The 57,671-nt window shown below is 63.2% G+C and carries 50 protein-coding genes and 1 pseudogene (1 of these 51 running past the window's edge); 43 read left to right on the forward strand and 8 right to left on the reverse strand.

The window, feature by feature from the left end:
• Positions 1–563: aldehyde dehydrogenase family protein (locus tag C1A35_RS06110; protein ID WP_158664992.1), on the reverse strand; the 563-nt coding region annotated here is incomplete at its 3' end.
• A 221-nt stretch (positions 564–784) separates the two neighbouring features.
• Here C1A35_RS06110 and C1A35_RS06115 point away from each other — a divergent pair.
• The 8 genes from C1A35_RS06115 (at position 785) to C1A35_RS06150 (ending at position 9,219) form a co-directional block, all read left to right on the forward strand.
• Positions 785–1,819: an ABC transporter substrate-binding protein gene (locus C1A35_RS06115; RefSeq protein WP_104663474.1), complete on the forward strand. Its 1,035-nt coding sequence runs from the start codon at positions 785–787 to the stop codon at positions 1,817–1,819.
• Between the two features lie 4 nt (positions 1,820–1,823).
• Positions 1,824–2,627: an ABC transporter ATP-binding protein gene (locus C1A35_RS06120; RefSeq protein ID WP_104663475.1), complete on the forward strand. Its 804-nt coding sequence runs from the start codon at positions 1,824–1,826 to the stop codon at positions 2,625–2,627.
• Positions 2,628–2,689: 62 nt separating this feature from the next.
• A complete protein-coding gene (locus tag C1A35_RS06125; protein WP_440271503.1) occupies positions 2,690–3,463 on the forward strand; it encodes an ABC transporter permease in 774 nt (257 codons plus the stop codon).
• A 115-nt stretch (positions 3,464–3,578) separates the two neighbouring features.
• Positions 3,579–4,934, forward strand: coding sequence for an FAD-dependent oxidoreductase (locus tag C1A35_RS06130; protein WP_234822788.1), 1,356 nt, complete (start codon positions 3,579–3,581; stop codon positions 4,932–4,934).
• Complete coding sequence (locus C1A35_RS06135; protein WP_104663477.1) at positions 4,931–6,088, forward strand: CaiB/BaiF CoA transferase family protein; 1,158 nt, start codon at positions 4,931–4,933, stop codon at positions 6,086–6,088. The genes C1A35_RS06130 and C1A35_RS06135 overlap by 4 nt, the downstream gene beginning before the upstream one ends.
• Entirely contained in the window at positions 6,085–6,858 is a 774-nt protein-coding gene (locus C1A35_RS06140; protein ID WP_104663478.1) for an enoyl-CoA hydratase-related protein, read from the forward strand. Before C1A35_RS06135 ends, C1A35_RS06140 begins: the two co-directional genes overlap by 4 nt.
• A gap of 43 nt (positions 6,859–6,901) precedes the next feature.
• Entirely contained in the window at positions 6,902–7,825 is a 924-nt protein-coding gene (locus tag C1A35_RS06145; protein WP_104663479.1) for a LysR family transcriptional regulator, read from the forward strand.
• A gap of 71 nt (positions 7,826–7,896) precedes the next feature.
• Positions 7,897–9,219 carry an amidohydrolase family protein gene (locus tag C1A35_RS06150; RefSeq protein ID WP_337441992.1) on the forward strand — a complete coding sequence of 441 codons (1,323 nt, stop codon included), beginning with the start codon at positions 7,897–7,899 and terminating at the stop codon, positions 9,217–9,219.
• Positions 9,220–9,350: 131 nt separating this feature from the next.
• On the opposite strand, the gene fdxA is transcribed toward C1A35_RS06150, so the two are convergent.
• Both fdxA and C1A35_RS06160 read right to left on the reverse strand, forming a co-directional pair.
• The gene (gene fdxA / locus C1A35_RS06155) at positions 9,351–9,689 is read right to left on the reverse strand and encodes a ferredoxin (RefSeq protein ID WP_104663480.1); all 339 of its coding nucleotides are present in this window, start codon (positions 9,687–9,689) and stop codon (positions 9,351–9,353) included.
• 107 nt (positions 9,690–9,796) lie between these two features.
• Positions 9,797–10,429, reverse strand: a complete 633-nt coding sequence (locus C1A35_RS06160; protein ID WP_104663481.1) for a TetR family transcriptional regulator C-terminal domain-containing protein — start codon at positions 10,427–10,429, stop codon at positions 9,797–9,799.
• 254 nt (positions 10,430–10,683) lie between these two features.
• On the opposite strand from C1A35_RS06160, the gene C1A35_RS06165 reads away from it, so the two are divergent.
• The 9 genes from C1A35_RS06165 to C1A35_RS06205 all read left to right on the forward strand — a co-directional run bounded on the left by C1A35_RS06165 (position 10,684) and on the right by C1A35_RS06205 (position 20,425).
• The gene (locus C1A35_RS06165) at positions 10,684–11,511 is read left to right on the forward strand and encodes a uracil-DNA glycosylase (protein WP_104663482.1); all 828 of its coding nucleotides are present in this window, start codon (positions 10,684–10,686) and stop codon (positions 11,509–11,511) included.
• 3 nt (positions 11,512–11,514) lie between these two features.
• Entirely contained in the window at positions 11,515–13,140 is a 1,626-nt protein-coding gene (locus C1A35_RS06170) for a GMC family oxidoreductase (protein ID WP_104663483.1), read from the forward strand.
• Positions 13,141–13,151: 11 nt separating this feature from the next.
• Positions 13,152–13,472, forward strand: a complete 321-nt coding sequence (locus C1A35_RS06175; protein ID WP_104663484.1) for an NIPSNAP family protein — start codon at positions 13,152–13,154, stop codon at positions 13,470–13,472.
• 113 nt (positions 13,473–13,585) lie between these two features.
• Entirely contained in the window at positions 13,586–14,611 is a 1,026-nt protein-coding gene (locus tag C1A35_RS06180; protein ID WP_104663911.1) for a BMP family ABC transporter substrate-binding protein, read from the forward strand.
• A 147-nt stretch (positions 14,612–14,758) separates the two neighbouring features.
• The gene (locus tag C1A35_RS06185) at positions 14,759–16,339 is read left to right on the forward strand and encodes an ABC transporter ATP-binding protein (protein ID WP_104663485.1); all 1,581 of its coding nucleotides are present in this window, start codon (positions 14,759–14,761) and stop codon (positions 16,337–16,339) included.
• The gene (locus C1A35_RS06190) at positions 16,336–17,373 is read left to right on the forward strand and encodes an ABC transporter permease (protein WP_104663486.1); all 1,038 of its coding nucleotides are present in this window, start codon (positions 16,336–16,338) and stop codon (positions 17,371–17,373) included. Before C1A35_RS06185 ends, C1A35_RS06190 begins: the two co-directional genes overlap by 4 nt.
• Positions 17,370–18,263, forward strand: coding sequence for an ABC transporter permease (locus tag C1A35_RS06195; RefSeq protein ID WP_104663487.1), 894 nt, complete (start codon positions 17,370–17,372; stop codon positions 18,261–18,263). The genes C1A35_RS06190 and C1A35_RS06195 overlap by 4 nt, the downstream gene beginning before the upstream one ends.
• A 58-nt stretch (positions 18,264–18,321) precedes the next feature.
• The gene (locus C1A35_RS06200) at positions 18,322–19,830 is read left to right on the forward strand and encodes an amidohydrolase family protein (RefSeq protein WP_104663912.1); all 1,509 of its coding nucleotides are present in this window, start codon (positions 18,322–18,324) and stop codon (positions 19,828–19,830) included.
• A 220-nt stretch (positions 19,831–20,050) separates the two neighbouring features.
• A complete protein-coding gene (locus C1A35_RS06205) occupies positions 20,051–20,425 on the forward strand; it encodes a cupin domain-containing protein (RefSeq protein ID WP_234822792.1) in 375 nt (124 codons plus the stop codon).
• Here the strand turns inward: C1A35_RS06205 and yczR are convergent, their stop codons facing one another.
• On the reverse strand, positions 20,426–21,850 hold the full coding sequence (yczR, locus tag C1A35_RS06210) for a MocR-like transcription factor YczR (RefSeq protein WP_104663488.1): 1,425 nt from the start codon (positions 21,848–21,850) through the stop codon (positions 20,426–20,428). It lies immediately after the preceding gene.
• 113 nt (positions 21,851–21,963) lie between these two features.
• Between yczR and C1A35_RS06215 the strand changes: the two genes are divergently transcribed.
• From C1A35_RS06215 to C1A35_RS06280, 15 genes and pseudogenes are all read left to right on the forward strand, one after another.
• On the forward strand, positions 21,964–22,803 hold the full coding sequence (locus tag C1A35_RS06215) for an SDR family NAD(P)-dependent oxidoreductase (RefSeq protein WP_104663489.1): 840 nt from the start codon (positions 21,964–21,966) through the stop codon (positions 22,801–22,803).
• 68 nt (positions 22,804–22,871) lie between these two features.
• Positions 22,872–23,891, forward strand: a complete 1,020-nt coding sequence (locus tag C1A35_RS06220; RefSeq protein WP_158664993.1) for a BMP family ABC transporter substrate-binding protein — start codon at positions 22,872–22,874, stop codon at positions 23,889–23,891.
• Positions 23,892–23,910: 19 nt separating this feature from the next.
• Positions 23,911–25,416: an ABC transporter ATP-binding protein gene (locus C1A35_RS06225; RefSeq protein WP_104663491.1), complete on the forward strand. Its 1,506-nt coding sequence runs from the start codon at positions 23,911–23,913 to the stop codon at positions 25,414–25,416.
• Positions 25,413–26,438 carry an ABC transporter permease gene (locus tag C1A35_RS06230; RefSeq protein WP_104663492.1) on the forward strand — a complete coding sequence of 342 codons (1,026 nt, stop codon included), beginning with the start codon at positions 25,413–25,415 and terminating at the stop codon, positions 26,436–26,438. Before C1A35_RS06225 ends, C1A35_RS06230 begins: the two co-directional genes overlap by 4 nt.
• Before the next feature lie 3 nt (positions 26,439–26,441).
• Complete coding sequence (locus C1A35_RS06235; RefSeq protein ID WP_104663493.1) at positions 26,442–27,338, forward strand: ABC transporter permease; 897 nt, start codon at positions 26,442–26,444, stop codon at positions 27,336–27,338.
• A 10-nt stretch (positions 27,339–27,348) separates the two neighbouring features.
• Positions 27,349–28,569 (forward strand): Tm-1-like ATP-binding domain-containing protein, encoded by a 1,221-nt coding sequence (locus tag C1A35_RS06240; RefSeq protein WP_104663494.1) that lies wholly within the window; start codon positions 27,349–27,351, stop codon positions 28,567–28,569.
• Entirely contained in the window at positions 28,559–29,392 is an 834-nt protein-coding gene (locus C1A35_RS06245) for a phosphoenolpyruvate hydrolase family protein (RefSeq protein ID WP_104663495.1), read from the forward strand. Before C1A35_RS06240 ends, C1A35_RS06245 begins: the two co-directional genes overlap by 11 nt.
• A gap of 9 nt (positions 29,393–29,401) precedes the next feature.
• Positions 29,402–29,839 (forward strand): SRPBCC family protein, encoded by a 438-nt coding sequence (locus tag C1A35_RS06250; protein WP_104663496.1) that lies wholly within the window; start codon positions 29,402–29,404, stop codon positions 29,837–29,839.
• Positions 29,840–30,719: 880 nt separating this feature from the next.
• Positions 30,720–31,229: an RNA polymerase sigma factor gene (locus C1A35_RS06255; RefSeq protein ID WP_199772874.1), complete on the forward strand. Its 510-nt coding sequence runs from the start codon at positions 30,720–30,722 to the stop codon at positions 31,227–31,229.
• A gap of 117 nt (positions 31,230–31,346) precedes the next feature.
• Positions 31,347–31,490 (forward strand): annotated as a pseudogene (locus C1A35_RS37250) (FecR/PupR family sigma factor regulator); the annotation flags it as partial.
• 171 nt (positions 31,491–31,661) lie between these two features.
• Complete coding sequence (locus C1A35_RS06260) at positions 31,662–32,303, forward strand: FecR family protein (RefSeq protein WP_234822799.1); 642 nt, start codon at positions 31,662–31,664, stop codon at positions 32,301–32,303.
• 373 nt (positions 32,304–32,676) lie between these two features.
• Positions 32,677–35,175, forward strand: coding sequence for a TonB-dependent receptor (locus C1A35_RS06265; RefSeq protein WP_234822805.1), 2,499 nt, complete (start codon positions 32,677–32,679; stop codon positions 35,173–35,175).
• Positions 35,176–35,280: 105 nt separating this feature from the next.
• The gene (locus tag C1A35_RS06270) at positions 35,281–36,072 is read left to right on the forward strand and encodes a hemolysin (protein ID WP_104663500.1); all 792 of its coding nucleotides are present in this window, start codon (positions 35,281–35,283) and stop codon (positions 36,070–36,072) included.
• A gap of 17 nt (positions 36,073–36,089) precedes the next feature.
• Positions 36,090–37,928: a type I secretion system permease/ATPase gene (locus C1A35_RS06275; protein ID WP_104663501.1), complete on the forward strand. Its 1,839-nt coding sequence runs from the start codon at positions 36,090–36,092 to the stop codon at positions 37,926–37,928.
• A complete protein-coding gene (locus tag C1A35_RS06280) occupies positions 37,915–39,228 on the forward strand; it encodes an HlyD family type I secretion periplasmic adaptor subunit (protein WP_104663502.1) in 1,314 nt (437 codons plus the stop codon). Before C1A35_RS06275 ends, C1A35_RS06280 begins: the two co-directional genes overlap by 14 nt.
• 80 nt (positions 39,229–39,308) lie before the next feature.
• Here C1A35_RS06280 and C1A35_RS06285 read toward each other — a convergent pair whose 3' ends face one another.
• The 3 genes from C1A35_RS06285 to C1A35_RS06295 form a co-directional block, all read right to left on the reverse strand.
• On the reverse strand, positions 39,309–39,797 hold the full coding sequence (locus C1A35_RS06285) for a flavin reductase family protein (protein ID WP_104663503.1): 489 nt from the start codon (positions 39,795–39,797) through the stop codon (positions 39,309–39,311).
• On the reverse strand, positions 39,791–40,750 hold the full coding sequence (locus tag C1A35_RS06290) for an LLM class oxidoreductase (RefSeq protein WP_234822806.1): 960 nt from the start codon (positions 40,748–40,750) through the stop codon (positions 39,791–39,793). The genes C1A35_RS06285 and C1A35_RS06290 overlap by 7 nt, the downstream gene beginning before the upstream one ends.
• Positions 40,751–40,861: 111 nt before the next feature.
• Complete coding sequence (locus C1A35_RS06295) at positions 40,862–41,485, reverse strand: glutathione S-transferase family protein (protein ID WP_104663914.1); 624 nt, start codon at positions 41,483–41,485, stop codon at positions 40,862–40,864.
• A gap of 215 nt (positions 41,486–41,700) precedes the next feature.
• On the opposite strand from C1A35_RS06295, the gene gcvA reads away from it, so the two are divergent.
• From gcvA to C1A35_RS06330, 7 genes are all read left to right on the forward strand, one after another.
• Positions 41,701–42,603 (forward strand): transcriptional regulator GcvA, encoded by a 903-nt coding sequence (gene gcvA / locus C1A35_RS06300; protein WP_104663505.1) that lies wholly within the window; start codon positions 41,701–41,703, stop codon positions 42,601–42,603.
• Positions 42,604–42,754: 151 nt separating this feature from the next.
• Positions 42,755–43,468: a DUF6065 family protein gene (locus tag C1A35_RS06305; RefSeq protein WP_104663506.1), complete on the forward strand. Its 714-nt coding sequence runs from the start codon at positions 42,755–42,757 to the stop codon at positions 43,466–43,468.
• A 147-nt stretch (positions 43,469–43,615) separates the two neighbouring features.
• Positions 43,616–43,963, forward strand: a complete 348-nt coding sequence (locus tag C1A35_RS35800; RefSeq protein ID WP_158664994.1) for a hypothetical protein — start codon at positions 43,616–43,618, stop codon at positions 43,961–43,963.
• Positions 43,964–44,382: 419 nt separating this feature from the next.
• Positions 44,383–45,339 carry an MBL fold metallo-hydrolase gene (locus C1A35_RS06315; RefSeq protein WP_104663508.1) on the forward strand — a complete coding sequence of 319 codons (957 nt, stop codon included), beginning with the start codon at positions 44,383–44,385 and terminating at the stop codon, positions 45,337–45,339.
• Positions 45,340–45,388: 49 nt separating this feature from the next.
• On the forward strand, positions 45,389–45,694 hold the full coding sequence (locus tag C1A35_RS06320; protein ID WP_104663509.1) for a (2Fe-2S)-binding protein: 306 nt from the start codon (positions 45,389–45,391) through the stop codon (positions 45,692–45,694).
• A 104-nt stretch (positions 45,695–45,798) separates the two neighbouring features.
• Positions 45,799–47,112, forward strand: a complete 1,314-nt coding sequence (locus C1A35_RS06325; RefSeq protein ID WP_440271504.1) for an alpha/beta hydrolase — start codon at positions 45,799–45,801, stop codon at positions 47,110–47,112.
• A gap of 269 nt (positions 47,113–47,381) precedes the next feature.
• Positions 47,382–49,895, forward strand: coding sequence for an MASE1 domain-containing protein (locus tag C1A35_RS06330; RefSeq protein WP_104663510.1), 2,514 nt, complete (start codon positions 47,382–47,384; stop codon positions 49,893–49,895).
• Here C1A35_RS06330 and C1A35_RS06335 read toward each other — a convergent pair.
• Positions 49,860–51,056, reverse strand: coding sequence for an MFS transporter (locus tag C1A35_RS06335; RefSeq protein ID WP_104663511.1), 1,197 nt, complete (start codon positions 51,054–51,056; stop codon positions 49,860–49,862). The genes C1A35_RS06330 and C1A35_RS06335 overlap by 36 nt on opposite strands.
• Before the next feature lie 563 nt (positions 51,057–51,619).
• Between C1A35_RS06335 and C1A35_RS06340 the strand changes: the two genes are divergently transcribed.
• The 4 genes from C1A35_RS06340 to C1A35_RS06355 all read left to right on the forward strand — a co-directional run.
• Positions 51,620–52,699, forward strand: a complete 1,080-nt coding sequence (locus C1A35_RS06340) for an HlyD family secretion protein (RefSeq protein ID WP_440271505.1) — start codon at positions 51,620–51,622, stop codon at positions 52,697–52,699.
• Positions 52,696–54,309, forward strand: coding sequence for an MFS transporter (locus tag C1A35_RS06345; protein ID WP_104663512.1), 1,614 nt, complete (start codon positions 52,696–52,698; stop codon positions 54,307–54,309). The genes C1A35_RS06340 and C1A35_RS06345 overlap by 4 nt, the downstream gene beginning before the upstream one ends.
• 280 nt (positions 54,310–54,589) lie before the next feature.
• Positions 54,590–57,370 (forward strand): MASE1 domain-containing protein, encoded by a 2,781-nt coding sequence (locus C1A35_RS06350; RefSeq protein WP_104663513.1) that lies wholly within the window; start codon positions 54,590–54,592, stop codon positions 57,368–57,370.
• A protein-coding gene (locus C1A35_RS06355) for a response regulator transcription factor (protein ID WP_104663514.1) crosses the window boundary here: on the forward strand, positions 57,367–57,671 show its 5' portion. 340 nt of this gene lie beyond the right edge of the window; only the first 305 of its 645 coding nucleotides appear in the window; the start codon lies at positions 57,367–57,369; the stop codon falls past the right edge of the window. Before C1A35_RS06350 ends, C1A35_RS06355 begins: the two co-directional genes overlap by 4 nt.

The following is a 57,671-nucleotide window of genomic DNA, read 5'->3' on the forward strand; positions in this document are numbered from 1 at the left end:
TTAAGAATGTCGACGATGGCCCAGGAACTGCCGGGCACCAGTTCGGCCGGCTTGAAGACGACGGTGTTGCCGTAGCAAAGTGCGGGCGCGATCTTCCAGGCGGGAATGGCGATCGGGAAGTTCCAGGGCGTGATGATGCCGACGACGCCGACCGGCTCGCGGGTGATCTCGACGCCGATATTGGGTCTTGCCGACGGCAGAACTTCCCCCGCCAATCGCAGGCACTCGCCGGCGAAGAAGTCGAAGATCTGGCTCGCGCGCACGGTCTCGCCGATGCCCTCGACGAGCGTCTTGCCTTCCTCGCGCGACAGCAGCCTTCCGAGCTCGTCCTTGCGAGCAAGGATCTCGTCGGCGGTCTTTCTCAAGATCGCATGACGCTCGAGGATGCCGGAGCGCGACCAGGCCGGAAACGCCGCCTTGGCCGCGGCGATCGCCAAACGCGCATCGTCGGCCGAGGCACGGGCATATTCGCCGACAACGTCATGGGTGTCGGACGGGTTGATGTTGCGGAACGCTTCGCTACCGGCGATCCATTCCCCGTCGATCAGGTTTTTCTGCACCATATCTCTCCTCCGCGGCGCTCAGGCTTTGATGATGTCCTTGCTTATCGGATGCGATCGAGCCCGCACAAGGAACAATCTTTCGACCCCGCCATTGCCGAAACGGCAAACCTGAATGCCTTTCCAGGCGTTGCCGTATCGGCAATGCCAACCGCTAAAAATTGTGCTTTATGAGATGCCAAATTCCATCATCATCGCTCCCATAACAAAGCAAGGGGAACGATATGTCTCGTTTTATGATGAACCGCCGAGGTTTCCTTTCGAATGCGGCTGCCATGGGCGCGATTGCTGCGACCCATAGCCTTATCAATGTTTCACCCGGCCTGGCTGCCGATAGCACCACGATCCGCATGCAGCTCGGCTGGCTGCCTTCCAACGGGCTTCTCGGAGAACTCGTGGCCCGCAAGAAGGGCTACTACGCCGAGAAGGGCATCGAACTCGAAATCGTGCCCGGCGGACCGAATGTCGATGGCGTAGCCGGCGTTGCCGTCGGCCAGTCGACCATCGGTCAGATTTCCTCAAGCCCCTCGGTGATGCTCGCCCGTTCGGCCGGCGCGCCGATCAAGGCATTCGCTGCCGGCTACCAGAAACACCCCTTCGCCTACTTCTCCCGCAAGGCAAATCCGATCGCCAAGCCTCAGGACATGGTCGGCAAGACGATCGCCGCGATCCCGACTTCGGTCATTCTGCTGCGCGCGCTTCTCGCCAAGAACGGGATATCGGAGGACCAGGTCAAGATCGTCAACATGGGTTCGGACATGAACCAGCTGGTCACCGGCCAGGCCGACGCGGTCTGCGGCTGGCTGACCAACGTCAACGCCCTGAAGGTTCTGGGCGACGACCGGGTCGATCTGACCCTCTGGGACGGCGGTATCCGCCTCTATGCCAACGTCTACTATACCACCGACGACCAGCTGCAAAATCACGCGGACCAGCTTGCGGCCTTCGTATCCGGTTCGGCGCGCGGATGGGGTTATGCCCGCGACAACCAGGAAGAGGCCGTCGAAATCCTGCTCGAATCCTACCCGAACCTCGACAAGGCGAGCGAGCTGGAGGCCATCGGACCGCTGATGAAGTTCGTGTTCAACGAGACCACCGCGACCGAGGGCTGGGGTGGCATGGACCGGGCAAACTGGGAGGAGCAGATCAAGACCTATGCGGACCTCGGCCAGTTCACGGGCCCGGTCCCCAATGCGGACGACGTCTACACCATGGCGATCCTGGATGCGACAGCCGATGTCCGCAAGAGCGTAGGGTAAGGCAATGCTGGAAACGCTTAACAGAGCCAGCCAGGCGCAGGCCGGCAACTCCGCCGTGTCGGTGAAGAACCTTCATATCCGCTTCGGCGCGGATGATTCCGGCTTCACCGCACTTTCCGACGTCTCGGTCGAGATCCCGGCCGGCTCGCTGGTGACCATGCTCGGCCCGTCCGGCTGCGGCAAGTCCACCCTGTTGCGAACGGTGGCCGATCTCGTGCACATCACCGACGGTTCGGTGTCCGTGCATGGCCAGACGCCGCGCAAGGCGCGCGAAGGCCGCGATTTCGCTTTCGTCTTCCAGGAAGCGACACTGCTGCCGTGGCGCAATGTGATCGACAACGTGCGTCTCCCCCTGCTCGTGGGGAAACGCGAGGCGGGTGCAACCTATGCCGATCCGGAAGAGCTCCTGGCCCTGGTCGGTCTCAAGGGGCGCGAGAAGGCGATGCCGCACGAGTTGTCGGGCGGCCAGCGCCAGCGCGTGGCGATCGCCCGCGCGCTGGTGACCCGCCCGCGTATTCTCCTGATGGACGAGCCTTTCGGGGCGCTCGACGAGATCACGCGCGACAAGCTGAACGAAGAGCTGCTGCGCCTCTGGCAGGAAACCGGCACGACGATCCTTTTCGTCACCCACTCGATCCCCGAGGCCGTCTTCCTCGGTCAGCATGTGCTGATGCTCGCTGCCCACCCCGGCCGCGTCAAGGAATTCATGAAGGTCGACTTGCCCTATCCGCGATCCCTGGCGATGCGCGACACGGTCGAGTTCATCCAGGTTACCGCCCACCTGCGCAAACTATTGGGAGAATGCTGATGGCGAATGCCCTTCCTTCACAGGCGGAAGGCCGCGCCTTGACCGACGGCAGCCGCTTCCGAATGCTCGATACCATTGCCGGCGCACTCCTGCGGCATCTGCCGGCAACGCTCGCGATCCTTGGCTGCATTCTCTTGTGGCAGCTCGTCGTCTGGGGCTTTTCGGTGCCGACGTTCATGGCGCCGGGGCCGGTCGACGTGATCAAGGCCTTCGGCGAAAATGCCGGTGTCTTGTGGACGAACTTCTGGCCGACGCTCATGGAGGCGGTTCTCGGCTTCATCTTCGGCAATGTCATTGCCGTCCTTCTGGCGGTCTGGTTCGTCTACAGTCCGCTTGCGGAGCGCGCCTTCTATCCGATCGCCGTCATCATCAAGTCGATCCCGATCATCGCGCTGGCGCCGATCCTGGTGCTGCTCGTCGGCAACGGCATCGCACCGAAGATCATCATCGCCGGCCTGATCTGCTTCTTCCCGACGCTCGTCAACATGGTGCAGGGACTGAAGTCGGCGAGCCCCGCAATGCTTGATCTGATGCGCATCCTGTCTGCCAGCAATTCGGAGATTTTCTGGAAGGTTCGCCTGCCGGGCTCGCTGCCCTTCCTGTTCGCCGCACTGAAGATTGCGGCAACCAGCAGCGTGATGGGTGCGATCGTCGCCGAGTGGATCGGTTCCAGCTACGGCCTCGGCGCTCTCATCATCGAGGCGACCTACAATTTCCGTTCGCCGCTGCTCTATGCGACGGTGGTGATCGCGGCCTCGCTTGCCGTGGTTCTCTTCTTCGCAGTCTCCTACGCGGAATCGAAGATCGTCCGCTGGAAACCGACGACGGACCACTGACCCCCAAAACCCTTTGCTGCCGGACCTGGATATCCGGGTCCGGTCAACCGACGAAGTCACTGGCTGTGAGCTCCCTCACATTTCGCCGGACACTTCCCCTATGGAGGAAACGATCATGGAAACCATCAGAGAACCCCTGCGCAATGCCAGGATCGTCGACCGTTCCGACGTGGTCGTCGTCGGCGGTGGGCCGGCCGGGATTTCGGCCGCCGTATCGGCGGCGCGCACCGGGGCGAGCGTGACGCTCATCGAACGCTACCCCTATGTCGGTGGCCTTGCCGCCGGCGGCATGGTTCTGGTGCTCGACGACATGGTTAACGGCGTCGAGATCACCGTGCGCGGCATCTGCATGGAAATGATCGAGCGGATGAAGACGCTCGGTCTCTGCGTCACGCCGACGGACGGCGACCGCCAGCTCGACATTCGCGATACGCCGGAAGCCTGGCGCCGCTGGGCGCGCTGGGGCCTGTTCGATTTTCACACGCCGTCTGCACCGCACCCGATCTGCTATGCGGCAGCCTTCGATCCGGACGCCTTCAAGCGCGTCTCCTACGACATCCTTCGCGAGTCCGGCGTGAAGCTCAGGACGCATAGCTGGTTTTCCTCGGCGATCGTCGAGAACGGCACGATCAAGGGCGTGGTCTGCCAGACGAAATCCGGCCGCGAAGCCATCATGGGCGATGTCGTGATCGACGCGTCCGGCGACCTCGACGTTGCGGCCGATGCCGGCGCTCAGCATACGGACGGCAATTTCATCCTGACGACGGTTTCCCGCTGGGGCGGCATCGACACCGAAGCGGCCGAACGCTTCGAATTCGAGGAACCGGAAAAGTTCAAGGCGATCGATCACGAGGCCAAGCGTCTGATCGGTGGCTGCTGGTCGTTCTGGTGGTTGAAGACGCCGCTGCCGGGCGTGATCTGGCTGAACTGCCCGCACATGCCGAAGCTCTCCGGCCTCCGTGTCGAAGACCTGACCTACGCGGAACTCGAGGGCCGCGGCCGCATCGCCCGCCTGCTCGACTTCGCCCGCGCCAACCTGCCGGGCTTCGAGAATGCCCATGTGATCGACTTTGCGCCGCAGACGGGCGTGCGCCAGTCGCGACTGCTCCAGGGCGAATATGTCGTCACCAAGGACGACGTGATGAACCGCCAGCACTTCACCGACACGGTGTGCCGCGGCCGTGACTACTACACGCCCTATAGGGCCATGCTGCCGAAGGAGGTCGATCAGTTGATCGTCGCAGGCCGGCATTACTCCGCGACCATTCAGGCGCAAAAATCGAGCCGCGAGATCCCACCGTGCATGGCGATGGGCGAGGCGGCCGGCGTTGCCGCCACCGTGGCGCTCAATGCCGGCGTCAAGGTGCGGGACGCCGATGTCAAGGCGATCCAGAAGCAGCTGCGGGCCCAGGGCGCCGATCCTGGCGACGTACCATCTGAAAATGCAACCTATCTGGAGGCCGCAGAATGACATCTCTCCCCCTCGACGGTATCCGCGTCGTCGACTTCACCCAGGTCATGCTGGGTCCGTGCTGCACGCAGATGCTGGCCGACTACGGCGCCGAAGTCATCAAGGTCGAAAAGGCCAAGATCGGCGACCTCTCGCGCTGGTCGCTGGGCTCGGACCCGGATGGCCTCAACAATCCGGTGTTCTCGTCGCTCAACCGCAACAAGAAGAGCCTTGCACTCGACCTCAAGCAGGACGAGGCGCGGGCCGCCGTTCGCGCCCTGATCGACACGGCCGACGTGGTCGTCAACAATTTCCGACCTGACGTGATGGAGCGCATGGGCTTCGGCTATGAGGAGCTGAAGCGGACAAACCCGCGGCTGATCTACGCCGTCGGCACCGGCTTCGGCCTCGACGGGCCCTACCGGCACAAGGGCGGGCAGGACATCCTGGCGCAGGCGCTTTCAGGCGTCATGCGGCGCAAGTCCGATGCGAGCCATCCGCTGTCGATCTACGCGACGCCGCTTGCCGACTACTCGGCCGGCATGCACCTGGTGCAGGGTATCCTGCTTGCCTTGCTGCATCGCGAGAAGACCGGCCACGGCCAGCAGGTGGCGGTCAGCCTCTACAGCTCCATGCTCGCCATGCAGATGCAGGAAGGCACCACGCACATGATGCGGGAAAAGGACCTGAACTGGGGCGCTTTCCCGCTGACGGGCGTATTCGAGACCACCGACGGCGCCATCGTCATGGTCGGCGCCTTCAAGCAAAACCCGCTGCGCGACATCTGCACCGCGCTCGAGATCGAGGACCTGTCGCTGCAGCCGCAGTTTGCCGATTTCGATGCGCAGATGCAGCGGCGCCCTGAATTGCAGCGGGTCTTCCGCGAAGCCTTCGCGAAGAACAGCAGCGCTCATTGGCTCGGCCGGCTGGAGCAGGTGGATATCCTCTGCGCACCGGTGCGCTCGCTTCCCGAAGCCCTTGACGACGAGCAGACGACGATCAACCGCATGATCCTGGAGGCTGGAGAGACGAAGGCAGGCCCGATCCGGCTGGTCGGTTCGCCGATCGACATGTCAGCGGCGACCGTGACGGTCCGCATCGCTCCGCCGAAGCTCGGCGAACACAATGACGAAATTCTCGCGGGACTTTCCGTTCGTCAGGGAGATGCGGCATGAGCGTCACTTTCATCGTAGAGGATCGGGTCGCGAGCGTCACGCTCAACCGTCCGGAGCGCATGAACGCGGTGGACGCGGCAACCGAACGCGAACTGGAGGCGATCTGGCAAGAGATCGAAGCGCGCGACGACATAAGCTGCGTCGTCTTGACCGGCGCCGGCGAACGGGCGTTCTGCGCCGGGGCGGATCTGAAGGGGGCAGAAAAGACCGGGCTTGATTACTGGACCGAAAGCCGGCCGAACGGCTTTGGAGGACTGGCCTTTCGCCGCTCGCTGGATGTCCCTGTTATCGCCAGGGTCAACGGCTACGCGCTCGGCGGTGGGTTCGAGATGGTTCTCGGCTGCGATATCGTCATCGCCTCGACGGAGGCGGCGTTCGGCCTGCCCGAGGCCCGTGTCGGGCGTCTGCCGCTCGATGGCGGCATGGTGCTTCTTCAGCGCAGGATCCCGCACAACCTTGCCATGGGTGTGCTGTTGACCGGCCGGCGGTTCTCCGCAGCTGAGATGCATGCCTTCGGCATCGTCAACGAACTGGCCGAACCGGGTGAGCTCGACGTGGCCGTTGCCCGCTGGGTGAGGGAGATCGTCGCCTGTGCGCCGCTCTCGCTGCGCGCGATCAAGCAGACGGTCAATCGTACCGGGCATCTGTCTCCGGCAGAAGCCCAGGGACTGCGCACGCCCGCCCTTGTTAAGGCGCTGAACAGCGAGGATGCCCTGGAAGGCGTCCGCGCTTTTCAGGAGAAGCGCGCGCCCGTTTGGAGGGGACGGTGAGCGTGTTATAGGTCGGGGCCCAGGGGAGGAGGGGTCCAATCGCATGCACGCCAGCATCCTGAAATACTTCGTCTCGGTCGCGCGGTCCGGGTCCATTCGCAAGGCCTCCGAGGAGCTTCATGTGGCATCCTCGGCGGTCAGCCGGCAGATCAAGAAACTCGAGGATGAGCTCGGGATCGCGCTCTTCGAGCGCCTTTCGAATGGCCTGAGGCTAACCGTTGCCGGGGAAAACGTGTTGCGCCACGCCCGGGTGACGCTGGAAAACTTCGAACTGCTGCGCAGCGACCTCGGCGCCCTGCAGGGGAAGAAGACCGGTCGCGTGCAGATGTCCTGTCTCGACAGCCTGGCCATCCAGTTCCTGCCGGACATGGTCAATGCGTTCCACCGCATCCATCCCGGTGTGAGCTTTCACATCCACACGGCCGGTCACGGCAACATCAGCAGCCTTGTCGCCGAAGGCGATGTCGACATGGGTCTGACCTTCGATCTGGCCCGGCCCGATGATACCGAGATGCTCTATCGCGTGCCGATGCCGCTGATGGCTTTCGTCGGCCGGGAACACCCGCTCGCCAGGCAGCGGCAGGTTTCGCTTGCCGAATGCGCCCAGTACGATCTCCTGCTGCAACTCGACACGCAACCGATCCGTTCACTGATCGAGATAGAGCTCTCGGTCTTCGAACGGACCGGCCGGCCCTTTGTGCTGTCGAACAGTCAGATGATGCTCAAGCCGTTCATCCTCTCCGGTCAGGGCGTGGCGTTCTTCACGCCGATCGGGTTCCTCGCCGAGATCAGGTCGGGCGATCTCGTCGCCATACCGCTCTCCGGCTCGCGCCTTCAGAACCTGCATGTCGGGATCCTGGTGCAGCGACGCCGGCAGCGCACACATGCGGCCGAAGCCGTCATCGAGTTCGTCGGCGCGGAACTGCAGAAATTCAGCGACCAGATCATGGAGGCAATTCAGCCGTGAGTGCAGCAGCCATACCGGGCAGGCGTCTCTTGCGTCCCGGCCACGAGGTCGCAAGACGCGAGCCAAACCTCCTGGATCATTTGCCCGAAGGCGCCTCGTGGACGGCGATCCCGGCCGATGCGCTCCTGATGCCGTCCCCCGTCAACGCCCACGATCACGGCTATGGCATCCGGACGCTCGATTTCGGCAATGTCGACGATGCGCTGGAGGTGTGGATCCCGGGACTTCGACTCCGGCCGCGAACCGATCCCTATCTGGAAGCGCTGGTGGCCTTCTCGAGACTGGCACAGACGGGCGTCGGCGCGACCATGCATTGCCACAATTCGCTCAATGTCGAGCGTCTCGTCGACGAGGCTGGCGCGGTCACGCGTGCGGCGCGCGACGTGGGCATAAGGCTTGCGATATCCTGTCCGCTTCTCGACCATGATCCGTGGGCCTATGACGGCGGGCCCGAGCGCCTGCGGCGCTATCTCGCTCCTGCAGACTGGGACGAACTCCGCGCCTCTGTCCCAAGTTATGCGCCGCCCTCGGTCCAGATTGCGGCGGCCGACGCCGTCGCTGCAGCCAATGCCAACCCATTGATCGATGTCCAGTACGGGCCGATCGGTCCGCAATGGTGCTCCAATGCACTGCTCGAGGCGATCGCCGAGGCCTCGCAAGCAACCGGCCGGCGCATTCACATGCATCTCCTCGAAAGCCCGAGGCAGAGGCAATGGCTGGATCGGCGCTTTTCCCAAGGGGTCGTCCGGTATCTCGACGAGATCGGCTTCCTGTCGCCCCGCCTCGCCGTCGCCCACGGCGTCCAGCTGCGACCGGACGAGCTGGAGCTGCTGGCGGCAAGGGGCGTGCAGCTCGTTTCGAACCCGTCGGCGAATTTGCGCCTGCGTTCAGGCGTGGCGCCGGTTGCCACCATTCCGGCAAGCGGCCCCGCTTTCGCGTTCGGCCTCGACGGAACGGGCTTTGACGACGACCAGGATCTCTGGCGCGAATTGCGCCTTGCCCATCTGCTGCATGGCGGCCGCGATTTGACGCGAACCTTTACAGCGGGACGTGTCTTCGATGCCGCGATCCATGTCGGCGCCAAGGTGGTGAACGCCCCGGCGAACGAAGACCTGGTGCTCGTGGATTATGCTGCGCTGATTGCCGACAGCCTGATGGACGACCTGGATGAAGCGGAGGTGCTGCTTACCCGGATGACGGCCGCGCACGCAAAGGCGCTCTATGTCGGCGGACGGGAGATCATGTGCGATGGGCAGTTGACCCGGGTGGATTTCGAGGCTGCCCGAGCCGAACTCCTGCAGCAGGCGCGTGCCGACCTTCCAAGGCTGACCGCCGAGCGCCGGCGCGTGACCAAACTGGCGGACGCAACACGGGCCTACTACTCCGACTGGTGAGTGAGAGCGGCGGGCAGGTCGACGTGTCAGTCACATGCAAGCCGCCAATTTGGAGGTTCGTTTCCTTCGGCTTGGCGGTATGCCGGGTCGGTGCGGTGGCTCCGCCTCTTCCCTTCGCGGAATAGCACCTGCTACGCGATGGCCGCCGTCTTCTCGAAGGCCGCAACGAACGGATGGTCCAGCTCCGTGGAGCACTCCTTGCTCCAGCCGCCTGGCGAGCCCAGTCCTGTGACTTCGTTGCCGAAGAATTCCTTGTTCACGGCGATGAAATGGCGCTGATCGGCTGGTATCTCCTGATCCCAGACGATGGCATCGACGGGACAGATCGAAAGACAGAGTCCGCAATTGATGCATTCGTCCGGGTGGATGTAGAAGGTGCGCCCACCCTCGTAGATGCAGTCGACGGGGCAGGCCGCGGTGCAGTCGCCATCCTTCACGTCGATGCAGGGTTCGGTAATGACATAGGCCATCTTGCGGGTCTCTGAAGAGTTGCTTGCACGGCCAATTATTCAGAGTTTCCCTTGCCGAAGAAGCACAGATATTCGCAATGTCGATTGCCGAAAAGGCAACGTCCGGCTCAGGGCTGCCGGAGGATGCCTCTCAGGATCGTCTCGGTGATCGTGGCAGCCGCCTTTTCATAGTCGTCGGCCTTCAAGCGCGGCTTCTTGAGCGCATCGACGGCGACCGGTTCGAAGTCCGAATAAAACTGCGTCGATGCCCAGAGCATGATGAAGAGATGACGCGGATCGACCGGCAGCATCTTGCCGGCGGCGATCCAGCCCTCGACGACGGCGACATGGGTGTCCGTCACCTGGCGAATGTGCTCTCGATCCTTCCTGGACAGGAAGCGGGCGCCCTGAATGATCTCGCTCGCGAAGAGCCGGGACTCCGCCATGTTCTTGCGCGTGTATTCCAGTTTGGCCTTGATATAGAGCTTGAACGCTTCTGCCGGCTCCCGCTCCGGCGAGATGTATTTCAGCGCATCGTCCCAGCTGGCAAGCAGATGCGCGATGATGGCGGTGTAGATCTCCTCCTTGGACGAGAAGTAGTAGTAGACATTTGCCTTGGGCAGCCCCGAAGCCTCGGCGATCTCGGCGATGCGCGTGCCGTCGAAGCCCTTGCGGGCGAAGATTTCGATCCCGGCCTTGATGATGAGCCGCATATTGCGTTCGCGGATGCGCTCTTCGGGATCTCGTGCTGCCCTTGCCATATGGTTTCGCCTCCATCTCGCTTCGTACCAGGCAATCATGCGTGGTGGCGGGATTGCTTTCGCAATTGCCGCGTTTTCCAGCGAAATGCAAGCGTATCGACATTTGCCAGAAAGTTGACGATCAAGTCAGAAAAACTTGACCGAGTCGTCATTTTTTACCGTTTTGAAAGTTGACACTTTGGTCAGCTTTTGTCTAGTCTCGTCCTTAATGAACGGAAGGGGGAGCCGTAGTGCCGATGCGCTTGAGGGAGGCAATGGCGAAAACGTTTGCTGGCTGGGAGGGCGACCTTCCACCTGTCTGGCGCGATGCGCTCGGCGCCATCGGCGACGATTTTGACCGTATCGACGCGGATCTCGAGCTGGAGCCGTGGGAGCCGATCTTCCCGGTACGGCGCGGCAAGGTTTTCCCCGGTCAACCCAGGGGCGCACATGCGCTCGCGGCTTTCGACGGAATTGCGCCCGATGGCGTGCGCTGCCTGGTTCTCGGGCAGGATCCCTATCCCGAGCCGGGTTTTGCGACGGGGCGGGCCTTCGAGGCCGGCAATCTGGCCGCGTGGGGCGAGCTGGACAAAATGTTCTCGAAGAGCATTCGCGCCTATATGCAACTGATCGCCGCCGTACGTCTTGGGGACGGGGATCTGGCACGCGATTTCAACCGGTGGCCGGATGTGCGACATCTCTTATGCGATCCCGCGGGTTCGTTCGAGGCGCCTGGTCTGATCGCAGACCGCTGGGTGGAGGAGGGCGTTCTCCTGCTCAATGCGTCGCTGACCCTTTCTCGCTTCCGCGTCGATATCGACCCACACCAGTCGCGCGGGCATCTTGCCTTCTGGCGACCGCTGATGCTGCGCGTGGTCGAAACGCTTGTGGCGCGCGGCAGGCCGGTCGTCTTCCTTGGTTTCGGCGCGGCTGCGGCGGACATTTTTTTGGAAGCGGGCGTCGTCGAGGGACGTGCGGGTCATGTCGCCTATGTCCAGCGTGAGCACCCCGCTTTTGCCGACAAGGTTCTCGGCCGGGAAAATCCTTTCCTTCTTTGCAATTCCCATCTGGAGGCGATGGGCGACCGGCCCATCGCATGGTGACCCATGGCGCGTAGCCCGGAATATGACTTCATCATCGTCGGTGCGGGCTCGGCCGGCTGTGTTCTTGCGAACCGTCTGTCGAAGAACCCGGAAAACCGCGTGCTTTTGATCGAGGCTGGCGGCAAGGATCGCAACCCGCTGTTTCGCCTGCCGATGCTGATGGGCAAGCTGTTCCATTCGGGCATCTACAACTGGCACTATCACACGGAGCCGGAGCCTTATCTCAATGGCCGCTCGCTCTATTGGCCGCGCGGCAAGGTGCTGGGTGGGACCTCCACCATCAACGGCATGATTTACGTGCGCGGCAATCGCCATGACTACGATCGCTGGTCGCAGCTCGGGCTGCCCGGCTGGTCCTATGATGAAGTGCTGCCGGCATTCCGACGCTCGGAAACCCATGTCGAGCGCAAGGACGCCTTCCACAGCGCTGACGGGGAACTCACCGTCTGCCGGGCCCGTGGCAACAATCCGCTGATGGACGTGTTCTGCGAGGCGGGCATCCAGGCCGGCTATCCGGCCAACGACGATTTCAACGGAGAGACTCAGGAAGGCTTTGGCCGCTACGACTTCACCATCCGCAAGGGTAAGCGCTGGTCCACGTCCTGGGCGTTCCTGCGTCCGGCGCTCGGCCGCAAGAACCTCACGGTGCTGACGGGGGCGGAGCTTACCCGCCTGATCATCGAAGGCGAAAGGGCGTGTGGCGTCGAATACCTGAAGGACGGCGTACTGGGGCGCGCCCGAGCAGCACGGGAGGTGATCCTTTCTTCAGGGGTGGTCAATTCGCCCAAGGCGCTGCTTCTGTCCGGCATCGGGCCGGCAGACGAACTCCGGGCGCTCGGCATCGCGCCGGTGCTGGACCTGCCAGGTGTCGGCAAGAACCTCCAGGACCATGTCGACTGCGTCATGAGCTGGGAGTGCCGGGAGCCGATCACGCTCTTCAGCGACCTGCGGGCGGACAAGCTCATCCCCGCCGTCGCGCAGGGCATGCTGTTCGGCGAGGGTGTCACCACGACATTCCCCTATGAGGCGGGCGCCTTCATCCGTTCGAACGATGGCCTGATTGCGCCCGACATACAGCTGCATTTCATGCCGGCATTGGAAAAGACGGCAAACCTGCACTTCCCCAATCCGTTCCGGAAAAAGCAGGCCGTAGAGGCGAACCACGGGTTCACCATCCGCGTCGGCCCCGTTAATCCGGTGAGCCGCGGCGAGATCACGCTGCGCTCGGCGAACGCGACCGAGAAGCCGAAGATCCAGGCCAACTACCTCCGTGACGATTTCGACGTCCGCACGATGATCAACGCCATCCGGCTGACCCGCGACATTGTCGGCCAGAAGGCTTTCGACCGCTATCGGGGCAACGAACTGGCCCCGGGACCGGGAGCACGCGACGATGCCGCTTTGACGAGCTGGCTGCGGGCGACCGCCATGACGACTTTCCATCCGGTCGGGACCGCCAAGATGGGCAACGACCGCATGGCTGTAGTCGACGCACGCCTCAAGGTGCGCGGCATCGAGGGGCTGCGGGTGGCAGACGCCTCGGTCATGCCGATCATCTCGAGCGGCAATACCAACGCGCCGGCCATCATGATCGGCGAAAAATGCGCCGAATTCATCCTGAACGCATAGGGAGCAAGCCGATGATCCTGGAACACCGCACCTACACCTTCAAGCCCGGTACCGTCGACAAGTGGATGAAGAAGTACGAGGCGGACGGCCTTCCCGTGCAGAAGCGCCATCTGAACACGTTCGTCGGTCTCTATGTCTCGGAACTGGGGACCCTCCACACCACCGTGTTGATGTGGGCCTACGACAGTCTCGCGGACCGCGAGGCACGCCGCACGGCCATGTATGCGGACCCGGACTGGCAGAGGTTCATCTCCGAGGTCTGGGCGCTGGACGCGATCCAGAAGCAGGAGGTGATGATCATGAACCCGGCCCCCTGTTCCCCGCCGCTTTGAGGCGGGAAGCGGCGCGCAGGTTCGCCTGCGCCTTGGCATGCGCACGCGAAACGACAAGACAAAAAGAGGGAACAATCATGACAGACAAGACTGGGAACATTGCACAGCACATGATGCATCGCCGGACATTCCTGCAGGCGAGCGCGGGCGCTGCGGCGCTGGCCTTCGCGGCGAGCGTCATCCCTGAATTCGCCCGCGCGTCCGGGGGGCTGGTCGCCCTCGTGCATACGCAGGCCGCAGGCGACAACGGTCCGGTGGACCAGATGATCGCCAAGCTGAAACAGCTATCTGAGGAAAAGGGGTTCGAATACCGCGCCATCTACGCCCAGGACCCGGCGACCTACGAGACGGTCTATCGCACGCTCGGCGATGCGGGCGCGGCGATCATCGTCTCGACCTTCAACGAAGTGGCCGAACCCTTCAAGGCGCTGGCGCCTTCCTATCCCAATACCAAGTGGATCCAGCTGTTCGCCGACCCCTTCGAGCCGGCAATCCCGAACGTGGTGACCGTCTCCTACGACTACTATCTTGGCTGCTATCTCTCGGGCGTCTTCGCGGCAAAGATGACATCCACCGGCAAGACTGGCTTCATCGGCGGCGTTTCCATTCCGCCGCTCAACGCGGATTTCAATGCGTTCAAGGCCGGCGTGCATTCCGTTCGACCGGATGCGACGGTCATCGCCGCCTTCGCAGGCTCATTCCAGGACCCGGCAAAGGGGCAGGAAATCGCCACCCAGATGTACAATGACGGCATCGATTACATCCAGACCGATGCCGCAGCCACCGACGGCGGCATCATCGCTGCCGCCAACGAGAAGGAAGGCCGCATGGTGAGCTGCCTTGCGCCGGGACAGTATGAACTCGGCCCGAAATCGCTGATCTCGATCGTCAGCCTCGACTTCGGCGTCTCGCTCTACAACGAAGCCGGCAAGGCGGTCGGGCCCGACTGGAAGGGCGGCGTGCACGAGCATACGGGCCTTGGCACCGGCGTCATCGACTTCGTCCTCTCGCCGGTCTTTTCCGAACAGGGGCCAGCGGATCTCAACACCAAGGCGAAGGAATCACTGGTCGAGGTCGACAAGGTTCGTGCCGGCATCCTCGACGGGTCCATCAAGGTTCCGTTCAACACGACACTCTGAGCCTCCGGCGCTGGCTCGCTCCAGACCGAGGTTCTGAAAACATCGGCACAGGCCTTCCCTTTCAGGGGGAGGCCCATTGGGGTCTCGCGGCTCGTTTCCAGCCCAGTAGACGGCCGCGACCCTCCCGCTCTCGATCGGAACCACAGCATGTCCAACTCCCCGCAATCGGCCCTGGAGTGCCGCAATGTCACCGTCAAGTTCGGAGACGTGACGGCGTTGTCGGAGGTTTCAGCTTCGTTCGCTCCCGGCCAGATCCACGCCGTCGTCGGTCAGAACGGTGCGGGCAAGACCACCTTTGCCCGCGTGGCGGCCGGCCTCGTCCAGCCGACCTTAGGCGCGGTCAACGTGATGGGGCGCGACATCCGGACAGGGCAGGTCAGTGAAAGCCGTGCCGCGGGCGTGGAACTCGTCCACCAGAGTTTTGCGCTGCCGCCGTCCTTCACGGTCGCCGAGACCATGGAGTTTGGCGCAACGGGCAAGGGTGGCATTTACAGCCGCAAGGGGCTCGCCGAAAAATGGCGAGCGCATCTCGCGGGTCTCGACGTCCAGACCGATTTGAACCGGCGCATCCGGGATCTGCCGATCGAGACGCAGCAGGGCATCGAGATTGCCCGCGCGCTGGTCACGGATGCGCGTGTCCTCATTCTCGACGAACCGACCGCCGTCCTTTCGCCGGCCGGCATCGACATGCTGTTTGCGCGCGTGCGCCGCCTCAAGGAGCGTGGTGTCACGGTCATCCTTATCCTGCACAAGATTCGCGAGGTGCTGGGTATTGCAGACACGGTCACTGTCCTTCGGGGCGGTCGGAAGGTCGAAGGACCGCTGCCGGTGGCGGAGGTTTCAGGCGAGCGCCTGGCCAACCTCATCGTCGGCGAGGCCGTAGCAAAGACGCTCGATCGGCACGATCGCGATGCATTGGTCGGAACAAAGGCACCGGCGCACGAGGACACCGATCAGCCGGTGCCTGCGGCCGGCCCCGCCATCCTTTCGATGAAGGCCGTCTCCACCCGGCCGGACAGCGGGGGCATCGCGCTTGATGGCATCGACCTCGAGATCCGCCCGGGCGAGATCGTCGGTATCGCCGGAGTCGAAGGCAACGGACAGAAAACCCTGGTTCGGGCGATTTCCGCGCTCGCAGACCTTGAAGGCGGGTCGATCAATCTTGCCGGGCAGGACGTGACCCGGCAGCCACTGGCCGTGCGCCGCAGGATCGGCCTTCGGATCATCCCCTTCGAACGCAACGTGGAAGGCCTCAGCCTCACCAGCTCGCTCTGGCAGAACTGGAGTGCGCGCGAACTCTTGCAGGGCAGCTTGCTCAAGAGCATTCGTCCAGCGGCGATCCGTGACGCTTGCGACCGGGCGCTGAAGGCGTGGAGCGTCCACTACAACAACGCCGGGCAGCGAGCCGGTTCGTTGTCGGGCGGCAACGCGCAGAAGGTGATCCTTGCCCGGGAAATCGATCCCGATGCGAAGCTGATCATCGCAGCCCAGCCAACCCGCGGCCTCGACATCGGGGCGACCGCCTTCGTCTGGCAGGCGCTCCGGCAAGCGCGCGACCGCGGCGCAGCCATACTCTTGATCTCGTCGGATCTCGACGAGCTCTTCGATATTTCGGATCGCGTCGTCGTGATGCTGTCGGGACGTCTGAATGGCGAGTTCCATGCGCCGTTCGACATCGGGTTGGTGGGCGCGGCGATGACCGGCGCCGCTGCGGGGGCAAGCGCATGAAAGACAGTCTCTTTACCGTCGTTCGCAGCCTGATCTTCGTGGTCCTCGCGCTCATCCTCTGCGCGCTCGTGTTCCAGCTTGCCGGCTACAATGCCCCGGTGACGCTCTGGGCGGTGCTCGACGGGGCATTCCTGCGAAGCGGAGCGATCGAGCAAAGTCTCAGATGGGCCCTGCCGCTGTTCATAACGGCCGTCGGCGTCGGCATATCGTTCCGCGCGGGCTTCTTCAACATCGGCGCCCAGGGGCAGTTCTACGTCGGTGCGATCTCAGCCGCCTTCGCGGCCGAAGCGGTGAAAGGCGGGCCTGCCTTCCTCGTCATTCCGACCCTGCTTCTTGCCGGCATGCTCGGCGGTGCGCTCTGGGCGCTCTGGCCAGGCTTGCTGCGGCTTCGCTCGGGCACCGACGAGGTCATCACCACGCTGATGGGCAACTTCATGGCCGGCCTGCTGCTGGTCTATGTCACTTCGGGACCGCTGAAGGATCCCTCGGGCTCCGGTCAGCAGGCGTCGAGCCGTCCGCTGGACCCGGCCTACCGCATCTCGGATTCTCTCGGCCTCTCACCGACGATCATCATGATCGCGGTCGTCGTCGGCATTCTGATGTGGCTGCTGGTGAACCGGACCGCCTTCGGTGTTCTGGCAAGCCTTGCCGGCCGCAACGGCACCATGGTGGAGTGGCAGGGCGCGCGCCTCTGGAAGCTCGGCCTGTCGAGTTTCCTTGTTTCCGGCGCGCTTGCCGGCCTTGCCGGTACCATCGAGTTCATGGGGCCGAACGGTCGCATCGCCTCGGGTTTCCTGCCGGCCCATGGGTTCACCGCGATCCTGATCGCGCTTGTCGCCAACCTCTCTGTTCTCGGGACGGCGGTTGCCGCCGTGTTCTTCGGCGGTCTTGCCTCGGCGGCCCTCTATCTGCCGATCATGGCCGGGCTGCCGTCGGCGGCGATCGACATCATCAATGCGGCGATCGCGCTGTTCATAACCGCGAAATCGACGTTCATCGACAGGGTGATGCGTCTCGGAGGGCCCAAGACATGAATGAGATCATCATCTCCATTCTGCGTTCCGGAACGCCGCTCATCTACGTCACGCTCGCAGGCGTCATTGCCCAGCGGGCAGGCGTCTGGAACCTCGGCCTCGAAGGACTGATGATCATCGGCGCCTGCGCGACAATTCTCGGCATCATGCTCACCAAGTCCGTGGGCGCGGCCATCCTGATCGCCATCCTCGCCTGTGTCTTGGCCTCGGTGCTTCTCTGGTTCGTCATCGACAGGCTGAAGGCCAATCCGATTATCGCCGGCCTTGGGCTGACCGGTCTCGGCATCGGCGGCACGGCGCTGGCCGTCCAATCGATCTTCGGCAGTCAGGCGACCGTGACGGCTCCCTTCGGCATCCCGAAACTGGGGCCGGCCTTTGGTTCCTATGGCGTGCTGTCGGTCGCGGTTGCCGCGATGCCCTTCGTCGTGTTCGCCATGTGGGTGGTGTTGCGGCGAACGCGTTTCGGCCTGCGGCTCGCCGCCTGCGGAGAGCACCCCTTCGCCGCCCGCAGCGTCGGCGCCAACCCTTCGCGCATGCGGCTCGCAGCACTTGCGATCGGCGGTGTCCTCTGCGCCATCGGCGGTGCAGAACTTGCCGCGGGCAGCCTTCAGTTCTTTGCCCAGGGCATGACGGCCGGTCGCGGTTTCATGGCGTTTGCTGCCGTCATCTTCGGCGCGGCGCATCCGGTGGGCGCCACCTTCGCCGCCTTGTTCTTCGCTATCGTCGGCGCCCTCGGCATCCGGGCACAGCTGACGTTCGGCGACAGGATCCCGCACGACCTTCTGCAGGCCTTGCCCTATCTGGCGACGGTCTTCGGCGTCTGGCTTTCCGGAAAGCTTCGTGGCGGAGCAAAAGCCGCAAGCTCCTTCGCCGAGCTCAGGGATCAATAGTCGCGATGTGGCTGCGGGCACCATCATCGGATCGTTCAATCATTTCCGGGACGTAGTCATGCGCGAAATTCTCATCCGCAATGCGACAGTGGTTGCGATGGACCGCACTCACGGCGCAACGCCATTTGCCGCTGACATTCTGATCGAAGGCACCGAGATCAGATCCATCGGCCCGGGCCTTGCCGCAGCACCCGACGCTCATATCATCGAAGGGCGCGGCAAGCTGGTGATGCCAGGTCTGGTCAATGCCCATACGCATTCCAGCGAGACATTCTTGCGGGGGCGCTATGAGCGCATGCCGCTCGAACTCTGGCTGCTCTATGCCTATCCCCTTTTGATGAATGACCCGATCGGCGAGCGCCTGCTTTACCTGCGCAGCCTGTTGCTGGCGATGGAATCTCTGCGCAACGGCGTCACGACGCTTTGTGACGATTTCTTCGACCCGCCGCGGCACGATCTCGACCGGCTTGCCACCGTATTTCGCGCCTATGACGATGCCGGCATCCGCGCCAATGTCTCAAGCGCAGCGATGAACGTGCATACGCTCGATGCGCTGCCTTTCGCGCGTGAGGTGATGCCAACGGACTTGCAGGATCTGCTCGATTTCGGTCCGCCGATGTCGGCAGCAGCCTATGCGGATTATTGCCGGGCTGCCTTTTCCAGCCTGCACGGCATGTCTGGTCGCCTGCGGTTCATGATCGCCCCGTCGGCGCCGCAGCGCTGCACGCCGGATCTGATGGCGGCTTGCATGGACCTGGCGGTGGAAAACCATGTGCCGTTTCACACGCATGTGCTTGAGACCAAGACGCAGGCGGTGACAGGGCTCGTTCGACACGGCAAGTCGTTGATCACCTACATGCACGACCTCGGGCTTCTGAAACGCAACACGACCATTGCGCACTCGGTTTGGGTCAGCAACGAGGACATCGAGTTGATGGGGCAGGCGGGCGTCTCCACCGCCCACAATGCCGTCTCGAACCTGAAGCTTGGGGCGGGGATCGCGCCGATCCGCCGCCTGCTCGATGCCGGTGTCACGGTCGGTCTCGGCACCGATGGCGTTTCGTCGAACGATACGTCTCGCATCTTCGACGTCATGCGCGTCGCCGGTCTCGTTCACAGTGCTGCCGGTCCCAACTATGAGAGATGGCTGAAGGCGGACGAGATTCTCGCCATGGCGACCATCGGCGGCGCGAAAACGGCAATGCTGGAGCAGGTGACAGGCTCCCTCGAAGTCGGCAAATCGGCCGATCTCCTGGTCCTCAACATGCGCAACTATCCCTTCCTGCCGCTCAACGACATCGCCAAGCATCTCGTCTATTCGGAAAACGGATCCTCGATCGAGACGGTCATGGTTGCCGGACGGGTTGTGATGCAGGACGGTCGCCTGACCACGGTGGATGAACAGGCCGTGCTCGATGAGATTTCCGAGCTCGTACCGGCCTATCTTGCCGAACACGCCGAGCTTGAGCGCCGCAATGCGATCTTCGAGCCCGCCATGGCACAAATCCATCGCATGGCGACCGGGATGGATATCCCGCTCAATCGATACCAGGGCGATATGGTGTGAAGTAAGCCGACGGAACCATCGCCAACGTCGTTGATCGTCCCGTTGCACGAGGTGGCCCGCGCAATTCCGGTCCGTATGAGGCCAAACGGGCCCGGCAGGGCCGTCTACGCCGAGATACTGCGACAGCGATGTGACCCACTGGACCACTTTGCAGAAAGTGGTCCTTGTCGATCCACGTGTTCCCCGTTCTGTTCAGCCAGTAACAAGAAGGAGGAATACCGTGGTTGTAGACAAAGGCGGGATCGTATTTGCAAGCGGTCAGGGAGAATTCTGGACGGATGAACGGTGCTACATCACCGAACTGCACAACTGCGATGCGTCGCCCGAGTCGTCACTCGCCTTGGCACGGGTGGAGGTCGGGGTGACCACCCAGTTGCACAGCCTCACCGGGGTGATCGAGCGGTACGTCCTTCGCCAGGGAGAGGGCATTCTGGAGGTCGATGGCGTCAAGCAGAAGCTTCGCGTCGGCGATCAGGCGGTGATACCGGCCGGTGCGGCGCAGCGCATCGAAAACACGGGCTCGGTCGACCTTGAGTTCTATTGCCTGTGCACGCCGCGTTTCTTCCCGGATTCCTACGTGAACCTCGAACAATAGCTAAGCGCTGCTGCCCTGGCCGGCGGATCTTCCGCCTGCCAGGCTGCAGATGGTTTCGATTGCGAACTGCATGGTTTGCAGCGGGCGGACAAAGGGCAGGCGTATGACGTCGCCGAAGTTTTCCCGCGCCGAATAGCCGGGTCCGGCAGACAGGAACAGGCGGTGGCGTTGGGCTTCCTGGCACAAGGCCACCGCGTCGACGCCGGGCATGTGGATCCACATCGCGGTCCCACCAGAGGGGCGTGACCAATGCCAGTGGCCCGGCGCATGATCGGCGATGATCGTCTCTGCCGCCTCCAGATGCTCGGCAATTTCGCGGTGACGATAGACCCGCGCCTCGCGGATGCTTTCGAGCAGGCCGACGGCCAGGTGCTGGTCGAACATCGAACAACCGAGATCATTGACCGCCTTGAAGCTAGCCAAGCGCTTCACGACCGGCGGCGCGGCGCGGATCCAGCCGATGCGCAAGCCACCCCAGAACAGTTTCGAAAGCGTGCCGATGGTTGCGACCAGGTCGGGATTGACCTGTCCCGCCACAGGGCGCGGCGTCCGCCCGGCGATGGTCGATAGCTCGTTCTGCGCGCCATCCTCGATGAGGAACGTCGGATAGCGCTCGATGAGGTCGAGGAGTTCGCGTCGGCTCCGATCGCTGAGCGAACGACCCGTTGGATTGTGCGCCTCGGGAAAGAGGTAGAGCAGCCTCGGGCGGTTCTTGAGTGCCTTCTCCAACTGGCCGATATCAAGGCCTTCATCGGTCACTGCGATCGGAATGATCCGGGCGTTGCGGCGGCGGAAGGCTTCGAGCGAACCGCGATAGACCGGATCCTCGACCACCACTGCGTCCGATGCATCCACCATCGCATTGGCCAGCAGCCAGACGGCCTGCTGCGCCCCGCTGGTAATCAGGATGTTGTCCGGATGCGTCGGCAATCCGAGGTCCGCGTAATAGCGCGCGATGGCCCAGCGCAGCGCCGGTAGGCCGGATGCATCGTAGCCGAGGCCTGCTGCCACACTGGCAAGGTCCGCACCTTTCAACGCTGTAAGCATTTCGGTCAGGATGGGTGAGGGCTGCAAGGCGCCGCTGGTCATATCGATGTCCTGCGGCAGCGCCCGGATCTCTCCGGCCAGACGCGTGTGCGCTGCTCCCGACGGCGCCGCGGCAGCGACGATGCGGTGGCCGCTGCCATGGCGGCTGTCGAGCACCCCGGCGTCCCGCAGCGATCCGTAGGCCGCCACGACCGTTCCGCGACTGACCGCAAGCGCTGTCGCGAGTGCCCGTTCCGACGGCAGGACGCCGCCGACGGGCAATTCCCTTGCGGTAATCAACCGGCCGATCGAAAGACTGAGCTGCTCGCTGACCTTGCCGTCTAAGGTTCGCCAGTTGCCGATAAGCCGGCTGATACGGGCGGGCGAAATCCTGTTCATGTGTGATCCACTTCTCGACAAGTGGACTTTGTCAGATCCCCGCGACTGGAGCAACTTGGTTCCCGGAGAACAGAGAGGAAGAGTTTCCAAGCGGAGACTCAAAGGGAGGATACATGGGTTCCTTTGCCACGAGGGGCGAGCATGCCCCGTTGGCCGTGAGGCCGGTTGCGCCAACGCGCTCGCATGCGAACAAGCGCTATCTGGTGCTTGGCGGCGCCGGCGGCGCCGGCAAGGCGGCTGCAGGACTGCTCGTTGCCGAGGGTGCTTCGGTCGTCATCGGTGATGTTCGCGCGCACGCCCTGGAAGAAGCGATTGCGGGCCTGGGTCACGACTCCAAGGTGCTGTCTGGCGTCGTCGTCGATCTGGCCGATGCAGGCTCGATCGCAGCTGCGATCCAAGAAGCGGAAGCGCGCCTCGGTGCGATCGACGGGCTGGTAAACTGCGCGGCGATCGTTCGCCATGTCGATCCGCTCGAAACCCCCTGGAGCGATTGGGAGCGTATTTTCTCCATCAACGTCTATGGCGCGTTCGAGGCAGCACGGCTCGTTGCAAAGGCTATGATTGCCAAGGGCATCAAGGGGGCGATCGTCAACGTCGCCTCGGAAGCTGGCAAGAAGGGCCATACGCAATCGCTGGCCTACAGCGCCAGCAAGGCGGCCATGATCAATTTCACCCGCGTTCTGTCCGAGGTGCTCGCGCCGCAGGACATCAACGTCAACTGCGTCTGCCCCGGTGGCATGGCGACGGACATGTTGCGCGAGGTTGCGGTCGCCTATGGCGATCTGGTCAAGCAGGCGCCCGACGAGGTCTTCAAGCAGCTCGTCAGCTCGCAATTGCGCCGGCATATCGACCCGGTGGAAGTGGCACGCACGATCTCGTTCCTGCTCAGCGACGATGCGATCATCATTCGCGGTCAGGCGATCAACGCCGACGGCGGCGACACGCCGTACTGATCGGTGCGCCGGTGAACCGGCGCCCGCAGCGTTCCACCATCGCGACACACTTGCTCATGGAGTCCAAGATGACGACTGCCAGCAAATTCCTGCATATCTGCCTCGGTTCCCTGCTCGCCCTTACGGCGACGACGGCGTCCGCCAGGGCCGACGACACGTCCTACGTCCTGGTGACGCCAAGCCGCATCGGCGTGAACAAGTTCCTCGGCCTCGGCAAGACCGGGATCGAAAAGGCGGCCGAGGCCCAGGGTGCGAAAGCACGCATATTCGAAGGCACGGATCCGTCGACCCGCCGTCAGAACGTTCAGGCTGCGATCGACATGGGCGCCCCGATCGTCACGGTCATGGGCTTTGAATTCGGCGATATCATTGCCGATCTGGCACCGGAATACCCGGAAACGAAGTTCGTGATTATCGACACCTGCATCCCTGAAGCGCCGGAGAATGTCTACTGCGCGGTGTTCCGCGAACAGGAAATCGCCTATCTCGCCGGCGCCGAAGCCGCCTTGACGTCGCAGAGCAAGACGGTGGCCGTGATCGGTGCGCTCGATATTCCGTTCCTGCATCGCTACACGGATTCCTACGAACTCGGTGCCAAGGCTGCGAATCCCGATATCAACGTGCTGCCGACGGCGTGGATCGGCGGAGACAATCCCTTCCAGGATCCGGTGCGGGCGCAGACGCAGGCAGTCCTGCAGCTCTCCAACGGAGCGGACCGCATCTACGCCGTTGCGGCCGGCAGCAACGGTGGCGTGTTCAAGGCGGTGGCGGAAAAGCCGGGCGCGATGGCGATCGGCCTCGACGTCAACCAATGCGGCGACGCGCCCGGCGCGATACTCGACAGCACGCTCAAGCGCGTGGACGTCATTCTCCCTGCAACCATCGACGGCATTCTGAAAGGCACGGCCAAGCCGGTCGAGAGCTTCGGCCTTGCGGAAGGCGGGCTCGAACTCGTTGCCATGTCCGAGGACCTGGCCGCGTCCGGCTGCATGATCGCCAAGGCGCCTGACGTCATCGGCAAGCTGACCGAGATCCAGGCAAAGATCGTGTCGGGCGCCATCACCGTGCCTGACCCCATGGCCCAGTAGCGGTCCGGGAGCTGAAGCAATGACCTTGCTCCAGATGAAGGGTATCTCGAAGCGATTTGGCAGCCTCGTTGCCAATGACGGGATCGACCTTTCGGTCAACAGCGGCGAAATCCATGCCTTGATGGGAGAAAACGGGGCCGGAAAATCGACCCTGATGAACATCCTCTATGGGCTGCTCAAGCCGGATGCCGGCGAGATCCGGATCGATGGCAAGGCGATGGACTTCGCAAGCCCGCTCGGTGCGATCGCCGCCGGCGTCGGCATGGTCCACCAGACGTTCAGGCAGTTTCCCGACCTGACCGTCTGGGAGAACCTGGTGTTCCAGAACGAACCGGGACAGGGGCCGTTTGTTTCCGCCGCTGCCGCGCGCGACGTCGTGCGGCAGCTCGGGGAAAAACACGGTCTGGAGATTGATCCCGACAGCCGCGTCCGCGACCTGGCGGTGGGCATCCGCCAGCGACTCGAGATCCTGAAGGCGCTTTCGCGCCAGGCCAAGGTACTGATCCTCGACGAGCCGACTGCCGTGCTCACGCCGCAGGAGCGCGACAGTCTCTTTACGGCAATGCGCCATCTGGCGAGCAAAGGCATGGCGCTTATCCTGGTGACGCACAAGATCCCCGAGGTCATCGCCGTCACCGACGAGATCACTGTCATGCGCGACGGGCGGGTCTCCGGCACGCTGACCACCCGGGAGACCAGCGAGGCGGAGATCATCCGTGCGATGGTCGGGCGGAACGTGCCGCCGACGGTTGCCACCAAGGTCACCTCGACCGCGCAGCCGATGCTTTCCGTCCGGAACCTCTCGGTGCGCAGAGGCGGCGTCGCAGTGGTCGACGACGTGTCGTTTGATGTGCGTCCGGGTGAAATCGTCGGGATCGCCGGCGTTTCGGGGAATGGTCAGCCGCAGTTGATTTCGGCCGTTGCGGGGCTCGAGGCTTCGACCGGCGAGGTCGTCATCGCGGGGCGGAACGTTTCGGGGCTTTCGATCGCTGATCGCCGCGCCGTCGGCATTTCATACGTTCCGGAAGATCGCCATCTGACGGGCACGGCGCCGGCCGCCTCGATCGCCGAAAATATTGCCTTCGGCACGCACCGCACGGCCGCGGTCGCCCGCTACGGGTTTCTCAGGAAGCAGGCGATCCGCACGCAAGCGCACAAGCTCATCGAACAATTCAAGGTGAAGGCAGCCTCGGAACAGGTGCCGATCGGATCACTGTCCGGCGGCAACATGCAGAAGGTGGTCATAGCCCGCGAAATCGAGCACGGGTCGCCGCTGATCGTCATCGAAGAGCCGACGCGGGGCGTGGACGTCGGCGCGATCGAATTCATCCACAAGACCCTGATCGCCGAACGGGACAAGGGCAGGGCCATTCTGGTGGTCTCGTCCGACCTCACCGAACTGCTGGCGCTTTCGGACCGGATTCTCGTGATGTTTGAAGGCCGTATCGATGCCAGCCTCAGTGGCAAGGACATGAACGAAGCTACCATTGGGAGATGGATGATGGGGGGAGCGGCAGGGGCATGACAGGAGTTGGTCTCGAGACGAGATCTCGATTTGCGGCAATCTTGCTGTCGATCGTGGTCGCCGTCGTCCTTGGGGGGCTCGTCGTCCTTTCGACCGGCGCGAACCCCATCTCGGTCTATCAGGAAATCGTCCGCGGTGCGCTTCTGGGGCGCGGTCTGGACGAGACGCTCAGCCGCTCGGTCCCGCTGATCGGCATGGGGCTTGCGGCTGCAATTGCCTTTCGCGCCGGCCTCATCAATCTCGGCGGTGACGGGCAGATGCTGGTGGGCGGGCTAGCCGCCGCGCTCGTTGCGCTCTACGTGCCGGCGCCGGGTGCCGTACGGGCCGTTCTGGCCCTGATGGCCGCCATTTGCGCCGGCGGGCTCTATGCCTGGATCGCCGCGGTGCTTCAGCTTGGCCTCGCCATTCCGTTCCTGATCACGAGCCTGCTGCTCAGCTATATCGCGCGCGGTGTAACATCCTATCTGGTGCGCTACCCGCTGCGTGACCCCTCGACGGGCATGCCGGAAACCTATCGCGTTGCCTCGGCGGCGCGCCTCCCGAACAGCATTTTTGATCTGCCGATCAGCGTCGGAATGTTGATCATGGCCGCGGTCGCGGTTGCCGTCATCGTCAATGACAAACACGGCGTCAACGGTTTCGAGTGGCGGATGACCGGCCTCAATCCGCGTTTCGCCGGGTACTCGGGCACGAACCTCCAACGGCAGACACAGCGGGTGGCGTTCCTCAGCGGCGCCCTGGCGGGTCTGGTTGGCGCGCTGCTGATCCTTGGGCAGCAGTACCGGTTCACCGACGGGGCCTTGCTCGCCCCGGGTTACACCTGGTCTGGCCTGATGGCTGCGGTCCTTGCAATGGCGAGCCCGATCGCGACGGTCGTCACCGCGGCGTTCTTCGCGGCGCTTCAGGTTGGGGGCTTTTCCATGGAGCGGGCGCTCGGTCTTCCTGCGGTCCTCACATGGGTTCTGCAGGCGCTGATCATCCTGTGTCTCGCTGCGCGTCCCGTGTTCTTCAAGAGGCGGTAGACCATGCTCAATATGCTTCTATCGCAGGTCCTCGATCTGATGACGCCGGTGCTGTTGGCGGCGATGGCCGGAACATTGTGCGAGCGTGCAGGCGTCTTCAACATCGCGCTGGAGGGCAAGATGCTGGTCGGCGCGTTCGCTGCGGTCGCGGCAAGCATCGCCTTCGGGTCGCCGATGCTTGCGGTTCTGTTCGCCGTTGCCTGCACCGTGATCTTTGCATCTCCGCTTGCGCTCGGCGGCGCCCGTTTCGGCGGCGATCCGATCGTGATCGGCATCGGGCTGAACCTGCTTGCTGCCGGGCTGACGACCTATCTTCTGAGCGCGCTCTTCGGGGTGACCGGCACCCTGGTCGATCCAGCGGTCACCGCCTTGCCGCGCTTCGGTATCGGCGCTCTTGCCGGGCTTCCCGTGCTTGGCGCGATCGTCGACGGGCACAATCTGCTGGTCTATCTCTCATGGCTGCTCGTGCTCGTCCTCAACATCTACCTGTTTCGCACGCGATGGGGCCTGCGCCTGCGGGGGATTGGTGAAGTGCCGTCTGCAGCAGCAGCGATGGGCGCGAATGTGAACCGCTATCAGACGGCAATCGTCCTTCTCGCCGGCGCTCTGTGCGGTCTGGCCGGTGCGCAGCTGGCGCTCGGCTCGGTCGCCCTTTTCGCCGAAAACATGACGGCCGGTCGCGGCTGGATCGCGGTGGTTGCGGTCATGCTTGGGCGCGCCCATCCGCTCGGCATTGCGCTCGCCTGCTTCGGTTTTGGCCTCGCAGACGCGATCGGCCTCAGGCTGCAGGGGCAGGGCTTGCCGAACCAGATCACCGACATCGCGCCCTACGCGATCACCCTGTTGGCGATGATCGGCCTCGGACTGCGCGGGGCGATGAGAAAGATAAGAAATACCTGAGGAGGAATGAATGAGTATAGCCAAGACGATTTACGTAGCAGGGACTTTCGACACCAAGGGTGACGAACTGCGCTACGTGGCCGAACTGATCAGAGCGCAGTCGATGCCTGCGGTCCTGGTGGATCTATCGACGGCCAAGCCTTCGGCGGATGCCGATATCGGCGCGAAACACGTCGCCGGCTTCCATCCGGGGGGCGCCGAAGCCGTCTTTACCGGGGATCGCGGCAGCGCCGTTTCCGCCATGGGGCTCGCCTTTGAACGGTTCATCCTGTCGCGTGACGACGTCGGCGGCATCATCGGACTCGGCGGATCCGGGGGAACCGCGGTCGTTACCCAGGCCATGCGCGCCCTGCCGGTCGGAACGCCGCGGGTGATGGTCTCGACCGTGGCCGCAGGAAACGTCAGCGCCTATGTCGGCCCGAACGACATTGCGATGGTAAACTCGATCACGGATATCGCCGGGCTCAACCGGATCTCGCGAACGGTGTTGTCCAATGCCGCCAATTCGATCGCGGGCATGGTGCGCAACCGGCGGGAAGCCGAGCAGGACGACCGGCCGGCGCTTGGCCTGACGATGTTCGGCGTCACCACCCCTTGCGTCACCCAGGTCGTCGAGCAGTTGCGCGACCGATACGAATGCCTGGTGTTCCACGCGACGGGCATCGGCGGGCAGTCGATGGAGAAGCTTGCGTCATCCGGCTATCTTGCAGGCGTACTGGATATCACCACCACCGAGGTCTGCGATCTGCTGTTTGACGGCATTCTGCCGGCGACCGAAGAGCGCTTCGGCTTCCTTGCGCAGTCCAGCCTTCCCTATGTCGGATCCTGCGGCGCCCTCGACATGGTCAATTTCGCCGGCCTCGACACGGTTCCGGAGAAGTACCGCCACCGCAATCTCTATGTGCACAACCCGCAGATCACGCTGATGCGCACCACGGTCGACGAGAACGTCGCGATGGGCAAGTGGATCGGCGAGCGCCTGAACCGCAGCATTGGCCCGGTTCGCTTCCTTCTGCCGACCGGCGGGGTCTCTCTGCTCGATGCGCCGGGCCAGCCTTTCCACGACCCGGAGGCCGATGAGGCTCTGTTCGCCGCCATCGAAAGTACCGTGCAGCAGACCGGCGAGCGCCGCATCGTGCGCGTGCCGCACGCGATCAACGCGCCGGAATTCAGCTCCGAAATCCTTCGTCATTTCAACGAAATCAGTAGAGGCAGTTCGTATGAAGTTTGAAAGACGCCAGTTGCTGGACAAGTTTCGCCAGCAGATCAAAGCGAAGATACCGATCATCGGCGGCGGCGCTGGCACCGGCCTTTCGGCCAAATGCGAGGAAGCCGGCGGGATCGACCTCATCGTCATCTACAATTCCGGCCGGTACCGCATGGCCGGTCGTGGGTCGCTCGCCGGCCTTCTTGCCTATGGCAACGCCAACGACATCGTGCTGGACATGGCACGCGAGGTGTTGCCGGTGGTGAAGAACACGCCGGTTCTTGCGGGCGTGAACGGCACGGATCCATTCTGCAATTTCGATTTCTTTCTGGACCAGCTGAAGGCCGTCGGGTTTGCCGGCATTCAGAATTTTCCGACGGTGGGTCTCATCGATGGCACCTTCCGGGCCAATCTCGAAGAGACGGGCATGGGCTACGCGCTGGAGGTCGATCTCGTTCGTCTGGCGCGCAGCAAGGACATGCTGACCACGCCCTATGTATTTTCGGTCGACGATGCCCGGGCCATGACGGAGGCGGGAGCCGATATCGTCGTCGCCCACATGGGGCTGACGACGGGCGGCGCGATCGGCGCCGATACCGCGCTTACGCTCGACGCCTGTGTCGATGAGGTCAACGCGATCGCGGCTGCGGCCCGAAGCGTCAACCCGGACATCATCGTTCTGTGCCATGGGGGGCCGATCGCCGAACCGGAGGACGCCCGCTACATCCTCGAGCGGTGCACGGGCTGCCACGGATTTTATGGCGCATCCAGCATGGAGCGTCTTCCGGTGGAGAAAGCCCTCGTCGCGCAGACGCAGGCCTTCAAGAAACTTGTCATCCAACAGTAGGAGGGAAATGTGGCAAAGGCATATGCAAGCGCAGTGATCGATGCGCCGATTGAGACCGTCTGGAAGATCGTTCGCGACTTCAATGGCCTGCCGGCCTGGCACCCGGCCATTGCCAGCAGCGAAATCGAAGAGGGACGAAGCAGCGCCGAGGTCGGCTGCGTGCGCTCCTTCTATCTCAAGGACGGAGCCCATGTTCGCGAGCAGCTCCTTGCCCTCAGCGATGGCGAGCATTCGCTGTCCTATAGCTTCGTGAAACCGGCATTTCCGGTGTCGAACTACATCGCCGGGATCAGGTTGCTTCCAGTCACCGACGGCAACCGCACCTTTGCCGAATGGACCGCCGTTTTCGACGAGGCACCGGAGGATGCTGGCAAATACGTGGAGATCATTTCCACGCATGTCTTTGCGGCCGGCTGGTCGGCCCTCCGGACGAAGTTGGCCGAGTAGACGTATTCATTCCGACGTGTCTGTTTGGCGGGCGGCGCGGGAAACTGTGCCGCCCGCCGAACTCTTCGCGGCATCAGGGGTGAACGGAAGAGAAGAGGTTGGGTGACAGCGCCCGCCTCGCGTTGGATTGTGGCCGGCATCTACGGCCACATCCTCAAGGCCAATCGGTGTATCGAGCACCATCCGGCATGACCTGCGCCTCATGGCTCCTCGACTTCGCCGGACTTCGAGCCCATGTTCCGGGATCGGTGACCCCATTCGAGGCCCGTCGCTTTGGTTGAAGCGCCAGGCCTCTAACCGCCTCCCCCCGTCTGAGGACAGCTGACGCTGGCTAGCACATGGCTCCCACCATCTCCATTCGCCTATCCGGGCTATCCCCTGTGGCTTAAGAGGATATCGCGACGAACAGCTCTCAGTAGCGCTATGGTTGGTTGACAAGCGGATGCCATGGGCTGCCTTCGCGACACGACTTGACGTTTTGACGCGGAGTGCCCCGGCGATCAGTGTTCTGTGCCGCGGATTGTCCTGGGCCGCTCCGTACCAGCCAGCCGTTTCGGCCTTCGCGTGCAATCGCCCTTGATCCGGCTGCTGGCCCGCCGGCCCCTTCGCACAATGCCGCCGCGCTGAAAGCCACGATCGGAACCCGGTTTCCGTGTCATCCGGCTCCGCGCTTCAAAAATGCGGGCGCGGCTACCCGGCGCCGAAGCGGAGGTTCTAGACCCCAGTGGGGCGACTCCGTCCGATGGGCACGCATCTTCGGTTGCATGATTAACTTGATTTAATTAGTCATGTTTATAGCGAAGACAATATGAGAGTTTCCGTAAAGCGTCGGCGACCAGTTCGGCGGGGAAGCTTCGTCAGTACCAGGATGCGAACGGGCATGGGTGTGGGAAAAAAGAGCGAACGGTACGAAATGTACCTGCGACATCGCAAAGCTCTTATCGACTACGCCAGACCGCTCGTCGGCTCGCGGCAGGATGCCGAGGACATCGTGCAGGAAGCGTATCTGCACTTCGTCCCCGAACAGGAATCCAAGCCCTTGCCAGCCAAGGCCTATCTGTTCCGCATCGTCAGGAACCTGTCGTTCAACATGCGGTCCAGGCGGAAGCGTCATGACGCGATTCATCCTGGAGACATCCCCTGGTGGGCCCTCTCGCAGCCAAGTGAAACGCCCGAGGAGGAACTGCTCGTGCACGAGCAGATCAAACGGGCAGCCGACGCCATGGCGGGGCTGCCGGAAAGGGCACGCAAGGCGCTGCAAATGTATCGCTTCGACGGATTGACCCTCACGGAAATCAGCGTCGAACTCGGCGTTTCGGTTGCCACGGCGCATCGATTGGTCAGGGATGCAATTGCCGAAATCAAGGCCAAGATGGACCCGCGCGCATGAGGGGGCGGCCGATCCCGCCACGGCAGACTGAAAAATACGGTCCCCTCGTTTGTTTTAGAGTAAGAACCTCGGAACGATCGCTTCCGCAAGCGGCGAGAATTTGAAGAGTTGACGGCTATGGCGCGCAATGATGTCCCAACGCTTTCCGACGAAGCGACCGATTGGTTGATGCGGGTGCGGGACAATCCCGAGGACGAGGCGGTGCGGGCCGGCTTCGAGGCATGGGTGCTGACCTCGCCTCAGCATCGCGCCGAGTGGGAGCGAACCTGCCGCGCGTGGCAAGCCATGACTGATTTGTCGCGAGATCACAGGAGCCGCGCAGGTCAGCCGGCACGCGTTGCGCCGCCACGCCGGCGCTTAAGGACGGGGATCGCCGGCGTAGCGGGGGGAGCGCTGACGCTCTGTCTTGCATTCCTCTTCGCGCCTGGGGTCATGATTTCTCTCAAGGCCGACCATCGCACAAGCACCGGCATCAGTCGCGAGGTCGTGCTCAAGGACGGCAGCAAGGTGCTGCTGGCGCCCGACAGCGCGCTGTCGCTGCAATTTTCCGATGGCAAGCGTGGCGTGACCCTTTTGAAGGGCGAAGCCTATTTCGACGTGACGCGTGATGTGAACAGGCCTTTCGTCGTTTCGGCCGACGGCCTTGACGTCGAGGTGCTGGGGACGAGCTTCGATGTTCGGATCGGTGACGAAGACAGCGAAGTGGCGCTCGTCAAGGGCGCCATCGCGGCGATAACGCCAGGTGACAAGCACCTGCTATCGCCCGGCGAGGTCCTTTCCTACGACCACCGTTCCGGCAAGATCACCCAGAAATCCGTGGATCTCGCCGACATCGGGGCTTGGCGCGAGGGCCGGCTTTTCGTTGTCGACCAGACGGTTGCAAGCGTCGCGGAGCAGATCCAGCGCTACCACTCGGCATGGATCTCTATCCCGGACGGGGTCCTTGCCGAACGGCGGGTCACCGGCATCTACGATCTGAGCTCGCCGGATGAGGCACTGGGCGCGCTCGTCGATCCCCATGGCGGCAAGGTGCGCAAGGTCTCCGATCTCGTTCGGATCCTCAGCCGCTATTGAAAAATATGAGTGTAATTATCAGCATTTAGCGGAAAGTCGCCGACGGTACTGAAAAATCGCTACCGGCCGTTTGTCTATCCGATCGAAGGCACCCGAAAGCGGTGCCGGGCATCGGAGAGACCAGAGCATTATGGCATACCGGACGGCAGTCGGCAGGAAGACATGGAAGCGAGTGGCGGCGCGCAGGGCTGTACCTTTGCTCGGTACGGGAGCGGTTGCTCTTCTGTGTGGAATCGCTGCGGCGAACGCGCAGACAGCGCCGCAGACGGAGACGCTCCGAACCGCTCGTCAGTCCGGCCTGCGCAGCTTTGACATCCAATCCCAGTCCCTGGCGCGGGCGCTTGCCGCTTTCAATCGTCAGGCCGGAATCCAGGTGACGCAGGCAGCGGGCGCTGCCGCCGGCGATATCAGGGTCAACGCTGTTCGAGGCGCGTTCACGCCGCAGGAGGCGCTGGCGCAAATGCTTCGGGGGACCGGCATCTCGCATCGGTTTACCAGCAATCGTGCCGCCATCATTGGCGCTTCGCCGAACGTGGACTTGGATGTGGTCACCAATGGAGCGACGTCGCTGGCCCCCATCGTCGCGCGAGGCCAGAGCGACCGGGACGCGGACCAAGGGTCCGGCTTTCAGGGGACGCCCGACTGGGTCTATGAGGAGCCGTCAAGCGTCAGCGTCGTCTCGCGCGAGGCCATCGAGAGCAATCCGGCGATCCGCAACGCCGCCGATGCGCTCGACACGGTGGCAGGTGTTTTGACCAACCGGTCCGAGGCGCAGAAGCCAGGAGTTTCCGTCAACGTTCGCGGCCTCCAGGACATGAACCGCGTGACGACCAGCATCGACGGCGCGCGCCAGAATTTCCAGCGCGCGGGACACGGCAGCTACCAGCAGGTGTTCGTCGATACCTCGTTCGTCCGCTCGGTGGAGGTGGAGAAGGGGGCGGTGCCCGGCGTCGGCGGCGCCGGCTCCCTCGGCGGCCTGGTGAATTTCCGTACCATCATCGCCGACGACATCATCCCGGAAGGCAAGTCGTGGGGCGGGGAGGTCAAGGGCGGTACCGGCACCAACGCTTTCAACTTCGACGGATCCGCCGTCGCCGGTGTTCGCCTCAACGACGACCTCTCGATCATCGGCGGCGTCAGCCACAAACGCATCGGCGACTACAAGATCGGCAGCGACGGCGATCTGCAACTGACGCAAGGCAATACGATCGTCGATGACCGCATGCTCTATTCGCGCAACGAGGTGCTGAACACGCTCCTCAAGACGGACTGGCAGGTCACCGACGATCTCAATTTCCAACTGTCCTGGCTTCGCTACGAGGCGGACGGGGCGCAGGGTGGCGATCTCAATGGTTCGCCGCGTCGCGACGATGAGCATTACCTGAACAACACGGTGACGTCGGTGCTCGCCTATGATCCGGAATCCGATCTCGTCGATGCGACGCTGCGCTTCTGGTTCAACGATACCAGGAACGACGAGCAGCGCGGTTATGTCGGTGGCAAGGAGCCTGTTTCCTACGGCATGACGAGCTTCGGCGGCAGTATCGAGAATACCAGCCGGGTGGATGTCGCCTTGGGCGAACTGGCGCTGCATTACGGCGTCGAGGCCTTTCGCGATGAGGGGCGCACCCGGACGAAGAACCTCGACATCCCCGGCGGCTCCGACAATCACTTTGGTTTTGCCGGCGCCAATCCGAGCGGCAAGCGCACCATGGCGAGCGGTTTTCTGAATGCCGAACTCCAGCATGACGATTGGCTGACCTTGAGCGGCGGCCTGCGTTACGATCATTACCGGCTGTCGGGCACAACGGTCGTACAGAACCAGCGCATTGTCGTCACCCCTCCGCAAAACTGCCTTGCCTGGCAGGACATGGACGGCGACGGCACGCCTGATGTGAATGGGCTTTGGTACGACGCCGATGGCAATATCTACCAGGCGCCCGGACCTGGCCGCGAGTTCATCCCGCCGCAGTGTGATCGCTGGGAAGTCCCCGGCGGCCAGGCAACGGTGTACGATCGCTTCCCCGTCGCCGTCGACCAGTCCGGTGGCGCCTGGCTGCCCTCGGCGAAAATCGCCGTGCAGCCGTTCGACTGGCTGCAGCCATTCGTCAGCTATTCGCGAACCTACCGGCCGCCGGCCATAACGGAATCGCTGATTTCCGGCGGTCACCCATTCGTGCCCTTCGAAAACATGCCCAACCCAGGCCTGAGGCCTGAGCGCGGCGAAACCTGGGAACTTGGCGTCAACATCCTCCAGGATGCCGTCTTCGATCCGGACGACACCTTCCGGATGAAGGCCGTCTACTTCCACCGCGATATCGAGGACTACATCTCGATGGGGCGCATGTGGTTCGAGCCCGCACAGCGGGTCTACACGACCTTCGTCAATCTCGACGGTACGACGACGATGAACGGCGTCGAGATCGAAGCGAGCTACGACCTCGGCCACGCCTATATCGGCGGATCCTACACCTATCTCGATACGGACTTCGCCAACAGCTATGAACTCGCCTTGCCTGCGGGCTTCGAAGGTGGCGCGGCGCAGCCGAGCCCTGCGGTGCTGTTCGTGCCGCCGAGAGAAAAGGCAACGCTGGACGCCGGCGTTCGCCTGCTCGACCGGAAACTCGTGCTTGGCGGCCGCGTCACATACGTGTCGGAGACCACGCCGGAATACGGTCAGCTCGTTGGCAGCTATGTCAACGGCGCTTACACGGTCTACGATCTCTACGGTTCCTGGGATTTCCACGAAAACGCCAAGCTGCGCTTTGGCGTCAGCAACCTCACCGACGAAAAATACGTGCCGGCGCTGGGCACCAGCGCCTATCCGGCGCCCGGCCGAACCTACACGGCATCGCTGACGATCAAATTCTAATCGCGTCCGGCTTGCGGCCGGTCGCCTGACCTTTCCGCGGCGATGTCGCCGTGGATCCGAGGTTCGCCAACTGGCGGACAAAGCACTCAAGTCAAGGAGATGACTATGGTAGCGACCATTAACCTGACACTCGCCAATCGCGATCTCGTCGCATACTTCAGCAATTGGACGGCCAATTTCGGCTACAACGGCAACGGCGAGTTCAGCCCCTCGACGCCACCACATAGCCAATGGGCTGCCGGTACCGGCAATGCCTCCAATACCGGTGCGGTGCTCAACGGCAACTTCAGCTACGCACCGCCTGGTGGCTTCTCCGGCACGGTCAACAACATCCAGTTCGGCACGGACTTGAATGGCTCGACCGCAACCGGTTTCAGCCTCGGTACGGCGGGGCTGACGGTGGGCCTGACCGGCAGCGACATTTCGGCGGCATCGGGATTCAACGAGGCGATCTACTCGCTCTCGCATGGTGGTAGCCTCACCGGCATCACCCATTCGAGCGGGCGCCAGTTTGCCGGCTTCTACGACTACTTCGGCAATGTCGGCACGGTTCAGAACGGCACGGTGCTCGCCGACACGCTCTACAGCTTCGACGGCAACGATACGCTCAATGGCGGGGCTGGCCGCGACGCCTTCGTCTTCGACCGGGATATCGATGGAGCGCTTTCCGCGACGATCGGCCATGACACGGTGACCGGCTTTGTCGCCGGCGCCAGCGGCGACCTTCTGCGCTTCGCGTTGCAGAGCACCGCCTTCGACAGCTTCGCCGAAGTCTATGCCGCGGCCAGCCAGGTCGGATCGGACACGGTCATCAACCTTGGCTCGTTCGGCGATATCACCCTTGCAGGCGTCACCAAGACCAATCTGGTGGCCGGCAATTTCGAATTCGTTGCTTGAACCCACGGATACGAAACTTGTTCGGTCATTCCAAACCGACGCCGTCGCAGCATAAAGCTGCGACGGTTGTCGCAGCCTCCAGATTGGCTATCACCGGGATAGCCCTGATCAGCGGCGTTGTAAACGTGCTAGCGCTGACCTCGCCGCTGTTCATGCTGCAGGTATACGACCGGGTCCTTGCCAGCGGCAGCCTGCCGACGCTGGTGGCACTTGGCATCCTTGCGGCGGCAATGTTCGCGATCCAATGCGTGCTCGAGGTGCTGCGCACCCGCATCCTGCTGCGCATCGGCGAACGCTTCGACAGGCGGCTCTCCGGCCGCGTCCACGACGCGATCGTTCGCATCCCCCTGTTGACGCGCATGCCGGGAGACGGCCTGCAGCCGCTGCGCGATCTGGACAATGTGCGCAGCTTCCTCTCGGGCAACGGACCGACCGCATTCTTCGATTTACCGTGGATGCCGCTCTATCTCGGCATCTGCTTCCTGTTCCATTTCTGGATCGGAATGACCGCGCTGGTCGGTGCTATTGTGCTTGTGTCTCTAACCGTCGTCACCGACCTTCTATCCCAGCAGCCGATCCGCGATACCGTCCACCATAACATGGCCCGCAACGGCGTGATGGAGGCCGCGCGCCGCAATGCCGAGGTCATCCGGGCCATGGGGCTCGGCCAGCGAATTGCAGACGGTTGGCAGGAGACCAACGGCGCCTATCTTCGAGCCAATCGCAGGGCGGGCGACATTGCCGGCATCCTCGGCGGCGTGTCGCGGTCGATGCGCCTCGTGCTCCAGTCGGCGATGCTGGCCGTCGGCGCCTGGCTCGTCATCCAGCAGGACGTTACCGCCGGCGTGATGATCGCAAGCTCGATCATGATGGGTCGGGCGCTTGCGCCCGTCGATCTGGCGATCGCGAGTTGGAAGCCCTTTCTGCTCGCGCGCCAAAGCTGGTCCCGCCTGAACGAGCTGTTGGAGAGGGTTCCGAAGGCCCCGTCGACGATGGTGCTGCCGAGACCGGAAAGCGAGCTCAGGGTGGAAAATCTGACGATCCTTCCGCCCGGCGAAAGGAAGCCGACGGTCACGGGGGTGAGTTTCACCGTCGGCGCCGGCAGCGCGCTCGGCGTCATCGGGCCCTCGGGCTCGGGCAAGTCGACGCTCGTGCGGGCGCTTGTCGGGGCATGGGGTCCGGCTGCGGGCAAGGTCCGTATCGACGGCGCCAGCCTCGATCAATGGGCGCCCGAAAGCCTGGGGCCGCACATCGGCTACCTCCCGCAAGGTGTCGAACTCTTCGACGGAACGATCGCCCAGAACATCGCGCGGTTCGAACAAGACCCCGACGCCGGAGCCATCGTGGCGGCGGCAAAGGCCGCCGGTGCACATGAGCTGATCCTGCGTTTCGACGAGGGCTATGAAACCAGGATCGGCGAGGCGGGATCGGCATTGTCAGCCGGGCAGCGGCAGAGGATCGGGCTTGCTCGCGCGCTCTATCGCGATCCGTTTTTGGTCGTACTCGACGAGCCAAATGCCAATCTCGACAACGACGGCGAGATCGCCGTTGTCAACGCCATTGCCGCGGTCCGCAAGCGCGGAGGCATTGCCGTGGTCGTCGCCCACCGGCCAAGCGCCATCGGCGTTGTCGACATGGTCCTCATGATGGACGGCGGCCAGGCGAAAGCCTTCGGTCCGCGAGACGAGGTTTTGTCCCGCATTCTGAAGGCGCCGGCTCAGGGACCTTCTTCCCACAACAGCTATGCCGTCACCGGCCATGCCGTCGCGCCGCTGCGTGTGGTGGCCAACACGGTAAGGGCGGACGCGGATGACAAGGCGCAACAAGGTTCGGAGGATGTCGATGTCAAGCATTGACGAAGACGACGGCGTGTCCCGTTCGATCAGAAACCATCTGGCCGCGGGCCTCATGACAGGACTGGTGCTCGTTGGCGGGACCGGTGCCTGGGCTGCGATGTCGACGTTGGCAGGCGCTGTGGTCGTGCCCGGCCACTTCGTCGTCGACAGCTATGTCAAGAAAGTCCAGCACCCGACGGGTGGGGTCGTTGGCGAAATCCTCGTGCGCGAGGGGCAGGAGGTGAGCGCAGGCGATGTGGTCATGCGGCTCGATGCCACGCAAACGCGGGCAGCACTTGCGATCGTGACCAAGCGTCTCGACGAACTCGCAGCGAGGCTGGCGCGGCTCGAAGCCGAGCGCGACGATCTGGCGGCAATCGCGTTTCCGGGCTGGCTCCTAGGTCGTCGCGACAATGCCGACGTGGCCTCGGCAATCCGCAGTGAAAGGCGCCTGTTCGAGTTTCGAAGAGAGTCGAGGGAAGGGCGGAAGGCGCAGCTTCGCGAGCGGATCGTGCAGTTCCAGTACGAGATCGAGGGACTGAAGGCACAGGAGCTTGCCTATCAGCGGGGTGGCGAAGTGCTCGAGAAGGAAATCGCCGTTCTGACGGGCCTTAGAGAACAGCGCATCGTTTCGGACCAGCGCCTGAACGCGCTCAAGACACAGGTCGCCACATTTGGCGGCGAGCGCGGCGAGAAGATCGCGTTTCAGGCACAGGCGGCCGGCCGGATCTCCGAAACGCGACTGCAGATCCTGCAGATCGATCAGGATCTCAAGACCGAAGTCGGTCGCGAGCTGAGGGAGGTGCAGGCGCAACTTGGCGAGGCCGTCGAGCGCCGGGTGGCGGCGGAAGACCAACTGAAACGCGTCGACATCGTGGCGCCGCAAACGGGTATGGTCCACCAGCTGTCGGTGCATACGGTCGGCGGCGTTGTCAATCCGGCGGATCCCGTCATGCTGATCGTGCCGGAGGGCGAGGACCTGGCGCTCGAAGTGCAGGTCCTGCCAAAGGATATCGACCAGATTCACCTCGGCCAAAAGGCACTGCTGCGCCTATCGGCCTTCAATCTGCGCACGACACCGGAACTCAGTGGCGCCGTCAGCCGCATTCCAGCCGATCTGACAACGGATCCAAGGTCAGGGCTGTCCCACTATGTTGTCCGCCTCGCTGTCTCGCGAGAAGAACTGAAGAAGCTCGGCAGCCTGACACTCGTTCCGGGCATGCCGGCCGAAGCACTCATCCAGACCGGCGATCGAACCGCGCTTTCCTATCTGCTGAAACCTCTCTCCGATCAGATCAGCCGAGCCTTTCGGGAGGAGTAGCGGCGAACCGTCTCGAGGAAGGCCTGCTGCCGGCCAAGGGACAAGCTCCGTCGGCGAGCCGACCTTCCAGAAGACATCCCCTAAGCCAGGCTTGCAAACTGCCGCTGCCAATAGATCAGCGGCGAGCCCGTTCTGGTCTCGACATGATCTATCCTGGTGGTGATGACCACGTGATCGCCGAGCGCCAGACGATCGCGCACGCGAGCCACAGCCCAGACGAGCGCGTCATCGACGCGCGGCAGGCCATGCTCCTCACACCAGCGTGTCATCGCAAAACGGTCGATGCCGGCTGTGGCGAAGCGGCGGGCGATATCCTGCTGGCCGGACGCCAGCAGGTTGATGCCAATCGGCGACCCCGCCGCCAGGCGCTGAAGCAGGCTGGAGTCCTGCTTCAGCGCGAACATCAGCAATGGTGGGTCAAGGGAAAGAGCGCCGAGGGTTCCGATCGTTGCGCCGTATCGTTCGCTGCCGCGCCCGGCGGTGACCACCGTCACCGCCGTTGCTATTTGCCCAAACACCGCCTTGACCGTGGCTTCAGGCAGCGGCGTGCCTTCATCCTTCTCTACCATTGGGCTGCAAGCGGCTCGGGGCCCTCCAGTGACGGAAAATGCGGCAAGACCTCTTCGGCAAGCTCCTGAATGATTTCGGCCGGCGGCCTATCTGCGAACTGCATCCCGAGCGCGGCGTGATTGACGCCGGCTTCGCGCCATTCACCCAGAAGATCGATCAATCCCTTTCGCCCGGTCTTGAGAACGAAACCACCGCGAAGCGGCGTCCTTGGGAAATCCGGATCGTCGACCAGGTCAATCCATTCATTGGTCATGTGCGGCCGGAAACCGCCATCCTCTATCTGCGCGCGCCACGCGCCTATGTTCCGGGCAAGCCGCCGCGGCCCTTCCGGCGTATGCGTCGGTTGCGGATAGGTCAGCCAGCCATCGGCATGTTTCGCGATCCATCCGGGAGATTGCCGGCTTGAACCCGTGACGATCAGCGGAATACGGCCCGTCGGCGGTTTCGGCAGGAAGTCGACGTCAGCCATCGTGCCCAGACTTGAGCGAATGGCCGGACATCCAGGGGCGAGCAATCGCCGGACGTAGCTTACGGCTTCTGCAAACCGCGGGCCGCGTTCGTCCATGTCCAGGCCGTAGGCCGGAAACTCGACGGGCCTGTCTCCGGATGCTACCCCGAGCACGAGCCGGCCGCCGGAAAGATGATCGATCGTCGTTGCTGCCTTCGCCAAATCAATCGGATGGCGCAGTGGGACGACGACGCTACCGGTTGCCAGTGCGATCCTCTTTGTCCGCGCGGCGAGATAGGCCAGATAGGTGAAGGGGTCGAAAAGCTGCCCGGCGTCACCGAATGCCGGATCGAACAACGGCACGTCGCGAACCCAGACTGCAGCAAAGCCACGCCGATCGATCTCTGCGACGAGATCAGCCTGTCCTTGCAACACCGCCATGTCGCCTTGATAGAACCGCAACGGCAGGAAGATGCCGACGGTGAGGTGGTCCCGGGCAAACATGCGCCTATAGCCTGGATGGTTGCTGAAGGCTTCGGATGACGCGCCCGCAGGCGGTCCTGCGTCAGCAGTAAGAGGCATTGCAGTGTTCAATGGAAAAATCCTTATCTGTCATCAAGGGCCGGTCGCCGGCGCGGGAAGCGAGATGCCTCGGCGGACGGCCGGGCGTTCGCCGACCTGTTGGTGCCAGCGCCAGAGATGTTCGTGGTGAGCAAGGGTGAAGCCGCAGATCGCAGCGATGTGGGTCCAGCCGAAGGTGGCGATGTCGGCGATGGAATAGTCCTCGCCCGCAAGCCAGGAATTGTTCGCCAGCTGCCTGTCGAGGACGACGAATGCGTCTTCCGTCAAGCGTCTGTAACGATCGATAGCCGTGGAGGTCTTCTCATCGGCGAACATCTCGAAATGCACACGCTGGCCGAGGATCGGCCCCATGCTGGAGGCATGAAACTGCAGCCACTTGATTGCCTCCCACCGCGCCTTCCTGCCCTTCGGCAAAAGCCGGTCCGTCTTCTCGGCAAGGTAAAGCAGGATCGCGGCTGACTCGAAAAGCGTGATGCCGGTCTCATGGTCGATGATCACCGGAATGCGGCCATGCGGATTGAGCTTGAGGAATTCCGGTTGCCGATGTTGGCCTTCGTCGAGATCCACGTGATGCAGGCGATAGGGGAGCCCAAGTTCCTCGAGCGCGATGGTGGCCTTGAACCCGTTGGGGGAAGGCGCCGTATAGAGGTCGATCATCGCGCCCGTCATTTCGTCGGGACCACGACGTCGCCTGCAAGGGGTCTATCGGGGACGTTGTTGTGCGTTGAAATTCTCATGGCTATCCGATCCGGTTTGAGATTAAAGATGAGGGAGGCTGAATTATTGCGGCCCGCCTCGTCAGCAGAATTAATCGCTGCGGTCGTGGATCGGAAACGATATGAATTGAGCGAAAAGTTTAGGTAGACTATACAATGAATCCTGTTCTTCCCCTCCTTGCCCTGAGGGCTTTTGCCGAGACTGGACGGCACCAAAGCCTCAAGAGGGCGGCCGAGGTGATGGGGGTGACATCCGGAGCCGTGAGCCAGCAGATCCGGCAATTGGAGGAGCGCCTTGGGGTGACGCTGTTCACGCGCACGCGTTACGGTGTTCGTCTGACCGAAGCCGGTGCGAAGGTTCATCCGGCCCTTGTGCTGGCATTTGACCAGATCGCGTCGAGTCTTGAGACGCTGGAAGCGATCAATGCCCGCCCGACATTGACGATCAGCACGGTGCCCTCCTTCGCAGCATCCTGGCTGGTACCCCGTCTTGGTCGGTTCACCAGCCGCTACCCGCAGGTGGAGGTCCGCGTCGAGGCAACGGCGAACCTCGTCGAGCTGCATCGGGATCGTGTTGACGTGGCGATCCGGCACGGCCTCGGTGAATATCCGGGCCTCGTCTCCGAGCATCTGATGGCGCCGGTGCTGTTGCCGGTTGCCTCGCCAGCCCTGCTTGCCGCCGGGCCGCCACTTCGCGAGCCCGGCGATTGCCTGGCCTATCCTCTGCTTCAGGACTCCGACAGGGCCGATTGGCAACTGTGGTTGCGCGCAATGGGTGTGGACGACGACCCTCGATCCGGCAGAGGCGTGTCGTTCGAGGACGATTTCTTGCTGGTGCGAGCGGCGATTGCGGGGCAGGGCCTGGCCCTGGTGCGTGACGTCTACGCCGTCGACGACATCGCAGCCGGTCGTCTGACTCTTGCATTGGATCGGCCCTGGCCGACGACCTTTGCCTATTACGCCGTCACGCTGCCCGGCGCCCTCAAGCGGGAGCCGGTGCGCGCTTTCGTCGACTGGCTGAAGGAAGAAGCAGAACGGGACGCTGCCGGAAGCCGTTAGGCATGGCGCGGCCGGGGAATCCGCATCGGGGGCCGATGCTCTTGCTCAAAGACGGGTACTCGCCGCTCAAAATGCTCAATCCCGGCGCCAGCCAAGGAATAAACGGCCGCCGCTCGCGTTCTTCCAGGAGTATCAACCTGGAGGGTTCTCGATGTTATCCCTGATCCGCCGGCCCGCGCCCGCTATTTCTTTCGTCTGCGAACCTCAGGACTACGGCGTGATTGCCGCGCCGCAACCGGCGAAGTCCGTTCTGCCCGACTGGTTTCGCAAGCTGCCGCCCGTCGACCGGCAGCACCTCACGGTCGCCAACAACGGGCTGACGGTGAAGCGCTGCATGCCCTTTCTTGACGCGATGGCGACCGGCTGGATCCTGCCGCTCGCCGCCACGGTTCGCCTCGAGATCAAGGACGACGGCCGGACCGTCACCGCCGGCTGGGAATTCGATCGCGTGATGGTCAGCAACCACGGCGCTCACCAGGTGGCCGGCAACCCGAAGGAGCCGAGCCCGCCGTGCAAGTTCCACAACTACTGGTCGCTGCGAACTCCGCCAGGCTGGAGCTGCCTGTTCGTGCCGCCGCTCAATCGGCCGGCGCAGCCCTTCGAATGCGTGGCAGGCGTCGTCGACACTGACACTTACTCGGCCCACATCCATTTTCCGTTTTTTGCGACGCAGCCGGACGGCATCTATGTCCTTGAGAAGGGAACGCCGCTCGTGCAGGTCATTCCTTTTCGCCGCGACGATGCGGCAATCCCGGCGGAGATCCGGCCGGAGACCGGCAAGGAAGCGGCGGAGCGCGAGACGGTCTACAGAAACACCATTGCCGGGCAGGGGTGGTACCGCAAATGGGCACGCGCCGCGCGTTGAACCATTGCAGGTCGGGAAAAAGGGGCGGGGGCCGGATGATCCGGCCCCCGCCCTTCTTGCGTGATGTCATCGATTGCGCGAAGTCAGCGGCGCGCCCGCCAGCCTGCACCCCGATAGTACGACCGGTCGGAGCCGTTCGAGCTCGAGTTGGAGGAACTGTTCGACGAGGAGTTGGAGTTCGAATTGCTCGACGAATTCGAACTCGAGTTGGACGAACTGTTCGACGACGAGTTCGAGCTTGAGTTGCTCGACGAGTTCGCACTCGAATTGGATGAGCTGTTGCCGGCGACAATGATGACGCCGTCACCAGCGCTCGTCGTCGCGTGCGATGACCGATTGACTTCGGGCGCTGCAACCGGATGTTCCCTGGCGTGCGCAGCTGTGCCGACGAGTGCGGCCATGCCTGCGACGAAGGCCGACTTGAGACTCCAGTGTCTTGTCATGGTGTTACTCCTTTTCCCAGATTGGACCGGCTGTCCCGATCCGGGGGAGTAACGGGCGGCGCCGGGGTTTATTCCACGCCGTGCCGATCGCCTTTGCCTCTCCGTCGTCGAGCGCCCGAAAACAGGCGACAGCGTCGCTGAGGAACCCCATACGGCTTTTGCCCGATACCGCAGTCTGGACCGATTTGATCCGACGCACCGCAGTGTACGGCGGACATGCCAGACGCCGACGGCCGTTCGTCGCCCGGCGGCTTCCTACGACGTCTGAAGGAGCTTACCCACGCCTGTATCAAGGGGCGCCCTAGACCTTCGCATCACATGACCGACGCTTCCGTTTAATGGCCGAGTGGGTCGATCCGGCGCAATCTCTTCAGCAGTCGCCGGGCAACCGTTCATGAAGGCACCGGCCGGTCCACGGGCCGGCGGCACAAGCGGTCGAGACGGCCGCGGCAAGCCAAGCAGGAGATCGACATGTCCCTGAAGAAGATAGAACACCCCTCGGTCAAGCACTGCGCCGATGCGGTGAAGGCGAGGTACACACATGGTCGGCCGGAGCACGAGTTGGTTCCGTCGCGCTATGTGCTGAAGGTCGGCACGATCGAAGTGACAGTCGTCAGCGACGGGGTGCTCTCGCTGCCCGGAGCGATGCTCGGTCACAACGCCGACCCGGCCGCCCGGGCCGCGTGGCTGGAGAATCGGTTCCTGCCGCCGGACGTGCTCGAGTGGGCGCTGAACGTGGTGGTGGTGCGCAGCGGCGGGCAAACCATACTGGTCGATGCCGGGATCGGGGCCGAGTTCCCGGACTTGAAGCGGGCCGGGCGGTTGGTCCAGCGGTTGGATGACGCCGGCATCGATCTTTCATCCGTGACCGACGTGGTTCTGACCCATCTGCACATGGACCACATCGGCGGGCTACTCATTGATGGGGTGAAGGAAGTGCTGCGTCCGGATCTACGGATCCATGTGGCGGCCGCCGAAATCAAGTTCTGGGAGGAGCCTGACTTCTCCCACGTTTCCATGCCGCCGGGCTTCCCTGACGCGCTTCGCGAGTCGGCCAAGCGGTTCCTGAAGCTGTATCGCAGCCAGCTGCGGCCCTTCGAGAACGAGCACGAGGTGGCGCCGGGCGTGCGCGTTCAGCGCACCGGTGGTCACACCCCCGGACACAGCGTTGTCCGGCTGGCCTCGGGCGGCGACCGACTGATGTTCGCCGGTGATGCCGTGTTCCAGGTCGGCTTCGACCACCCTGATTGGTACAACGGCTTCGAACACGACCCCGAGGAAGCGGCCCGCGTCCGCGTCCGTCTTCTGCGGGAACTGGCGGCGAACCGCGAGTCGCTGCTGGCCACCCACCTGTCCTTCCCGTCCGTCTGCCACGTGGCGGTCGAGGGCGACCGCTTTGTCTGGGTGCCGGGCCCTTGGGAGTACTGACGGTTCGTATCAGACCGGTGAGCCGGTTGCGGTCGAGAAGGAAGACGCCATGATCGTCTGTTCGTGCAATGTACTGAGCGATCGCGACGTTCGCTCCGCCATTGAGGCGGAGCGGCCGAATTCGGTCAGCCAGGTCTATGGTTGCCTCGGTTGCAGTGCCAGGTGTGGTCGCTGCGCACAAACCATCCGCCGCCTTGTCGACGAGACACTTGCGAATGTCCGTGCCGCGTCCTGTGACGGCTGTACCCGGTCTTGCAATCTTGACCGCCGTCCATCCCATGCCGCGGATCCGAATTGCCACGCGGGCAGAGCAGCGCCAATGCCGTCCGTCCACTGCCCTCAGGCCGCAACGTGAGCGCATCCTCGCTTCGTCGAAGGAGGAGAACCGAATGGCAAGACTGCTTTTGCCTGCTAAGGTGGCCGTGGTCGAAAAGTCACGCGCTATATGGGACAGGTCGGATAGGCTATCTTTGCCGTACAATCGCGGGGCTCTTCCTGCTCGTCTTCCTCGCTGGCTGTATCGCCCAGCGCGAGGTTGCAACGGATCCCGCGCTTGCGCCGTCGCCGTTGGCCGGAACCCGGACAGTCCTGTCCCGCCAGAGTTCGGAAGCCTTCGACCTGCTCTACGTGACAGACCGGGCGCCTGTAACCGCTTCGGACGGCACGTTGTCCTACGGCGCCGAAAGAGCCATGTTCCTGGGCTTCGGAAACGTGGCGATCACGCCGACGGACAATTCTTCCCGCGGCAAGGATGAACTTCGTATCGGTACGATATCAGAGGCCGGACGGTTTCCGGCGACACCATACGGCGTCGTTGTGACGGCGACCGGGCTACGCCGCACGCCGGCGGCGGTCGTGGCTCACGCGCAGGCGGCTGCGTCGCTTCAGGCCGAAGTCGCTCGCCGAGTTGCAACAGCCAGCCGCAAGGAAGTCGTGGTCTTCATTCACGGCTACAACAACGGCTTTGACGACGCCGCACGCGCCACGGCGCAGATTTGCAGGTCGCTGCAGAACCAGTTTGCCTGCATCGTCATGACATGGCCCGCCGGGGGCAAAGGCGGCTCGTTCTTTGGCTACAACATTGACCGCGAGTCGAGCGAGTTTGCTGTAGCCGACTTCAAGAAGGCTATTCGCATCATCGCTGAAACCAAGGGAGTCGAACGGCTTCACCTCCTGGCGCATAGCCGCGGAACAGATGTGCTTGCGAGCGTGATCCAGCAACTCGCCATCGAAGCCTATGTCGTGCGATCATCGCTGTGGCAACGCTACAAGATCGCGAACGCGGTGTTCTTCGCTCCCGATATTGATCTTGATGTCGCCTCTTCCAAGTTGTTCGCATGGGTATCGGACCCGGACCTTGCGTTCGGCGGCGAAGCAAGTCCAAGCAGGTTACCGTCTCAAGGCGCCATGCACCTCACGATCTATTCATCCCCCGGGGACAAGGCGTTGAGCGCATCGACGCTGCTTTCCGGCAGCGTCTTGCGGCTGGGTCAGCTCGACGTCGACAGGCTTCCCAAGGTGAGAAGCGAGGCGGCGTCCCGGTGGGGAGGATCTCACATGGGCAGACTGGTCGATTTCATCGAGGTCCCAGGGGGTGGCAGCTTCCTCGGTCACAGCTACTTCTCCGATCCGGCTGTCAAGGCGGACCTGGTCGCGCTCATCCGCGACAGAGCGAAAGCCGGCGATCCGCGTCGCCAACTCGTCGAAGTCAAGCGGCCGTTCTGGCGGATCTCGGATGCCCGGCAGGCCTCGCGGTCATTGCCCCCAAATTGACACCCATCGACGCGCGCCTTCACCAACCAGCCGATACGCTTCGCGCAAAGCAGCTTCAAGAACCGTACTCAGGGCCAGGCCGGAAACCCCGACCAACTCCGCCCGGTCAAACAAGGCTGGTCTTGCGCAGCGATGGTGCCGGTGCGGGTCGATCGGGGCCAATTTGTGATAAGCTGCGCTCAAGTGCACTCCAACTGCGAGCCGAGACAACGATGGTAGATGCCAAGCGCTGCCAGCCTGAGACTGTCGTTGCCCGACAGGAGAAGCCAATGACGCGCGTCTTGTCGCATCACCCCCAATTCTGGCACTTCGGGGCGTTCTTTGCCGCCTACGTTCTGGGATGTGGCTTCGCGCAGGCGCTCGCAATCGTACCTGGAACAGGCATTTCGATTTGGCCTCCGAGCGGACTTTTCATGGCCACGCTTGTCTTCGCCCCCAGGCGTAGCTGGCCATGGTGGGTGCTGGGTGGCCTCCTGTCTGAGCTGTTCGCCAACGTCGTATGGTTCCACAATCCGTTGCCCGTCGCCATCCTCATCAATGCCGGCAACGCGCTTGAAGCCATGGTCGGCGCATGGCTCATAACCCGGATCTGCGGGCAGACGGTGCGGCTCGAATCCTTGCAGGACGTGCTGGGGCTTGTAATACTTGGCGCCGGAGTTGCGCCGGTCGCAAGCGCGACGGTCGGGAGCGCGACACTTGCATGGTTCGGCGTGCAATCCTTCACCGCCGCTTGGCCACTATTTTGGCTTGGAGATGCCACCGGAGTCCTGATCGTCATGCCGCTTGCGCTGGTCGTGTTCCAGAACTGGCGCGCCGGGCCCCGCCTCCAGGACGCGCGCTGGATCGAAGCATGCGTCCTGGGGTTGATCTTTCTCGGTGTCTCCGCCCTTTCGCTCAGCGGTCACCTGGCCTCCGCCTACGTCGTCATGCCGCCGCTGCTCTGGGCCGCGGTGCGCTTCGAGTTCAGAGGTGCTGCCGTCGCCTTGGCCCTCCTCGCTCTGATGACGGTCGTATTCACCCTATCCGGCGCCAGCCAATTCGTCGGCGATCTGGAGACCCAGCGGCAAGAGCAGGTGATGCTGCAACTGTTTCTGGTCATCTCGGCATTTTCCGTGCTCATCGTGGCCGCCATCTCGAGGCAGCATCAGCAGGCGCTGCTCGCATTGGGCCAGCGCGAGCGGCAGCTTCATCAGATGATCGATACGCTTCCTGTCCGGATCTGGAGCGCGACGGCCACGGGTGAATCGCTGTATTTCAACAAACGGTACCAGGATCATTTCCGAGCCATACCGAACTTCGAACCTGCCCAGGCCAAACGCATCGAGCGACTGGTGCAGGAGCTTGCCCACCCGGACGACGCTCCTGGTCTTCTGAAGGCTTTGCGGCACAGTTTCGAAGCCGGCGACCCATCGGTTCTGCGATTTCGCTGGCGCGAGAGCGAAGGCGACTATCGCTGGGCGGAGTGCCGGGTGGAGCCCCGGCGTGACGAAGACGGAACGATTGCCGAATGGTATGGCGTTTCCATCGACATCGATGACGAGATGCGCGCGCAGCAGACACTGCACGATCGGGAACGCGAGTTGTCGACACTCGTCGACATGATCCCCAGCCATCTCTGGCGCGTGACCCCGGAAGGCGAGACGACGCTCGCCAACAGGCACATGGCGGAGTTTTTTGGCTTGGATATGGAGGACAAGCAACAGCTGGATGAAGTGTTCAGCACGATGTTTCATCCGGATGAAGCGGACGAGGTGTGGGATGTCTTCGAACGCTGCCTGCGCACGGGCGAGCCTTTTTCCATGAACTACCGAATGCGTCGGTACGATGGAGTCTATCGCTGGATGTCCGGTCGTGCGGTGCCAATGCGGGATGAGGACGGGCGTATTGTGCAATGGTTCGGCCTTTGCCACGACATCGATGATCAGGTCCACGCGGAAGAGGGGCTGCGCCGGGCGTCCGACAAGCTTGCGCGCGCAACGCAGGCAGCGAGCCTGGCCGAGCTTTCCGCATCCATCGCGCACGAAGTGAACCAGCCACTGGCGGCTATCGTTGCGAACTCACAGGCCTGCCACCGCTGGCTTTCGGCCGAGCCTCCAAACGTCGGGCGCGCAAAGATCACGACCGAGCGCATCACCCGCGACGCCAATTCGGCCTCCGACGTCGTGAGGCACATCCGTGCTCTCTTCAGTCAGACGGAGCACGTGAGGTTGCCTGAGGATATCAACCGGCTGATCAATGAAGTCTGCCGGCTGATGGCCGACGAGACCGCGGCAAAGGGCACGCGCATCAAGGTGAAGCTCGAGCCTGAGCTGCCGCCCGTCGTACTCGACAGAATCCAGGTGCAGCAGGTGCTCGTGAATCTGATACGGAACGGGATCGAGGCGATGGACGCCGTAACCGACGTCCCGAGGGAGCTTCAGATCCGCTCGTTCCGCGACGGTCCCGACGCCATCCGCATTGAGGTTCACGATGCCGGGATGGGTTTCGCCGATACCGAGCGCGCGTTCGAGCCGTTCTTCACGACCAAGCAAAATGGAATGGGCATGGGACTTGCGATCTGCCGTTCGATTGTCGAGTCACATGGCGGACGCCTCTGGACTGCCAACAACGAGAGACGGGGAGCGGCCGTGGCCTTCACGCTTCCATTGGCTGTTGCCGAAGCGCCGCGAGCGCATGACGCCGACGGGCCTGGCGGTCCCCAAGCGGAACTGCGGCTCTCGGCAGTGCAGGGGGCTGAACCGGGCGGTTCACGCCAGGGCGTCGTCGGTGCGCGCGATTTGTAGCCTTCCTTGAAGCCCGCGGATGACAGAGATGGCAAGCCCCCAGGCTGCGACCGTGAGCAAGATGCAGACCGCGGCGAGTGCGCCGTATCCTGCCGCATCGATGACGGCGCCGCCAACGATCGGGCCGGCGGCGAAGCCGATCAGATAGGCCGATCCCGCCGCGGCCGCCCAGCGTCCGTTTCGGTCGAGCGCCGCGGCTATGCCGAACAGGTACGGAACTGAGAAATAGTACACGATACCCGATCCGACGAGGGCGACGACATAGGCGATCGGATCGCGGGAAAGGCAAAGCGCAAGCTGGACGAGTATGAAGGCGACACAGAAGCCCGTGATGGGGATTGTCCGCCCCCAGCGAATGTTGAGCGTCGTGGCGGCGCCCGCGCCCACAAGGCCCACCAGCGTCATGATCGTCAGGGCATAGCCGACCGCGCTTGCGTCGAGCCCCGCCCGTTCGCCAAGCGGCGCGCTGAACGCGTAGATCGCGGCGGATGCGGTGAGGTAGAGGGCGATCGCCGCGAAGGTCATGACGCCGAGTAGCGGAGAGGCGTTCGCCATTGCCGCGACAGCTCTGTCGCCACACTCGATGCGGACACGCGGAAGCAGCAGCAGAAGGGGCGCAAGTGCGAGCGTCAGGCCTGCGGCCAGCGAGAGGATGCCGCGATGCGCGAAGGCGGCAGTCAGTTCACCGCCGATCGGGAACAGCGCAACGCTGCCCAAGGCCCAGACGATCTGAAAGTAGCCATAAACCCTATCCGGGTTGTGGAAATGGGCAGCGACAATGGAGAGTGACACCGCGTAAAGCACGCCTTCGCCGATGCCGGCCAGGCAGCGCAGAAGGACGAGCGACGTCCATGATGCGCTGAAGATCGATGCCCCTTGGGCAAGGAGCGCCAACCCCACGGCAAGCAAGCCGATCCGTCTGCAGCTAAGCCGGGGCAGGATGGGCGCGACCATGATCGCCGTGACAGCCAGCATGAGGAACTCGACGGAAACGATGACGCCGGCGTCGCGTTCGGACAGCGACAGCCCGGCCATGATGCCGCCTATCATGAAGGGCGACAGTTGCAGAACGAGCCCGCCGATGACCTGAGCCGCAATCGCGCCGATCGCGAGAGACGCGCCATTGCGCGACGCTAAAGGATCGTGCGGGGCCTCGCCCATAGCCTGGCGCTCCTTGTCGACCACCCTGTCGCGTCAGGCATCCATCAATTGGGACCTGCCAGCATCGCCGGTTCGATGGGTTCTGCGGTTCCTTGTGCGGCCAAGCAATTTGTTCCCTTCCCCAGGGCGTCACCTGGAACGCGGTTCTGCAAGGCCGATGGCACCCCATGATCTTATCACCGCATTGTTCGGCGAGTCGATCAGCATCAAAGTTGTGCGGCCCCGGGGCGCAAGGTTGCAGTGCCCATGATGGTGCAGGGAAGTGCCATCAACGCGTTCCCCCGATGGCCGGCCTCATTCACTGGGTGTGGAAACCCTATGCGACGGTGTAGTGGCGGATCGCTGAGGGCGAGCCTAGACTCCCGCGCAGAACGCAAGCAATCGGGGTGATGGCCGTGGCGGCGGCAGAAAGCCGCGTCAGGTGCGGCGATGTCGATCTTGCGCCCCAAACGCGAGACAACATTCGAGGCCACATGGCAACCGACCGGAAATCCAAGCCGAACATTCCTTCCACCGGCGACGGAGCAGCGCCGCTTGGCCGGCAGGCCGGGGGAATTGAGACGATCGACCCCCTGCTGGACAAGGTTGTTGTCGCGGCCGTTCCGGCTGCGAAGCCGAAGAAGGGGAAGAAGATCGCTGGCCTGCTTTTGTGCCTCGCCGCGGTGGTCACCGCGACCGGCGGATGGGTCTGGGCCCGGTCGGGCGATGCGGTGTCGACCGACAATGCCTATGTGCGCGGTGACGTCACCGGGCTTGCGCCGAAGATTTCCGGCTATGTCACGCACGTGGAGGTTCGCGACAACCAGGCGGTCGAGGCGGGCGACATGCTGCTCCGGATCGACGATCGGGACTATCGCGCGCGGCTCGCCCAGGCGGTGGCCAATGTCGAGGCGGCCGATGCGCGTCTTGCCAATGTCGATGCGGAGGCGCTGCTGCAGGGCAGCCTCATCCGGCAGGCCGAGGCGCAGCGTCTGGCGGCGATCGCCGAACTGGACCTTGCGAACAAGGCGTCCGAGCGGCAACGGCGCCTCATTCGCAGCAATACCGTCAGCCAGGCCAATGTCGACGAGAGCGATTCCGCGCGGGCACGAGCCGAGGCGAGCCTGTCTGCGGCTTCCGCAACGGTTGAGGCGCAGCGGCAACGCACAGCCGTGCTCGCCGCACAGCGTGAAGCTGCGGCCGCCGCCGTGGCGCAAGCCAAAGCCGCCCGCGATCTCGCTGAAATCGATCTCGAAAGCACCGTCGTTCGTGCACCGGTCGGCGGCGTTGTCGGCAACCGGCAGGTTCGCGTCGGCCGTTTCGTTGCGCCCGGCGTTTCGCTGCTGGACATCGTTCCCGTCCATGACGTCTGGCTGGTGGCGAACTTCAAGGAAACCCAGCTTCAACACATCCGGCAGGGCCAGCGTGTCCGCATCACCGTCGACGGATATCCCGACGAGGTGCTGGATGGCGTGGTTGACAGTTTTGCGCCCGGCAGCGGGGCGGCCTTCAGCCTCCTTCCCGCAGACAATGCAACCGGCAACTTCGTTCGTGTCGTTCAGCGCGTTCCCGTCAAGATTCACTTTACCGGCAATCCGCTGCCCGGCCGTCTCGTGCCCGGCCTTTCCGCCCGCGTCAAAGTCGATCTCGGAAGCGCGCCATGACCGTCGCCCTTGCCGTAGTGCCTCATCGCGCCCGTGCGACGGCAGGACCGCTGCTTGTCGGCGGCATCGTGCTGGCGGCGCTGACCGAGGCGATCGCCAGCACCATCCTCGCGCTCGGGCGCGCCGACATCATCGGCGACACCTATGCGACGCCCGACGAGTTCGCCTGGCTGGATGTCGGCTATACCGGGTTCAAGTTGATCGGCTTCATGGCGGCAGCCGGGTTGATGGGGCGGTTCAGCCCGCGCGGCCTGATACTTGGCGCGACGGCCATTATGGGTGCGGCCTGCGCCATCGCCACCGTTACGACACGCCTGGACGTGCTGATCGCATTTCGTCTCGTTCAGGGCTTTTCCGGCGGCGTCCTGCTCGTGACGGGCCAGGCGGCGATCTTTCTCGCCTATCCGGCGTCCCGCCAGCCGTTCCTGCAATGCCTGTTCGCCATCGGCTCCGTCGTTGCGCCCGCGACGATCGCGCCTGCGCTGGAGGGTTGGCTGCTGGACAACCATTCCTGGACATGGATCTTTTTCTGCGTCGTTCCCGTCGCACTGGCGGCGGCAGGGCTTCTGATCGCCGCGGACCCGATACCTGCAAGAACCGCACACCGTCCGTTCGACTGGATCGGCTTCGCGCTAATCGCCGTCACGCTTTTCTGCCTTGCCTATGTCTTCGGCCAAGGCAGCCGCTGGGACTGGTTCGAGGCGCCGCACGTCCTGTGGCTGGCGGTGATCGCCGCCGCCGCCTTGCTGGCGTTTTTCGCTCGCCAAGTGCTGACCGGAGGCCGGGGCCTCATCGATGTCACCCTGTTCGCATCGGCGGATTTTTCCTTCGCCTTCATCGTGAGTTTCGTGGCCGGCGCCGCGCTCTTCGGCAGCGCCTTCCTGATCCCGTCCTTCGCCGTTTCCGTGCTCGCCCTGACACCGACCGAAGCCGGTCAACTTCTGCTGCCGAGCAGCGCGCTGTTCGTCACGGCGCTGCTCATGACTGCATTTCTGGTACGGGTCTGCGGCTTCCAGCCCTTCGCCACCGTGCCTTTCGGCATCCTGATGATCATGGCAGCGATGTGGATGCTGTCGGGCTCGAGCGGCGAGAGCGGCCCGCAGGACATGATGACGGCGATCCTGTTGCGCGGGGCAGGCCTCGGCTTCCTGTTTCTTTCGATCACCCTGATCGCCTTCGGCAGGCTCGACGAGCGGAACCTCGCCGCCGGGATCGGTCTCTTCAACAGCGGCCGCCAGCTTGGCGGGCTCATGGGGGTCGCAGGGCTCCAGACACTGATCGACCACGCGATGGTGTCAAACACCGCAGTCCTTGGAGCGGGCATCACGGCAGGAACGCCGGCCGTCGTCGAGCGGCTGGCAGCCACGACGGCCATGTTCATGGCGAAGGGCCTGGACGCTGCCGCCGCCAGCCGGGCGGCGACAAGTCTTCTCGGCCGAACCGTGACCGGCCAGTCGACGGTCATTGCCTTCGACACGGCCTTCGCCGCCGTTGCCCTTCTTTTCCTTGTTGCCGCGCCCATCCTGGTGGCGATCAAGATCGGTCTTGCCAAACGCGCCCACAGGGGCGCTGCGAAAGGCGGTTCACAGTGCGGTCAAATCCGAACATGAAATGGCGAAGGGGCCGTCGTCACGGATCATCTCAACCTGGTCGCGTGCGGTTGACCATGCGTTTGGGTGTTCCTCTCGTTTCCGGCGCGCTCGCGCGCGAGCGCCTTGTCGGCGATTGAGCAACCTTCACGAGGCCGTGTCTCATGGATTTCCATAGGATGCGGCGATGAAATGCCGTTGCTAAGGTATGGCAATGGTCACCAGCCCGGAGATCGATGGTGATGATGCAGGACTAGGCGCCAACAATCACAGGCTGTCGACGCCCCGGTAGGAGAAAACCATGCGCGTTTGGTCGGATCGCCCCGAACTCCTCCACCTGGCGATCTTTTTTGCCGCTTACGTCCTGGGCTGCGGTTTCGCCCAGGCGCTGGCAATCATACCTGAAACGGGGATCTCGATCTGGCTTCCAAGCGGGCTTTTCATAGCGACGCTTGCCCTGGCCTCCAGGCGCAGTTGGCCACAATGGGTCGTGGCCGGCCTTCTCGCGGAACTGGTCGGCAACGTCTTGTGGTTTCACAATCCGCTCCCTGTCGCCCTATTGATCTTTGCCGGCAATGCTCTTGAGGCAGTGGTCGGCGCGTGGCTCGTCACCCGTTTCGGCCGGCCGGTCCGGCTGGACTCCTTGCCCGAAGTGCTCGCACTGATGGTGTTGGGCGCCGGGATCGCGCCAATTGTCGGTGCAACGGTTGCCAGCGCGACGCTTGCGTGGTTCGACATGCAATCCTTTTCAGCGGCTTGGCCCCTGTTTTGGCTCGGAAACGCCTCCGGGGTCTTGATCGCTGCGCCGCTTGCGCTCGCCCTGTTCCAGGATTGGCGAAGCGGAACCGCTCTTTCGGAACCCCGTTGGCTGGAGGCCGCCGCCATAGGGCTGATTTTGTTGGGTGCCGCGGTTCTGTCCCTCAGCGCTTACCTGCCCTTTGCCTACCTGATCATGCCACCGCTCCTGTGGGCCGCAGTGCGGTTCGAATTCAGGGGCGCAGCGGTCAGCCTCGCTCTGATCGCCATCATTGCCGCTGTGTTCACGATATCCGGCGACAGCCAGTTTGCCGGCGAGCCGGGATCCCAGACGCTCAAGCAGATCATGCTCCATCTCTTCCTGGCAGTCTCCGCGATCTCGGCCGTCATTGTCGCTGCTATATCCCGACAACACCAGGCGGCGTTGTTCGCATTGAGCGAACGCGAACGGGAGCTCTCGCAGCTTGTAGACCTGCTTCCCGCCTACATCAGGCGTCTGACGCCTGAAGGAAGACCTTTCTTCTTCAACAAGCGACTGACCGACTACATCGGCGCCAGCCTGGAGGAGATAAACGCCATCGATGGGGATCGCCTCGAACCGGCCGTGAAGGATTATGTCCACCCGGACGAGGCCGGGGACGTCGAGGCGGCGATCCGCAGCGCCGTCGCCACAGGCCAAGCCTACTCCTTGAAGTATCGCATGCGCGGCATCGACGGGGTGTACCGGTGGATTGAGACGCGCGCCGAGCCGCTGCGCAATCAGGATGGAACGATCGCGCAGTGGTACTCGGTGTCGATCGACATCGATGAGCAGGTGCGCCTTTACCGCGAGCTCGAGGAGCGAGGGGGCAAGATCCGACGATTGATCGATTCCGATATTATCGGGATCGTATTCTGGGATCTGGACGGGCGGATTCTCGAGGCCAATGACGCGTTTCTCAGAATGGTCCAGTACGAGCGGGAGGATCTGCGGGCAGGACTTCGCTGGTTTGATATGTCCCCGCCGGAATGGCAGGAAAAGCACGCCCGCTACGAGGCTGAAGAACTGATGGCGACGGGCAAGATGCAGGCGCGCGAGAAGGAGTTCTTCAGGAAGGACGGCAGCCGGGTGCCTGTCCTGATCGGAGCTGCCTGCTTCGAGGGGCAGTCCACGCAGGGGGTGGCCTACATTCTCGACCTGACCGCGCGAAGACAGGCGGAAGCTGCCCTCAGCGAGAGGGAGCGCTTCCTGTGGCAAGTCGTCGAGACGCTGCCAGTGATGGTCGATTGCGCAGCACCCGATGGAGAGCCCATTTATCGCAACCAGCAACTCCGGGAATTTTTGGGATACGACCTCGAGGCATTGGACGGAACCGGAAAGTCCCGTTTGGCCGGCACGCTCGACGCCGGTGTTCATCCCGATGATCTCGAGGGCGTCAAGACCAACTATGCCCATTCGCTGGCGACCGGCGAACCCTATGCGCGCAGGCATCGTTTGCGGCGTTTCGACGGTGAATATCGCTGGGTGGAAACGCGCGCCGCCCCCATGTACGACCCGAAGGGGGAGACGGTGCAGTGGAACGTCATCTGTCTCGACATCGACGGAGAGGTCCAGGCGCAGGAAAAACTGCGTCTGGCGCAGGAGCGCCTGTCGCGTGCGAGCCAGGCGGCAAGCCTTGCGGAACTTTCGGCTTCGATTGCGCACGAAGTGAACCAGCCCTTGGCCGCGATCGTCGCCAATTCGCATGCATGTCATCGCTGGCTGATGGATAGTCCTCCGAACCTCGCGCGTGCGAAAGTCACGGCTGAGCGCATCATCCGCGACGCAAACTCCGCCGCCGATGTCGTGAGCCGCATCCGGGCGCTGTTCAAGCGCTCGACAGCGACGAGAAGCCCCACGGAACTGGGCAGTGTCGTGGCCGAGGGGCTGGGTCTCATGGCCGACGAAGTGGTGCGGCTCCGCGTTCGCATCGATACGGACATCGAGAGCGATCTCCCCCTCGTCTCGATCGACCGGGTTCAGATCCTGCAGGTGCTCGTCAACCTGATGCGCAATGGCATCGAAGCAATGGATGTCACGAAGGGGGCCGGGGTGCTTGGTCTGCGCGTGCGGCTGATGGGAGATACGATCCAGACCGAGATCAGTGATCGTGGCCCGGGCATCGCGTTTCCCGAGAAGATATTCGAGCCGTTCTTCACAACCAAGGAGCATGGCATGGGCATGGGGCTGGCAGTATGCCGTTCAATCGTCGAAGCACATGATGGACGGCTGTGGGCGGAGAGGAACGAACCGCACGGCGCAACGTTCATCTTCACCCTGCCTGCAGAAGCGAAGGCTGCGAAATGACAGAAGATCATATCGTCTTCATCGTCGACGACGATCACCGAATTCGCGAGGCGCTGAGCGAGCTGCTTTCCTCGCACGGCATACGCGCCAAAGTGTTTGAATCGGCGGGCGACTACATCGGCTTCGAGAAGCCGGACGTGCCCGCCTGCCTGATCCTTGATGTCGAACTGCCGGATATCAACGGGCTCGATCTCCAGCGGCAGATTGCCGAAGGAGACCATCCGCCGATCGTTTTCATAACGGGCCATGGCGACATTCCGTCAACTGTGAGGGCAATCAAGCGCGGCGCCGTGGACTTCCT

It is taken from the genome of Ensifer adhaerens, from assembly GCF_002940685.1.
GTDB classification, from domain to species: Bacteria; Pseudomonadota; Alphaproteobacteria; order Rhizobiales; family Rhizobiaceae; genus Ensifer; species Ensifer adhaerens_E.

Bases quoted from the DNA above. Each gene is read 5' to 3' on its own strand.
- C1A35_RS06285 (WP_104663503.1), bottom strand. From the start codon at position 39,797: ATGGTAGAGAAGGATGAAGGCACGCCGCTGCCTGAAGCCACGGTCAAG.
- C1A35_RS06145 (WP_104663479.1), top strand. From the start codon at position 6,902: ATGCACGCCAGCATCCTGAAATACTTCGTCTCGGTCGCGCGGTCCGGG.
- C1A35_RS06120 (WP_104663475.1), top strand. From the start codon at position 1,824: ATGCTGGAAACGCTTAACAGAGCCAGCCAGGCGCAGGCCGGCAACTCC.
- C1A35_RS06290 (WP_234822806.1), bottom strand. From the start codon at position 40,750: ATGTTTGCCCGGGACCACCTCACCGTCGGCATCTTCCTGCCGTTGCGG.
- C1A35_RS06220 (WP_158664993.1), top strand. From the start codon at position 22,872: ATGACGACTGCCAGCAAATTCCTGCATATCTGCCTCGGTTCCCTGCTC.
- C1A35_RS06115 (WP_104663474.1), top strand. From the start codon at position 785: ATGTCTCGTTTTATGATGAACCGCCGAGGTTTCCTTTCGAATGCGGCT.
- C1A35_RS06295 (WP_104663914.1), bottom strand. From the start codon at position 41,485: ATGATCGACCTCTATACGGCGCCTTCCCCCAACGGGTTCAAGGCCACC.
- C1A35_RS06215 (WP_104663489.1), top strand. From the start codon at position 21,964: ATGGGTTCCTTTGCCACGAGGGGCGAGCATGCCCCGTTGGCCGTGAGG.
- C1A35_RS06350 (WP_104663513.1), top strand. From the start codon at position 54,590: ATGCGCGTTTGGTCGGATCGCCCCGAACTCCTCCACCTGGCGATCTTT.
- C1A35_RS06195 (WP_104663487.1), top strand. From the start codon at position 17,370: ATGAATGAGATCATCATCTCCATTCTGCGTTCCGGAACGCCGCTCATC.
- C1A35_RS06255 (WP_199772874.1), top strand. From the start codon at position 30,720: ATGGGTGTGGGAAAAAAGAGCGAACGGTACGAAATGTACCTGCGACAT.
- C1A35_RS06345 (WP_104663512.1), top strand. From the start codon at position 52,696: ATGACCGTCGCCCTTGCCGTAGTGCCTCATCGCGCCCGTGCGACGGCA.
- C1A35_RS06200 (WP_104663912.1), top strand. From the start codon at position 18,322: ATGCGCGAAATTCTCATCCGCAATGCGACAGTGGTTGCGATGGACCGC.
- C1A35_RS06160 (WP_104663481.1), bottom strand. From the start codon at position 10,429: ATGGCAAGGGCAGCACGAGATCCCGAAGAGCGCATCCGCGAACGCAAT.
- C1A35_RS06185 (WP_104663485.1), top strand. From the start codon at position 14,759: ATGTCCAACTCCCCGCAATCGGCCCTGGAGTGCCGCAATGTCACCGTC.
- C1A35_RS06335 (WP_104663511.1), bottom strand. From the start codon at position 51,056: ATGGGCGAGGCCCCGCACGATCCTTTAGCGTCGCGCAATGGCGCGTCT.
- C1A35_RS06130 (WP_234822788.1), top strand. From the start codon at position 3,579: ATGGAAACCATCAGAGAACCCCTGCGCAATGCCAGGATCGTCGACCGT.
- C1A35_RS06170 (WP_104663483.1), top strand. From the start codon at position 11,515: ATGGCGCGTAGCCCGGAATATGACTTCATCATCGTCGGTGCGGGCTCG.
- C1A35_RS06330 (WP_104663510.1), top strand. From the start codon at position 47,382: ATGACGCGCGTCTTGTCGCATCACCCCCAATTCTGGCACTTCGGGGCG.
- C1A35_RS06305 (WP_104663506.1), top strand. From the start codon at position 42,755: ATGTTATCCCTGATCCGCCGGCCCGCGCCCGCTATTTCTTTCGTCTGC.
- fdxA (WP_104663480.1), bottom strand. From the start codon at position 9,689: ATGGCCTATGTCATTACCGAACCCTGCATCGACGTGAAGGATGGCGAC.
- C1A35_RS06315 (WP_104663508.1), top strand. From the start codon at position 44,383: ATGTCCCTGAAGAAGATAGAACACCCCTCGGTCAAGCACTGCGCCGAT.
- C1A35_RS06180 (WP_104663911.1), top strand. From the start codon at position 13,586: ATGCATCGCCGGACATTCCTGCAGGCGAGCGCGGGCGCTGCGGCGCTG.
- C1A35_RS06140 (WP_104663478.1), top strand. From the start codon at position 6,085: ATGAGCGTCACTTTCATCGTAGAGGATCGGGTCGCGAGCGTCACGCTC.
- C1A35_RS06260 (WP_234822799.1), top strand. From the start codon at position 31,662: ATGATTTCTCTCAAGGCCGACCATCGCACAAGCACCGGCATCAGTCGC.
- C1A35_RS06190 (WP_104663486.1), top strand. From the start codon at position 16,336: ATGAAAGACAGTCTCTTTACCGTCGTTCGCAGCCTGATCTTCGTGGTC.
- C1A35_RS06245 (WP_104663495.1), top strand. From the start codon at position 28,559: ATGAAGTTTGAAAGACGCCAGTTGCTGGACAAGTTTCGCCAGCAGATC.
- C1A35_RS06225 (WP_104663491.1), top strand. From the start codon at position 23,911: ATGACCTTGCTCCAGATGAAGGGTATCTCGAAGCGATTTGGCAGCCTC.
- C1A35_RS06125 (WP_440271503.1), top strand. From the start codon at position 2,690: ATGCTCGATACCATTGCCGGCGCACTCCTGCGGCATCTGCCGGCAACG.
- C1A35_RS06135 (WP_104663477.1), top strand. From the start codon at position 4,931: ATGACATCTCTCCCCCTCGACGGTATCCGCGTCGTCGACTTCACCCAG.
- C1A35_RS06230 (WP_104663492.1), top strand. From the start codon at position 25,413: ATGACAGGAGTTGGTCTCGAGACGAGATCTCGATTTGCGGCAATCTTG.
- yczR (WP_104663488.1), bottom strand. From the start codon at position 21,850: ATGAACAGGATTTCGCCCGCCCGTATCAGCCGGCTTATCGGCAACTGG.
- C1A35_RS06175 (WP_104663484.1), top strand. From the start codon at position 13,152: ATGATCCTGGAACACCGCACCTACACCTTCAAGCCCGGTACCGTCGAC.
- gcvA (WP_104663505.1), top strand. From the start codon at position 41,701: ATGAATCCTGTTCTTCCCCTCCTTGCCCTGAGGGCTTTTGCCGAGACT.
- C1A35_RS06240 (WP_104663494.1), top strand. From the start codon at position 27,349: ATGAGTATAGCCAAGACGATTTACGTAGCAGGGACTTTCGACACCAAG.
- C1A35_RS06280 (WP_104663502.1), top strand. From the start codon at position 37,915: ATGTCAAGCATTGACGAAGACGACGGCGTGTCCCGTTCGATCAGAAAC.
- C1A35_RS06270 (WP_104663500.1), top strand. From the start codon at position 35,281: ATGGTAGCGACCATTAACCTGACACTCGCCAATCGCGATCTCGTCGCA.
- C1A35_RS06165 (WP_104663482.1), top strand. From the start codon at position 10,684: ATGGCGAAAACGTTTGCTGGCTGGGAGGGCGACCTTCCACCTGTCTGG.
- C1A35_RS06235 (WP_104663493.1), top strand. From the start codon at position 26,442: ATGCTCAATATGCTTCTATCGCAGGTCCTCGATCTGATGACGCCGGTG.
- C1A35_RS06320 (WP_104663509.1), top strand. From the start codon at position 45,389: ATGATCGTCTGTTCGTGCAATGTACTGAGCGATCGCGACGTTCGCTCC.